Source organism: Rhodococcus sp. 5A-K4, from assembly GCF_046097995.1.
In the GTDB taxonomy this organism is placed as follows: Bacteria; Actinomycetota; Actinomycetes; order Mycobacteriales; family Mycobacteriaceae; genus Rhodococcus_F; species Rhodococcus_F erythropolis.
Window position 1 is genome coordinate 1 of record NZ_JBJURM010000042.1, and the last position, 42613, is coordinate 42613.

General features: G+C 60.1%; 28 protein-coding genes and 1 riboswitch. Of the genes, 7 read left to right on the forward strand and 21 right to left on the reverse strand.

Going from position 1 to position 42613, the window contains the following annotated elements:
• Positions 1–290: 290 nt before the first annotated feature.
• The 8 genes from ACKAMS_RS31415 to ACKAMS_RS31450 all read right to left on the reverse strand — a co-directional run bounded on the left by ACKAMS_RS31415 (position 291) and on the right by ACKAMS_RS31450 (position 14330).
• Positions 291–1178 (reverse strand): hypothetical protein, encoded by an 888-nt coding sequence (locus ACKAMS_RS31415; protein ID WP_408989995.1) that lies wholly within the window; start codon positions 1176–1178, stop codon positions 291–293.
• Positions 1179–1277: 99 nt separating this feature from the next.
• Positions 1278–2717, reverse strand: a complete 1440-nt coding sequence (locus tag ACKAMS_RS31420; protein WP_408989996.1) for a sigma-70 family RNA polymerase sigma factor — start codon at positions 2715–2717, stop codon at positions 1278–1280.
• A 2-nt stretch (positions 2718–2719) separates the two neighbouring features.
• On the reverse strand, positions 2720–3217 hold the full coding sequence (locus ACKAMS_RS31425) for a hypothetical protein (RefSeq protein WP_408989997.1): 498 nt from the start codon (positions 3215–3217) through the stop codon (positions 2720–2722).
• Positions 3205–4068 carry a ParA family protein gene (locus ACKAMS_RS31430; protein WP_408989998.1) on the reverse strand — a complete coding sequence of 288 codons (864 nt, stop codon included), beginning with the start codon at positions 4066–4068 and terminating at the stop codon, positions 3205–3207. Before ACKAMS_RS31430 ends, ACKAMS_RS31425 begins: the two co-directional genes overlap by 13 nt.
• Positions 4069–4183: 115 nt before the next feature.
• Entirely contained in the window at positions 4184–5899 is a 1716-nt protein-coding gene (locus ACKAMS_RS31435) for a DEAD/DEAH box helicase (RefSeq protein ID WP_408989999.1), read from the reverse strand.
• Positions 5896–11259, reverse strand: a complete 5364-nt coding sequence (locus ACKAMS_RS31440; protein WP_408990000.1) for an AAA domain-containing protein — start codon at positions 11257–11259, stop codon at positions 5896–5898. The genes ACKAMS_RS31435 and ACKAMS_RS31440 overlap by 4 nt, the downstream gene beginning before the upstream one ends.
• An 81-nt stretch (positions 11260–11340) precedes the next feature.
• Complete coding sequence (locus ACKAMS_RS31445) at positions 11341–13032, reverse strand: hypothetical protein (RefSeq protein WP_408990001.1); 1692 nt, start codon at positions 13030–13032, stop codon at positions 11341–11343.
• 197 nt (positions 13033–13229) lie between these two features.
• Positions 13230–14330, reverse strand: a complete 1101-nt coding sequence (locus ACKAMS_RS31450) for an LLM class flavin-dependent oxidoreductase (RefSeq protein WP_408990002.1) — start codon at positions 14328–14330, stop codon at positions 13230–13232.
• A 296-nt stretch (positions 14331–14626) separates the two neighbouring features.
• Between ACKAMS_RS31450 and ACKAMS_RS31455 the strand changes: the two genes are divergently transcribed.
• Positions 14627–15628 (forward strand): MBL fold metallo-hydrolase, encoded by a 1002-nt coding sequence (locus ACKAMS_RS31455; protein WP_021344933.1) that lies wholly within the window; start codon positions 14627–14629, stop codon positions 15626–15628.
• A gap of 42 nt (positions 15629–15670) precedes the next feature.
• On the opposite strand, the gene ACKAMS_RS31460 is transcribed toward ACKAMS_RS31455, so the two are convergent.
• Positions 15671–16591, reverse strand: coding sequence for a universal stress protein (locus ACKAMS_RS31460; RefSeq protein ID WP_021344934.1), 921 nt, complete (start codon positions 16589–16591; stop codon positions 15671–15673).
• Positions 16588–18033 carry an amino acid permease gene (locus ACKAMS_RS31465; RefSeq protein WP_003940657.1) on the reverse strand — a complete coding sequence of 482 codons (1446 nt, stop codon included), beginning with the start codon at positions 18031–18033 and terminating at the stop codon, positions 16588–16590. Before ACKAMS_RS31465 ends, ACKAMS_RS31460 begins: the two co-directional genes overlap by 4 nt.
• A 160-nt stretch (positions 18034–18193) precedes the next feature.
• Here ACKAMS_RS31465 and ACKAMS_RS31470 point away from each other — a divergent pair, with 160 nt between their 5' ends.
• On the forward strand, positions 18194–19987 hold the full coding sequence (locus tag ACKAMS_RS31470; RefSeq protein ID WP_256065429.1) for an alanine racemase: 1794 nt from the start codon (positions 18194–18196) through the stop codon (positions 19985–19987).
• Between the two features lie 873 nt (positions 19988–20860).
• On the opposite strand, the gene ACKAMS_RS31475 is transcribed toward ACKAMS_RS31470, so the two are convergent.
• From ACKAMS_RS31475 to ACKAMS_RS31495, 5 genes are all read right to left on the reverse strand, one after another.
• Positions 20861–21835: a TauD/TfdA family dioxygenase gene (locus ACKAMS_RS31475; RefSeq protein WP_060938955.1), complete on the reverse strand. Its 975-nt coding sequence runs from the start codon at positions 21833–21835 to the stop codon at positions 20861–20863.
• 64 nt (positions 21836–21899) lie between these two features.
• Positions 21900–23600 (reverse strand): dipeptide ABC transporter ATP-binding protein, encoded by a 1701-nt coding sequence (locus ACKAMS_RS31480; protein ID WP_408990003.1) that lies wholly within the window; start codon positions 23598–23600, stop codon positions 21900–21902.
• 36 nt (positions 23601–23636) lie between these two features.
• Positions 23637–24440: an ABC transporter permease gene (locus ACKAMS_RS31485; RefSeq protein ID WP_269586576.1), complete on the reverse strand. Its 804-nt coding sequence runs from the start codon at positions 24438–24440 to the stop codon at positions 23637–23639.
• 47 nt (positions 24441–24487) lie between these two features.
• Complete coding sequence (locus ACKAMS_RS31490) at positions 24488–25447, reverse strand: ABC transporter permease (RefSeq protein WP_408990004.1); 960 nt, start codon at positions 25445–25447, stop codon at positions 24488–24490.
• A gap of 8 nt (positions 25448–25455) precedes the next feature.
• The gene (locus tag ACKAMS_RS31495; protein WP_408990005.1) at positions 25456–27060 is read right to left on the reverse strand and encodes an ABC transporter substrate-binding protein; all 1605 of its coding nucleotides are present in this window, start codon (positions 27058–27060) and stop codon (positions 25456–25458) included.
• A gap of 381 nt (positions 27061–27441) precedes the next feature.
• Here ACKAMS_RS31495 and ACKAMS_RS31500 point away from each other — a divergent pair, with 381 nt between their 5' ends.
• Positions 27442–27867, forward strand: a complete 426-nt coding sequence (locus ACKAMS_RS31500) for a nuclear transport factor 2 family protein (RefSeq protein ID WP_029538424.1) — start codon at positions 27442–27444, stop codon at positions 27865–27867.
• 3 nt (positions 27868–27870) lie between these two features.
• Here the strand turns inward: ACKAMS_RS31500 and ACKAMS_RS31505 are convergent, their stop codons facing one another.
• Entirely contained in the window at positions 27871–28104 is a 234-nt protein-coding gene (locus ACKAMS_RS31505; protein WP_080910610.1) for a hypothetical protein, read from the reverse strand.
• Between the two features lie 280 nt (positions 28105–28384).
• Here ACKAMS_RS31505 and ACKAMS_RS31510 point away from each other — a divergent pair, with 280 nt between their 5' ends.
• Positions 28385–29878, forward strand: a complete 1494-nt coding sequence (locus tag ACKAMS_RS31510) for a stealth family protein (protein ID WP_020970156.1) — start codon at positions 28385–28387, stop codon at positions 29876–29878.
• Positions 29879–29929: 51 nt separating this feature from the next.
• On the opposite strand, the gene ACKAMS_RS31515 is transcribed toward ACKAMS_RS31510, so the two are convergent.
• The 3 genes from ACKAMS_RS31515 to ACKAMS_RS31525 form a co-directional block, all read right to left on the reverse strand.
• Positions 29930–31297 (reverse strand): NtaA/DmoA family FMN-dependent monooxygenase, encoded by a 1368-nt coding sequence (locus ACKAMS_RS31515; protein ID WP_408990006.1) that lies wholly within the window; start codon positions 31295–31297, stop codon positions 29930–29932.
• Between the two features lie 20 nt (positions 31298–31317).
• The gene (locus tag ACKAMS_RS31520; RefSeq protein WP_151531919.1) at positions 31318–32664 is read right to left on the reverse strand and encodes an LLM class flavin-dependent oxidoreductase; all 1347 of its coding nucleotides are present in this window, start codon (positions 32662–32664) and stop codon (positions 31318–31320) included.
• Positions 32647–32760, reverse strand: a riboswitch (SAM riboswitch). Its footprint overlaps the gene before it by 18 nt.
• 78 nt (positions 32761–32838) lie before the next feature.
• On the reverse strand, positions 32839–33744 hold the full coding sequence (locus tag ACKAMS_RS31525) for a phosphodiesterase (RefSeq protein WP_019749281.1): 906 nt from the start codon (positions 33742–33744) through the stop codon (positions 32839–32841).
• Positions 33745–34083: 339 nt separating this feature from the next.
• Here ACKAMS_RS31525 and ACKAMS_RS31530 point away from each other — a divergent pair, with 339 nt between their 5' ends.
• Positions 34084–35457, forward strand: coding sequence for a dicarboxylate/amino acid:cation symporter (locus tag ACKAMS_RS31530; RefSeq protein ID WP_408990007.1), 1374 nt, complete (start codon positions 34084–34086; stop codon positions 35455–35457).
• Between the two features lie 93 nt (positions 35458–35550).
• On the opposite strand, the gene ACKAMS_RS31535 is transcribed toward ACKAMS_RS31530, so the two are convergent.
• Positions 35551–36669, reverse strand: a complete 1119-nt coding sequence (locus ACKAMS_RS31535) for an alpha/beta hydrolase family protein (RefSeq protein WP_019749282.1) — start codon at positions 36667–36669, stop codon at positions 35551–35553.
• Between the two features lie 111 nt (positions 36670–36780).
• Between ACKAMS_RS31535 and ACKAMS_RS31540 the strand changes: the two genes are divergently transcribed.
• Together ACKAMS_RS31540 and ACKAMS_RS31545 are read left to right on the forward strand one after the other, a co-directional pair.
• Positions 36781–39963 carry an SNF2-related protein gene (locus tag ACKAMS_RS31540; protein WP_408990008.1) on the forward strand — a complete coding sequence of 1061 codons (3183 nt, stop codon included), beginning with the start codon at positions 36781–36783 and terminating at the stop codon, positions 39961–39963.
• Between the two features lie 113 nt (positions 39964–40076).
• Positions 40077–40652: a TerD family protein gene (locus tag ACKAMS_RS31545; RefSeq protein WP_003940660.1), complete on the forward strand. Its 576-nt coding sequence runs from the start codon at positions 40077–40079 to the stop codon at positions 40650–40652.
• 82 nt (positions 40653–40734) lie between these two features.
• On the opposite strand, the gene ACKAMS_RS31550 is transcribed toward ACKAMS_RS31545, so the two are convergent.
• Complete coding sequence (locus ACKAMS_RS31550) at positions 40735–42054, reverse strand: plasmid pRiA4b ORF-3 family protein (RefSeq protein WP_408990009.1); 1320 nt, start codon at positions 42052–42054, stop codon at positions 40735–40737.
• Positions 42055–42613 lie beyond the last annotated feature (559 nt).

A 42613-nucleotide genomic window follows, 5' to 3' on the forward strand; every position in this document is an offset into this window, starting at 1 on the left:
AAGCGAAACGGAGGTCGCCTGAAACACCCTCATCCACAGGTCTTGACAATATCTCTGGTATGGACGTTGATAGAGGGGCACCAGATACTGAGAGGTGCCTTCTAGGAGTTTCTGAACACTAACTTCTCGAGCTGCGACCACTTATGCACTTTACCTTTCCAAGGGGGGAGGACACATCACCGTATTCCAAAAATCGACTCCGCGCGGTCGACAGAAACTTATCGCAATTCGCCATCGGCGCACATTGAGGCGGTCAGCAGCATTCCAAAACCGCGTCGATATGGCTTAAATCAATCCCCGATCCTGAATGAAAAGTTGGGTTCATTGCGGTTGTCCGAACATTGCAGATACGAATCCGCGTGAGAGCGCCCTACGACATACGGCCAAGAACATGCCCACCCGCCGACGTCTGCGAACTGTCCCTGCCCTTGTTTTACTACTGCCGGGTCATTGAGATACGCATCCGCTATCGCAAGGGCTTCGGCACAATCGACCTGACCGACCAACACTACAACAGGCAAAGTTCCGACACTTTTGCTGGAAATCGTTCCGCATTCCTCACCAACGCCGGCCACGCGCGGCGAACTGTTAGCTCCAAATGATGAGGATGGCGCGACCGTTGTCGTGATCGGATTACTGTCTGTGACATTCACAGTCCGCTGATCACCGTCGAAGGTAAAGGATCCACCTCGGCCCTTGCAGGACATCGAAGTAGCGGAAAGCGCAGTGCATTCCAATTCACCAACGGCAAGAGTGGCCCCGGTAGGCAGAACTGGACCCGCCAACATCCCGCCGGCCACGTTGATGGCCTTACGCGCGTGCTCTGAATCGATCGTGACCGAGTTGGCTGCTGCCACGATTCCTGTCGTGGGATCAGTTATCGGTGCGTCAGTGGCTGGAAGAGGGATTGTGCATGACAGATGCTCAGTCGATTGGGTATTCGGATTAAACCAACACCCCGCCTTACCCGAGTCCAACCGAAAAGCATGCTTGCCGTAGCCGAGGTAGTACTTATCCTGATTGACGGGCGATTGGGCCGTCACTGAGGTTGAGCCCACATCCACGGCTGCAGTACTTGTCGAGCTGTCCGGATCTACCGAACTGACATCTTCGCTGGCCGAGCAGCCTGCTGCCAATACCCCCGCGCATGCAACCGCGACTACAAATCGAACACTCATGCAGTTCCTCCCCATACGTCCGAGATCTCGGTCGACCTTCGCTGGAAGTGTACGCACCATACTCCGACAAAATGCTCACCGCCGAAGTCCGTTACCCCACTAAAACACGCCGAGATACGGTTCTAAGATCTTCATGTTCTTGTCTTCCCTGAGAACCTTCATCGTTTTCAACTCGAGCTGCCGGATTCGCTCTCTGGTGACGCCGTAGATCTTTCCGATCTCGTCCAGCGTCAGTGGTTCTTGTCCGCTGAGCCCAAACCGCAACCGTACGATTTCTGCCTGCCTATCGGGGAACTCAGCCAGCAAATCCTCCACCTGTTGGTGGAACACCTTGTGGTTTATCACTTCGTCTACGGATACCGCGAATTCATCCGCGATGTCCGTCTGATCTCCGTCAAGAGAATCCGTCAGGACATCCAAACTGAGGGTCCTACGGTCGTAGTCCTGCATTGCACGAATACTGGTCGGCGACTCGTCCAGCAATGCAGCGAGTTCGTCAATCGTCGGGCCGACACCGCGCTCAATCTCCAGACGCCGAGTTTCGCTCCGGATCCGATCGATCTTCTCCACCATGTGAACTGGTACGCGGATTGTTCGGGCCTGATCTGCGAGCGCCCGGGTGATCGCTTGCCTGATCCACCACGTGGCATAGGTGGAGAACTTATTTCCCGTCGTGAAGTCAAATTTCTCAACGGCTCTGATCAATCCCAGATTTCCCTCTTGCACGAGATCGAGGAAGTCGAGTCCGCGTCCGATGTAGCGGCGCGCGATCGACACTACGAGCCTGAGGTTGGAATTGATGAATAGCATCTTCGATCGATCACCATCTCGCTTCAGCCACATCATATCTCGACGCACCAAGGCCGGTAGTTTCTCGCCCTTTGCAGACAGCTCGTCCAAGATCGAGTCGACGTAAAGTCCCGTCTCGATGCGCTTCGCCAGATCAACTTCCTCTTCCGCATCGAGCAGTGAAAACTTGGCCGCTTGCGCCAAGTACACAGCAAGTGAATCCGCGGGTTCGACATCTGCGTCGACATCCAGATCTTCGACGACCGGCAACTCTGAATCACTGGAAGTTGGGATCAGTAAGTGCTCGACAACACGAGGTTTCGATAGTCCAGACCGCGTGTCTATCGGCTCCGGGGGCTCTCGGAGTGTAATGCTTGCGGGAACAACAGGCTCAGAAACTTTGAACAGACTGTCCGCGAAAACCGAAACACCGAAACCTATCAACAGCTTCGAAAGCTCCGCGAAGTTCGCGTTCGCAGATTCGTCGAATCTCACCGCGTCGACATGTGCGTGCAGCGAGTCGATCTGCGTCAGATCGTCATCATCGACACCAACCACAACGGATCCCAGAACAGCCACGTCACCGGCAATCAGTCGTACAGACCTGATTGCCGACAACAAGATCCGACGAGGATCCATCGGAAACGGGATATTAATCTGTCGTGCCAGACATTCTCGCGTGATCCACAGGTATCCGTCATGCAACAAAATCTGGCCGTCGAAGCCCTCATAACGCTTGAGTGTCGTCATCCTCAGCGCAGCACATCACCCTTGGACACGCGAGCCTGAACGCGCTCGACGATACGATCAATCAAGCGTGTGTCGGACTTCCACCGCATCGCCGCTTTGTCGTAGTTCATTGCATGTTGAGCGACAACGTCTTTGAGCTGCTCAATGCTGAGTGTCTTCAGTCGCGCACGGAGTCCCGCCTCGCCCGAGACCTCGAAGACCTGGAACGGATCAAGCAGTGCCCGAGAGCGTTTCGGCTTCTTCGATGTGACCGGTCGCGGAGTGGGTAAGGCCGACGAAGCACCTTCATCGGCGGTCAAGGCCTCTGCCAACGCCTTGGCGAATCGCGGCGTGCGCGTCGCCTCTGCCGCCACAACCTGGACGAGGCGGGACAATGCGGCACCAACAGTCGGATCCAATGCCCCTAATGCCACCAACGCGGACTCGGCGTCCGACGTAGCGCGGCGAAGAATTAACTCTCTCTGCGATACGACCTGTGATTCAACCTCTACCGCGCCCACGCGAGCCTCACCTTCGTCGTTGCCAAGAAATCCTGCGCCAGATCCCGCAATGCGGTGAACTGACCATCTGTACCGTACTTTTGCCGCAATGTTCCGAAATCTGCATATTCGGCGGCCGCCGCTATTTGGTTGGCCTCGGGAATAAGAGACGGGAACACCATGCCGATGTCCTTGCGCCGGTTCAGGTCATCGACAGTATTTCGATGCACGGATGACGCCTTCCTGTATTTGGTGATCACGATCCCCAGCTCGACAATCGACTTGCCCCAACGTTCGCCATGGCTTTTGACTCGTTCCTGGATAGGACCGATACCGTAGGTGGACATGACGTCTGGAATTGTCGGAATGATATAGGCATCTGCAACGCGTAAACCATTGAGCGTAATCGTCTCGAGGTTCGGCGGGCAATCGATCAATACGTAGTCGTAGTTATCGAAGACCGGTGTGAGCGCACGGAGCAGGATGTCGGTAGATTCATTTCCGATTCCGAGCGCCGCGGCAGCCACCTTCTCCTGCATACCGATCAGCGCCAGCGACGAAGGTATGAGATCTACAGACATCACCTTCTTCAAGGGTGAAACACAGTGGAGGATCAACCTCGAAATGTCATAGTCAGCGCCATTTGACGCGACTGCAGCATCAAATAGTGAAGCAATGGTGAGGTTCAGCGAATCGACTTCACCCCAACGACGCTCACCTACCATCATGATCGTGAGGTTGGTCTGCGGATCGAGGTCGATCAGCAACACACGTTGGCCAAATTCGCCGGACAGCATCTCCGCGAGCGCCGCAGTTGTTGTCGTCTTTCCGACCCCACCCTTGAGATTGATAGTCGCGACGACGTGCGTCACTGATGCCTCTCCCTCTAAACCCCGTACAGACCGATAACACGTACAGCCATCGCATATGCGATTCCGCTTACCGGCAATCTAGCGCGAACATCCGACACGATCGAAATTTCTCGACTTAAAGCAACGCAGCCAACATTTCCGCTACGTCCTTTTCTCCCAGACGTACTATCGCTGCTGCTTCGACTGCGGCTGCGGCCTCCGTGGCAATCCCTAATGCGGCGGCTACCTCGACGCGGCTCATCGGTCGGTGCCCTCCCAACCCGTGCCGGAGAATCATCACGCTGACGGCATCTGGAGTCAGGACCGAAAGACTAGTCAGTACAGCATCCAACTTCTCTAGAGACGGAGTGCGGGCAACGTCGTGCAACACCGCTCGCAATTCGTACGAGTGAGATTCACCAAGATCATCGTCGAGTTCCGAACTATCCGACCTCGAACTCAGTCGTTTCGCTGTCTCGCGATACTGCGCGCTAAAGGGCGCATCGACAAGATTCTCCTCTGACCCTGATCCACCCAGCCATCCCTGCAAAATACCTGGAGCGACAGCCGAATCAACGGTAATGATGGTTGACGCGATTCCGGTCAATTGCTCGAGGAACGTCCCGTGTGCTCCGTTCTCCGGGTCCTCAGACGTACCCTTCGCAAACAGAACCAGGAAGGAGGCATGTCGGCCGTCTGTCTTGGGGCGGATGATCCGTCCCATCCGCTGGATCATCTGACGACGACTTTTACTGCCCGCCAGAATGATTCCGACGTCAGCCTCGGGAACATCAACGCCTTCGTCAAGCACCTTCGGCGCAACGAGCGCCTTCATCGCGCCGCTCTTGAAGGCAGCTAGCAGAGTTGAACGATCAGTACGGGACAAGTCACTAGTATATGGAGCCGCAAGCACTCCTTCTTCGAGAAGCACTTCTGCAGCAGCACGAGACGATTCCTTGGTCTCAGAGAAGAGAATGCTGCGTCCGGAGCGAGACAGAACCGCACCCAAATTTCGCACAGTGTCCAGCTTGCTTGCGGCTTCGGCAAGAAGCGCCCGGCGCTGCGAAAAGGCGCGGAGATAATTGCGGGCTGCCCACGTCGCACGCCCTGCCTCGCCCTCGCTCAACTGCTGCACTTCGCGCATGAACTCACCGAACGGCTCTGGCGTGCAACCATATTTTCCGATCAATGCACGTTGCTCGCGTTGAGCGGTTTCGTCGAGTTCGGAATACTTCGATTGCTCAACCTCAGAGAGCGGAACCGCCACCAACATCACTCGCACGGGCGCCAAAATGCCGTCCTGATGTCCGCGCTCGTAGTCGCAGCCTTGAATCACCGAGCCGAAGTATGGCAACAGGTGCTGTTCGACTCCATCATCAGTGCGCTCGAATGTCGCCGTCAATCCCAGACGTTCGGAGTAGACGGGCTGCAAGAGTTGCGAAAATGTCAGCGCGCCATAGCGATGCACTTCGTCAGCGACCATCAAAGCCCGACCTGGTGGAGTAGGTGCTTTCTTCTGGATTGCTGACTGAACCGTTGTGATCAGGACATCGCACGTCTCGAAGGTTTCCGAATATCCGCCACCTCTACGACCGACCCGCGTCTTCGGCAAATTCTTATGAAAAGCTCGAAACCACTGATCTAACAGGTCGATTCCCGGCACGACAACCAGAACTGACAAACCTTGCCGAACAGCCCACGCCGAAGCCGCAATCCCCAGGGTGGTCTTACCCGTTCCCGTCACTGCCTCGACAACGCCGCGACGATCAGCTGACCACCACTTGTCCAGCGCTTCTCGCTGCCAGTCCCGGAGGTTGAGTTGATCCGATTGGACCTCGGGTGCCGCTGTCATGACCGGGCCCATTCATCGCCATCGCTGCTACTTTGCTTGCGCAGCAATCCCTCGCCGACAAGTTCAGCAAGAATTGCAGTCAATTGATCCGCAGGCAGGCGTGTGATCCGACGGCCCCTAGGAATTGTTATCGGGCCCATCCAAGCAGCGGCGGCCAGGATCGCTTTCGCCGAGTTTCGATCCGCCGGAGGCAGAGTTGGTTCAGCTGATTCGCTCTCTCCTGGAAGTGCATAACGGTCGTTCACGTACTCGACCAAGCCCATCGAGACGAGGATCTCCAGTGCTTCGGATACGGCATCGGGATCTGCACGCAGCCTCGATGCCAGCGTAAATAGATCGACAGGACCCGATTTAAGCTCGGAGACAATCAACGTCTGTATCAACCGCGGAGTAATTGAAACATATTCGACGACAGATTCTTTCGCAGAGTCGTCAGCTGGATCTGAGCCGCCGGATCTCGCAGCTAGATCGTACGTCAGATTGGGTCGCGTGCCTGATCGAATCAATCTGCCGTCATGTGTGAGTTTGCGCAATGCCGACCACACTTGCGGATGATTGAGGTTCCACGATGCCGCGAGTCCACGTGAAGACACAGGTTCACTTTCGACAGCGGCCAAGATCCGGTCGAACAGATAGTCGTCCGGGCGAGGGATAGCGCTGTCCGGCATCACTTCCCACGCCGTTGATACCTCCAACCTTGTGGCTTGAGACGATGAAGGGTCGGCTAGAAGAGGCTCCTCCTGCGGAATTTCTTCAACCACCACAACGGGTTCCACAACAGGCAGCGCTTCAACAACGGGCTCCACAAGAGGCAGCGTATCCACAACATCGTCGGCAGTCGCGCCCGAGACGTCAGGGATATCAACAACCGTCACCGCGACGGGTACAGCAATTGGCGGAACCGGGACATCAGCAGGAATCACATTGGCCAGCTCGGCCTCCACAACGTCCTCGGCCAGTGATTCGTCATTAGGCATCACAGGCGGAACCCACACGGCTGTAGCGTCTTTCGCCCGCGGCAAGGATGACACTGATCCCGGAGAAATTCCGCGGCGATCAAGCTCGGCCCACAGGCCGGACAGTGAGGCAACGGGGTCCATGTAGTACTCGGATTCCCGAATGCGCCAGAACTCCCAGCCACACCGCTTGAGTTCACGCTCGCGTTCCATGTCCGAGCGAACTTGGTCAGGTGTCGAATGCCAATGGTCGCCATCACATTCGACGGCGAGCCGACCGGCAGAACCGGTGACTACCAGATCGATTCGTCTGCCGTTTACTTCTACTTGGCAGTTGACGTGGTACCCGCGCGCAACGATGTCGAGGAAGATTCGTTGCTCGAAAAGACTGTCGAATTCGCTGTGCTTACTGTCTCGAGTGACGTGCTCGGGCATAGGATCGGCCGGCGCCGACGACGTGCTCTGCATGTACGTCATCAATGAGTGACGAAGGTCGGTGGATTGCAGATTGTCCGACGTCACGGAATGGAACAGCCAGAGCTGATCTTGGGCTCGTGATGCCGCGACGTTGTACCGACGCTGGTACTCGTTCTTTGTCATGGCCATCACGCGTTGTTCAGGCCCTATCACCATAGACAGGAGGATTACGTGTCGCTCGTCGCCCTGGAAATCCGGGGGTGTTCCGATCCGAAGTCTGCGGTCCTCCCACTGGTCGACATCGAGCCGTTTGAGCAATTCGTTTTGAATGAGGTCGACCTGACGCTGCCCTTGCAGTACGACGACGCCGAAGGTCTTACCCGCGTACGCCGTATCGGACAGGCACGCCTCGATGGCATCGGCGATGGCGAGGGCCTCTGTTCGGTTGACCAACGCTGCGTTCTTGCCGGTGACAGCCCCGCCGGGAACGTAAGTCGTACGAAGCGGCGGAAGGCGGTCAGCGCCGTACTGTCGAACCGGGATCAACGGCGCGTCGCGGTAGAATTGATTGCTCGACCAGTTGATGATCTCGGGCATGCACCGGAAGTGTTCGCGCAGACGAACCACCTGGCCGAATCTGGTCCGAAGCATCGAGAACATACTCGATCTCGGGGTGAGGCTGCTCCGCAGATATACGGGCATGTCCGGTAGATATGTTTCCAACCGACCGAAAACGTCGTCGAGCGCGCCGGACGCTACTTCACTTGGCGCGCATTGTTTGTCGTCTCCGACCACAATGACCCGGGGTGCCAGCCACAGGAGGAAGAGGCTACTGAGGTCTGCCTGGCTGGCTTCGTCGACGATAACGACGTCGAAGCTATTGGGCTCTGGTGGAATCGCTGCAAGCACCTGTTGAAGTGGCATAACCCAGGCAGGTACCGCGCCCTGTGCCTTCTGCATCGCATCGCGCGCTGCGACACGGAAGGTCTCGGCGTACTTTCCGGTGCCCTTGCCGATATTGGCGACGTGATCGCGGTACGACTGCAGGGCTCCGACTTGTTCCGCGGTCATCCGTTCGAGGCAACCGATCCACGCTCGCTCTGCCGCGAGTTTAGCCGTCAGCTGGGAAATATCTGCCTCGGTGACGTCGAGTACATGCTCGAGTTCTTTGTCACGCCCAGGCTCATGCTGTTTCTGCACCCAGGCTTGGGCACGCCTCCACGCCCATGCATCGTCGAGTTCATCGAGTCTGACGTTCCAACTCGAGTCGTCGGACGTTCCCCGAATCAACTGGGCCAGATTCGGTGCTTCTGATTCCAATTGCGCACTCAGCGTGTTGAGCTGAATCTCTTCGTCGCGCTCTCGACGAGCGATCTCCAACCCGGTCAACGCATGCGAGATACCGTCGATGTCGGCCGCGTCGATCGCTTCGATCAATGCCTGACTTTCAGGTGAAACCGCGCCTGCAAATGCTCCGGCAATGTCCACGCTGAGCTGCCGCATGTAAGTCTGAGCTTGCTCAGCTCGGTCAGTGTCAGCGACCGCACCGGTCGCAGCTGCTACTGCCTGCGCCTGCGCAAGCCCTCGGATAGGCGGCGCGCCTTGGCCTACGGCAACAAGCCTCTCTACGAGCGCCCGCACTTCGGCCACGCAGGCATTGACGGTTTGCACTTCACTCACAGTGCGATGCAAGTTGTTCACTTGCAAGGCGCGAGAACCCTTGGTAGTTACACTAACTCCGAGATCGGCAAGGATCGCTGCCGCTGACCGCACACAATCCAAGGCCCGCAGGTGTTCCGCAACGTATCGGACATTCTCGGTTGACGTTGCAGGTTGGCCGTCCACGGTGGGGACAGGGCCCAGCTCTTCGACGGCCTTTTGTTGGTCACTCTTGCGGAATCGTCCACGCCATTCCTGGCCGTTTTCCATCGCAACAGCAAGTTCGTGGAATACGACCGCAGCGCGCCGTCCATCGACCTCGGTTTCCACCACACGTACGCCGACATGCTGGTCAGCCTGCGCCGCGACGTGGAGGAGTTCTGGGATTTTGGCAGTCTTCGACCACAAGTGGGCCGCGCTTCCGGACAGTATTCCGTCTGCAACACCCTGGTAGGCCGGATCCAACTCGCGTACTGCGGCTACTGCGAACTGAAGCCGTTTGCATCTATCACCGATCTCCGCCAACGTCGCCGGACTAGCACCGTCGAGGACTTGCAAAAGCTCCGCCGCAGCGGGATTCAAAGGAGCTGGAATGGTCGCGGCCGCCTCGCAGGCACGCTGCAGGTCAGGCCACTGTGGAAGCCTGCCCTCGATCACTGGAAACGTTTGATGTGCCCGCTGTGCGCGAACTGGGTTCGATTGCGACGCCAACGCCAGGAGTTGTCGAAACTGAGGAAGATCCAAGCTTGGCGCAGCCGACTGCAATGGCGCCGGAAGCCATTCATACCGCTGGCCGCAAGCGACGACATCACGCACTATCGCGGCTGCGGTCCCCGAATATCCCTGAGCAACAAAGGGATGCTTGAAAGTCTCCCGCTCGCGTAGGGCTCTGATCTCTTCCGTAATAACCGCCTTACGGCTGAGCGCCTGATTCCTCTTGTCGTTCAGACCGTCGACGACCTCTGCCGACGCCCTGTGATTGAATGATGCTTTGCGCGTTGCAATTTCAGCGACGCTTTTGTTCAGTTCGGTCGATCCGCCACGTCCGATGTCCGTGATGGAAACGCACAGCTCCTTCATTTCGTCGGGAAGCTTATCCCTCAATACTCGCAGTGCCTGCGACTTTTCACTGGTAACCAGCACGCGTTGCCCCTTGGCCAACAGTGCCGACACCAAGTTTGCGATGGTATGCGTCTTGCCAGTACCTGGTGGACCTTCGACCACCACTCCGCTGTCACCGATGAGTCTCTCGATGATGTCGCCCTGTTCCCGATTGGCAGGCAATGGGAACAGCGGATCTTCCGCGTAGGCAACGGTGGCGGCCGAACCCGTCCGTTCCAGCCATGCGATACGATCTTCCGGCTCGATCGGCGTGACTAGTTGCGCGAGACCCAATGGTATTGCAGTTCCATCATGTTCGGCTTCGGCAATCATCGCCTCGTAGTACTCGACCAGAGCGAAGGCGCCGCGCTTGCGAAGGACGAGCGCTGGTGCGGGAGTTAGCGCTCGGCCGGTTCGGGACGCCGATGCCGTATCGCCGACTTCAACAGTTGTTGTCAGCGCTCGCGCAGCCCATTCTTTCAAGAAGACAACAATATTGTCGGCTACTGGCGACGTGTAGTCGATCAAACTCTCCTGGAGAGACCGCGACCCGGTTCCGTCGAAAATATGGAGCCCGGTCAGTAGCTGCGTGTCCTCGAGCCTCGGTGCACTATCTGGCGAAAGCCGCACCAACAGGTCACCCGACGATTCATCTCGTTCGACGGTGGCCGACTGACTGATGATGTGTGTCCTGATATCTTCGCCCGCCGCATTGGCCGACAGCTCGAGCAGACCTGATGCAAGTACCAGCTCGACAGACTCCGGCCGAGAAGTGAGTTCTTGAAGAACCTTTTGCAGATCCTGATACAAGAGCCAGAATGGTCGACGCTCCTGATCTAGTTTCGCCCACATCCGCCACTCTGCAAGCCATCGCTCAAATGTCGCGTCGACACCTGACGACTCTTCCGAGAGTGTCGGCGTCGATGCCGAATCCGCAATATTTCCTAGCACCCAGCCGCGCAGGCCAACGGGCACTGCAGGTGCGTCGTCCAGCGAGATCCGGCGCGCGCGGAGCAGAACTTCCCCACCCGATGCACTGTGCTCGATGGACATCGATAGCAAATTGCCACTGAGCCAGATGATGTTGTCATGCTGGCGAAGATTGCGCACAGGCTTGGTTCGAGCCTTGACCAGTTCACGTAGGAACTTCATCAATCGTTGAACGCGGTCTTTGAGCTGCGGATCGCCCTCCGGATTCGGCAACTGCTCGCCCCTCTCATTGTTCACAAGGGCACTGCAGCGCCACATCACACACAAGAGTAAAGAAGGAGTCGGACAAATTCTCGCGACCCCGCAATTCCGGCGTGCCTATTTCCGAAAACCGAGCAGATCCCATCTGCTTTGTCCATGAGCAACCCGACTCAGCTCGATCGCGTGATGCCCCGTTCGGTCACGTCGCCGGTCATGCGCAACCCAATCGTCGGTCACCTTTCGGATGCCGGCTGCTACTTCGGTGGAATGCAGAATGAAGACGGCAGGTTCCGCGCCGGCGAGATCGACGAAGGCCCAAAACCTCGATCCGGTGTCGTCCAGCGTCAGATCCTCATCGCTCTTCTGGGCTTGCCACGTGCCGGCTGTGCGCGTCTTGACCCGAACGATGAACCGTCGTCCGCTTTTCGTGGATATCCACACAGCTGTTCGTCGCGAAGAATCCAGGCGCCCACACTCTGCACCGCGGGTACGCACCATCTGCAGGAACCACAGGACCCCACGATCTGACGTACTCAGTTGTTCTGCCGATGAAACGGTCCGGGTAGCGGGTTTCGGCGTCGAGACCGCCTCAACTCTGCCGGCCGATGATGCACCTCTCATGGAACCAATCGATCGCCCTGACCCGTCATGCAATGTCCACAGTGTCCATCCGTCGACGCCCTGTGAACTGCCCGGGTCATATCGGTCGATCACTGCGCTGGCAGCAGCGGAGGGGTCCGTGAATCGTCGGCCTTCCAGATCGCCCTTGGTGATGTGGGTTTCACCAGAAACCGGATCGCAGACTGCCAGTGTGCGAAACCCTTCGCAGTCAAGCCACACTCGCCACTTTCGGCCGACTGCGGCAGAACCTGTCGGCAACCGTGTCGATGGCGGACTAGGTCGAGGAACCTGTTCCTTCGACTTTTCAGTAGGAACCATCACTGCAGGACGAGTCAGCACTGTTCTCGCAACCGGCCGCACATCAGATGGAGCCGCGACAGGCCGCACGCTCACCGGCAGAGTCGAAGCGTCGGCAGGACAGACATCGCCAGGTACTTGTGAGTCGTCTGAGTCGTCGACCAGGTGAGCTACCAACTCCCACAGCTGTGCCAGCCTCATCGTTGACAAATGAGAGAGAGGTGTTCCCTCCACGGCATTCGAAAGCTGTTTGGTTCCCGCATGAGCGGGGAGAGATTGCGCTAGTGATGCAAACGCTCGAAGCGTCTTCGTGCGGTCGTCCTCGGAGCCAGGAGCCAATCCCCCGACCGCAAACCAGCACTCCCCGATCCAAGCCCACGTCACCCTCGGATCGTTGTCGAGAATATCGAGTTCGTCCGCCAGTTGGTTGTAAACGTCGTAGTCGCCTTCGTCCTCGTCCACGCCTGCAACAACAGACACAATTTCTTCCGCAGCAGCCAGTCCGTCAAGCGAATCCAGTGCTGCAAGGAACTTCTTGGCAGATGTGACTTCTCGTGATTCGTCACTGGTCGATTCATTACCTGCGCCCGATAGCAGGGCCGCCAGCCTTCTGAATTCCTCGCGCGAATCCGGAGCAAAAACAATAGCGTCCGGATGTTCGTCGGCGCTGTACGCGTCGATGGTCGCTGCATCTTCGACCAACACACAGACCGAGCCGACTCCAGCCGGCTCTCCAGCCTCGAATAGGCACCCCACGACCTTCTCCAGGAGTACCCGTCTGGGCTCCAACGGTAGTCTGACATCCAACGCTGCCGGCGCAGGTTCCCGTGTGAGCCACAAGTACGGACCATCGATAACGATCTGCCCGTTGAGCCCGTCGTACCGCCGCACTTATTCCTCCGCTAACAAATTCGCCAACTCACTGATGAATGTGCACACTTCGAGGCATGCAGTGCACCTGTCCAGATAATCATTAGCACGACACCACGACAGGCTCGGGCTACGAACTACGCAACCGACGCCTTTCTGTGTCGTTAATTGTGCGGGTGCGTCCACATCCAACCCAAGTACTCAACTCAACGAGGTCTTCAGTCGACGGCGGTGAAACCCTTCGCCCGATCCTCGTCGCCGACGCTCCACAGGTTGGTCGACACTTCCGCCTTCACGAGGGGAATCACTTCTTCGGCAAAGCGACGCAATGTTTCCTTCTGATGCTCGAAGTCGAGCACGTGATTGACCGACACCGACTGGAAATCGTGGCCATAACTCTCGTGATAATCGAGGATCTTCTCGGCGACTCGCTCCGAAGACCCGACCAACGCCGGCCCGCGGTCGACGGCTTCCTCGATGGTCCGGAAGCTCGTCGACTTTCCGACCGCTTTGGGGTCGTGCTTGCGTTTGTCAGCTTGTGCAACGGCGCCCTCGTAGATCGGACGGAACTCTTCGATGGCCTGCTCGGTGGTATCGGCGAGGAACAATCCGCCCGAACCCGATCCGACGTACGCCTTGGACGGGTCGTGCCCGTACGCCAGGTACTGCTCGCGGTAGTGGTCGATCAGCACTTTGTAGTTCTCACGAGGCTGGAAGGCGTTGGCGGTGACGATGGGGTCGCCCCACTTCGCCGCGAGTTCGACGGCCTCGAATGAGGTGGCCGATCCGTGCCAGATACGGAACGGTCCGTCGTAGGGACGCGGTAGAGTCGTCGCGTCCTCGAGCGATGGTCGGTGAGTTCCCACCCACTTGACGTTCTCCTCGCTGATCAGCAGTTTGAGGAGTTCGTAGTTCTCGGTGAGGTATTGGTACTGCTTGGCGATATCCAGGCCGAGGAGCGGGTATTGAAGGACCTCGTTGCCCTTGCCGATCACAATCTCGAGACGTCCCCGGCTCAGCTGATCGATGGTTCCGAAATCTTCGGCGACTCGAATCGGGTCGAGTAGCGACAGAACGGTGACACCCGTCGAGAGCAGGATTCTGTCTGTGGCCTGCGCAATTGCCCCCAAAACGACGGTTGGCGCCGACGAAAGAACCGGCCCGGCGTGGCGCTCACCCACCGAGAACGAATCGATACCCAGTTCTTCGGCGAGAACCGCCAGTTCGACGACGCGGTTGAGCCGGTCGGACGGGGCAACTTCCTCGCCGGTCACTGGATGGGGTGGGTTGAAAATGATGTCCAGAACCTGAAAACGCATGACCCGTCTTTCTCGATAACCGCACAGCGCGCCTGTCCCTCGGAGGCTAGTGCGCGGCGGCTCGACGGATCTGCCATCCAAGGACGCGCCCAACGCAACGAATTCGCGAAACACTCTATTCAGCAACATCTTTCGACTCAATAAGACCATTCAGTCGATAAAACTCTCACCGATCCGAAGTCGACCGAAAACATGCCGAACTCCCGCCAGGCAGGACCTGTGTCACCGACCAATCGAGCGCACGGTAAACATGAAGTACTAAGAGTGCGTTCCCTTATCGTTAAGAGGTACTTGTTATGAACGGTGCGGCAGCCATCGGTGATGGCATATTTCAGATTCCTGTCCCGATCACGGACAACCCGCTCGGGCACACGCTCGTCTACGCCATGGAATCCCCCGGCGGACTGATCTTGGTCGACGCTGGCTGGGGTGACGACAACGGCTGGCAGGGCCTCAACGCGGGGCTCGCCGAGATCGGGCATTCGGTGACCGACATCGAGGGCGTCGTGGTCACGCACTTCCATCCGGACCACACCGGACTGTGCGGACGGGTCCGCGAGGCATCCGGCGCTTGGATCGCCATGCATGAGGACGACCACTACCTGTTCGATCAGATGTCGACTGCGCGTAACGACGAGTGGATGGCATATCAGCTCGAGAACATGGAACGCGCTGGAGCGCCGAAAGCCGACCGTGATGCATTCAAATTGACGGCCGCGGGCGAGTCTCCCGTGGGCCCCGAGTCCGCTCCCGACCGCCTTCTCGCCGACGACGAAATCATTGCACTCACCGGCCGCGGCCTCCGCGTTGTCTACACCCCCGGCCACACGCCTGGTCACGTCTGCTTCTACCTCGACGACGCCGACATCATGTTCACCGGCGACCACGTCCTGCAGAAGACGACACCACACGTCGGCAACTTCGTGTACCCCCTCGACGAACGTGACGCCCTCGCCGATTTCCTCGACTCGCTCGCACGAGTGCAGAACATGAACATCACCCGCGGTCTCGGCGCTCACGGCATTCCGATCGACGACGTCGGAGGTCGCGCCGGCGAGCTGATCGAGCATCACCAGGAGCGACTCGATCACCTACTCCAGGAGTTCGCCGACGACAAGCTCACCGTGTGGGACGTCGCGGCAAAGATGAAGTGGTACAAGCCGTGGGCCGAGATCTCCCCGATGGGAAAGACGATGGCGCTCTCCGAGGGCGCAGCTCACCTTCGCCATCTGGTTGCCCGAGAGCAGGTCTCTCAGGTTCCCGGCTCCGAGCCCGCGCTCTTCGCTCGCTCCGTCTGAAAGATCAGGGCCGACAAGCACTCCGCTCGTCGGCCCTGATCTCTATTCCGCTTCGGCCTGATCGACTATTCGGGTCGACGCCGATCGCGGGACCACCACCACCGGAACCGGTGAGTACCGCACGATCTTCGCTGCCCGACTGCCGAGGAAGACCCGGGCCAGTGGACCTGCCTTGCTCGAGCCGACTGTCAGAACGTCACCTCGATCCCACTCGACGCCCTCGAGCGCCTCGGCCCAGTTACGACCATGGCTGATAACCGATTCCATGACGTCGGGTATTTCGGGCAGTGCACGCACGCGCTCGAAGGCAGCGTTGGTCTCGCGCTCGACCACCTCGGCCCACTCGGAGATGACCGGTGAATCCCCCTCGGTCCCGAGCGTTGTCGTGTACTGCGTGTTCGCACGAACTGCAAACGCCGCCAATCTGAGTCCGGCATCGACACGCGCAGCCACGGTCGCGGCGGCGAGCACCAGATCGTCTTGATCGGGTGTGCCCGAGTATGCGGCAGTGACGCGGCGGACCACCTCACCGGGCTTGGTTCGAAATCCCCTCGGCGCCAGCGCGACCGGAACGTCGGAGCTGTGCAGCAAGCGTGAGGTGACACTGCCGAGAGCGACGTGACCGAACACCCCGGCTGTGGACGAATCCAGGACGATCATCTTGGCTTCGTGCTCGTGAACGAGATCGAGCAGGCCACTCGACGTCGACTGAGCCTCATGTACGACATAGGTCACGTCGACGTCGGAGGGCATGTCTGCCCGCGCTTTCGCCAGCGCCGCTTCGGCTTCTGCTCGCAACTGCTGGTGGTATTCGGCGTCGACACGCGCCATTCCGGGCGGTGGCGGCGAGGGAATCACCGCGCAGATCACCAGCGGTTCACCGGACGAGCGCGCCAACAGCGTTGCAAGATGGACGGTTCCGGAACTGTCACCGTCGGGTGCGTATCCCGCGAGCAGCGTCATGACTCGGACTCCGATCCCAATTCGGCGCGGTTCTTCGCACCGAGGCGCGAGTGCTTCATACCGTAGGCGAAGTACCAGATGATCGCGACGGTCACCCAGATGAGGAACACGTAGATCGTGACGGTTCGGAGGTCCTTGATGATCCACAGGCAGCCCAGGATCGAGAGGATCGGCGTCACCGGATAGCCGGGAACTTTGAAGCTGCGCGGCAGGTCCGGGTCACTGCGCCGTAGGATGATGACCCCGATCGAGACCACGAGGAAGGCCACCAGGGTTCCGATACTGGTCATTTCGGCGAGGAAGTTGATGGGAATGAAACCGGCCAGAATGCTGATGACGACGCAGACGATGATGGTGTTGGGCACCGGCGTCAGAGTCCGCGGGTTCACCTTGTGGAAGATCGACGGAATCATGCCGTCGCGTGACATCGCGAACAGAATGCGGGTCTGACCGTAGATGACCACGAGCGTGACGCTGCAGATCGAGATCACCGCACCGGCGGCCAGAAGTGTTCCCGGCCAGGTAGATCCGGTCACCTGTTCGAGGATGGCGGACAGCCCGGCTTCCTGACCTTCGAACGATGCGGAATCCTGTGCACCGATCGCCACGGCGACAACGGCGATGTAGATCGCGGTGACGGACACGAGCGCAATGAGGATCGCGAGAGGGAGATTGCGACGAGGGTTCTTCACTTCTTCGCCGGCAGTGGACACGGCGTCGAGGCCGATGTACGAGAAGAAGATGATTCCGGCGGCGGACATGACGCCGCTGAATCCGAACGGTGCGAAGTCGGCGAAGTGATTGCTGTTCCATCCGGCGATGCCGACCACGATGAAGAGCAACAGAATTGCGAGCTTGATCGAGACCATGATGGCGTTGGCCTTGGCCGATTCACTGGCGCCGCGGATGAGCAGAACACCGCACAGGCACACCAGGATCACTGCGGGCAGATTGATGATGCCGCCCTGCTCCGGCGCTTGTGACAACGCGTCGGGAATCTGGAACCCGAAGAGGTTGCCAAGCAGCTGGTTCAAGTATTGCGACCATCCGACGGACACCGCCGCGGCCGATACTCCGTACTCGAGAAGCAGACACGCTCCGACGGCCATCGCCGGAAGCTCTCCGAGCGTCGCGTAAGCGTAGGAATACGACGAGCCCGACGCCGGGACAGCTCCGGCCAACTCCGCGTAACAGATCGCCGTGAGTCCCGCGACGACACCGGCAACAACGAAGGAGATGATGACCGCCGGACCCGCAACCGGGACTGCCTGCGAGAGGACGAAGAAGATACCGGTGCCGATCGTGGCGCCGATGCCGAACATGGACAACTGCGCCAAACCGATACTGCGGGTCAGCTCGCCGCCGTTGGTATCTGCGCCGGTCTCCTGGTCTATCTGCAAAGCCGGCTTGCGCCGAAGTACGTGTTTGACGAGAGTAGCCATCGACGCTCCTCTAGAGTGCCTGGTAGGAAACTGTTGTATCCTCATACTGCACGCAAGTGTCCTGCGACACAACTGTTGGAGCAAAGTTGTCCAGCTCACGCCAACCGTCCGGTCTGGAAAGCCCGGATCGTGAACCGCCTTCGGAGAAAACGGGGAGATCATGACCGGACCGACCATCACCGTCGACCTGCGTCGTATCGAACAGAATGCGCGCGTCCTCGTCGAGGCGTCCAGCGCTCACGGTATATCGGTGGCCGGTGTCAGCAAATCTACGTGCGGATCCCCCAAGGTGGCACGAGCAATGGTCCGCGGCGGCGTCACGCAGATCGCCGACTCCCGCCTGGACAACCTGGCCCGCATTCGCCGCGACGGCATCACCGTTCCCCTGATGCTGATCCGCGCACCGTCGCTGAACGAGATCGACGACACGATCCGCTACGCGGACATCAGCCTCAACTCCGAGTTGACGACGATTGCTGCTCTGGGCAGAGCAGCACAAACGCGAGGCGTAGTCCACGACATCGTGCTGATGATCGACCTCGGAGATCTCCGCGAAGGAATCCTGCCGGCGGAGGCGCTGGACGTAGTCGCTGAAATCCTTCCTATCGAGGGCATCAGACTGATCGGAATCGGCGCGAACCTCGCGTGCGTCGGTGGCATCCAACCGACCGTCGACAACCTGACGAATCTGGTCTACCTAGCCGACGAAATCACGAAGCGGTTCTCGATCGAACTGCCGATCGTTTCCGGCGGCAATACGTTCTCGCTGCCACTACTCGAGACGGGCACGATGCCCGAGGGGATCAACCATCTGCGTTTGGGCGCCAGCATCGTACTGGCCGAATCACCCACTCCCCCCGGACTGTACGAACTGCTGAACAACGATGCCTTCACTCTCACCGCGGACATCATCGAGGCCAAGGTCAAGCCGTCGCGGCCGTATGGAGTCTCAGGGGAAGACGCATTCGGCCGACGCCCCGTCTTCGACAACGAGGACAAGCCGAGCCGACGCCTGATCTTGTCCATCGGCCGCGAAGACATCTCGCCGGAAGGCTTGACCCCGATCGATCCGCGCCTGAAGGTGATCAGCGCCAGTAGCGATCACCTCCTCGTCGACGCCGGAGAAACAGGCGACGAATACCGACTGGGTGGCACCGTCGACTTCACGATCGATTACGGCGCGCTCTTGATGGCGATGACATCGCCCTACGTCGAAAAGCACTACGTCCTGGGCACCGAACCGATCGATGCCAATGCGAGCGTCGAATTGATCGACCTCGAAACTAGCGGGCTGGCAAGCCATCTCCTGGATCACGGTCTGCGCGAGGACATGTCCGGAATCGGTTTCAGCTGCATTCAAGGAGAGAACGCCGCCGCGGATCTCACGACGTTGCCGCTGTGGCTCACTGCCGAGGCCTGGCAGAACACCAAAATTCCGATCGCCACCGAACCCGGAACTGATTTGGGTGCAATTATTTTCGCCTCCCACGGCGATATCGAACAATTGCTGTCGTCGGCGGTGGATCTGCACGGCCCCAGCTTGGAGAACACCGTCTTGGTGGGCGTCAAGAACGCCACGGTCGATCACAAGCGCGCACTCGACGAGTACGGGGTATTGCTGGTGACGATCGACGAGATCGATCGCCGTGGCATGGCGGCCTTGATGCCTCGCGTCCTCGCCGCGGCGGGTCAGGGTGTGAACGGCGTCCACGTCCACTTCGACCTGGACATCATCGACGGGCGTGTTCTCGGCGTCGACGACACGACGCATCTGGGCGGCCTCACATTCCGAGAAGCGCACCTCGCCGCCGAATTCATCAGCGAGACCGGCCTGACGAGATCGATTTCGATCGGCAGCGTTGCGGGAGCGGATTCCGATCCTCTCGGCCGTCAGGCGACCTTCGTCGACGGACTGGTTGCATCGCTGCTCGGGCGCAAGGTGGTCAAAGCCTGACGTTGTCGGCAGCCCTTGCGAGAATCGTTCGATGATCACGCGGAGCTCCGGTCAGCACGTATTCATCGCACTCGGCACGCCGTGGCTCGATGCCGTGGTCGCGTTTCTCGAACCCCGTGCCCGTGTCGATCCCTGGATCATGCGCGGAAAGATGGCCATCGGCGACCTGCTGATCACTGTTCTCGACACCACTCCTCGCACGCTGCTCTGCATCGAGACCGTGGCTGCGCCCTTCGACGGCACGTCGCGGATGGAAGTCGATGAACGCCCGTACGAACTCCACGGTTTGCCCACCGTTCCAGAACTCGAACAACGATGGTCCATCACGTTTCCCACGGATCCTGGGCCGGTCGACGACGCACTGGCCGACCGGATTCCCACGGCCGGCCAGTCACACTATGCGCACTACTTCGGCGACATCGACACGCTGGATCCGACGTCCACAGCTGCCCACGCCCGAACGTTGATGAACGAGCGGGGCAACTGCACAGGTTGCAGCTCACCGATGCCGTTGCGAAAGTTCAACAGCAGCGATCGCCTTCACTTTCATTCCGCATCACGGATCTTCAGGCAGGCTGAACCTGGTGACGACTACCCAGCCGTCCTGTGCCGCAAATGCACCGGAAGGATGGCCACGTCCGGGCACACCAACTTCATCGACTACATGCTGGCGAAAAATCCGTCGTGCCCACTCTGCGGTGCACACAGAACCGCTCAGTGTTCCCCGGGGATGCCGGTCCATCCATTCGATCACCTACCGTGGCTCGCCGGAACAGGCTGCGTCGTGGGACCGGACACCCCGGAATGGACGTGCCGAGCATCAATCACTCATGGGGACAGATGTTCCCGCCGGATCACCCGCAGCAGGACTGATCAGTTTGCGGCAAAGCCGGGAAGCCGGTCGATGTCTGCAACGATCGAGAACTCGGATGCATCGCCCTTGATGATGCGGCTCTGCTCACCGTGGACGTCGACGGGAACGTCACCGGCCAACGTCACGCGATGCACGCTGCGCGCCTGTGTCCCGTAATCGGAAATCCCGTAATGCTGGGTTGCCTGGTTGTCCCAGATCGCCAGATCACCGGGAGCCCATGACCACCGAACGGTGTTTTCCAACTTGATGATTCGTGCCTGCAGAAGCTGGTAGAGAGCAACCGACTCCGACGGCTTCAGTCCGACGAACTCCTTGACGAAGTGACCGAGAAGCAGAGTCTTCTCCCCTGTCGCAGGATGGACCCGAACCACCGGATGCTCCGTCTCGTAGATTTCGCGAGTGAATTCGGAGTAGTTCGTCACGCGCTGAGCGTCGCCTTGCTTCACCTTGTCGATAATCTCGGCGTAGTCGTATGCATTAGTGTGGACAGCGCGCAGATTCTCGACCAATACCTTGAGCGAATGCGGCAGTTGGTTGTACGCAGCCGTGGTAGACGCCCACGTGGTGGCTCCGCCGTACTCGGGAATTGTGGTCGCGCGCAGGATCGATGCCTTCGGGATGCGATCGATGAAAGTGACGTCGGTGTGCCAGCTGCTGGCAGCGCCGTCGAGCACCAACAGCTTGTTGTCCTTGGACTTGAGAGTGGGATGCGTGGTGGTCTGGCTGCCGAGGGTTCCGGCGAATTCGTACTGCGACGTGTCGTCGAGATGCTGCTGCCCACGGAAGAACACAACCTTGTGCGCTGCCAGCGCATAGTTGATCGCGTAGGCGGTCTCTTCGGACAGATCCCCAGAGAGGTGTACGCCGTCGATGCGGGCGCCGATCAGCTCACCGACCTTGTGGACAGTGATTCCGCCGGCAGCGTAGATCTGCTCCGGGGTCTGAGTGACGCGTTCGAGTTCGGTGATGGACATGTCAAGCTCCTATGAGTCTGCAAAAGGTTGAGGTGGTGGTAATGCTGTTTGATGTCGAGACGGGTCAAACGGCAACAGTCAGGTCGAGAACCAGTGATTCCCGTTCCCGCCCGGCGCGCTGACGACGCGGATCTGGAACAGGCACCGCGGCAACCAACTGTTGTGTGTAGTCCTGCCGTGGCGAGCTGAATACCTCTGCAGCGGGGCCCTCTTCGACCAACTCCCCGCTGCGAAGTACCGCTACCCGGTCGGCTACCTGATTGACGACTGCAAGATCGTGGCTGATGAACAGACATGCGAAGTTGTATTCCTCCCTGAGATCGGCAAAGAGTGAAAGAACATCGGCTTGGACGGAAACATCCAGAGCGCTGGTCGGCTCATCGGCCACCAGCAGTCTCGGTCCGAGGGCAAGTGCTCGGGCCAGCGCAACACGCTGGCGTTGACCACCGGAAAGTTCTCCTGGTGCCCGGTGAGCAAAAGACTTCGGTAGGCGAACTGATTCGAGTAACTCCCCCACCCGGTTTCGCAGCAGGGCTCCGGTGGCAAAGCGATGGACTTCGAGTGGCTCGCCGACGCTTTGTCCGACCGTCCGACGCGGATCGAGAGATGCCGCAGGGTCCTGATGAATCAAGGCCATTCCCTTGCGGATGCCCCGAAGATTCGCGGCGGAGATCTTTCCGAGATCGGTTCCGTCGAAAGCAACGATGCCGCTACTGGCCCTGATAACACCGAGCGCAGCCCGGCCGAGAGTTGTCTTCCCTGATCCCGATTCACCGACCAGTCCGACAACCTCGCCGGCCTGAACCGTCAGGCTCACCTGATCGACCGCACGAAACTCTCTGTTGCCCAGCCTCGCCGGGTACACGATGGAGGCCGCGTCGAACCGCAGGATCGGCGGGACTTGCGCGTCGCCTTCGCTATCGACCAGAGCAACCACAGGCTTCGGCTGGTCGACCTCCGGCAGACGTGGCACGGCCGCAAGCAAAGCCTGTGTGTACGACTCACGCGGCGTCGCAAAGAGATCGAAAACGGTCTGCTGCTCGACGACCCTGCCCGATCGCATCACCAGCACGCGATCTGCGATGTCCGCAACGACACCCATGTTGTGTGTGATGAGCAGTATTGCAGTGCCCGAACGATCACGCAGATTACGCAGGAGTTGCAGAATTTCGGCCTGCACGGTGACGTCGAGCGCAGTAGTCGGTTCGTCGGCGATGAGTAAATCAGGAGAACCCGACAACGCCAGCGCGATGACAACCCGCTGCTTCTGTCCACCCGAGAGTTGATGCGGATACCAGTCGACCCGACGCTCCGGTTCCGGAATCTCCACCATCCGTAGAAGATTGATTGCGCGAACTCTGGCGTCGGCACGCGAGATCTTGCCGTGTGCCCGCAGCGCCTGCGCGATCTGCCAACCCACCTTCTGCACTGGATTCAGTGCAGTCTGAGGCTCCTGGAAAACCATCGCGGCCCGAGTCCCCCGCAATTGATTGAGCGTCGCCTCGTCGGCACCGAGCACCTGTTGGCCACCGAGTTGGATCAACCCGCGGGCCTGCGCGCCGTCCGGTAACAACCCGAGAACAGCGCGTGCGGTCAACGACTTACCGGATCCGGACTCGCCGACCAACGCCAATATCTCACCGAAACCCAATTCGAGGTTGACGTGGTCGACCACAGTTGTCGACGAGCCACGGGAACCGTCGGCATCGAACTCGATCACCAGATCCCGGATGGCGAGAACTGCCTGTGCGGGTGTTGCATTCATGACTACGTCCTTGAAGTGGTGGTGGCGGTGGCAATTTCAGATTCGGCGGGCCTTGCCCAGTCCCTGGGCGATCAGCAGGAAGCTCAGGACCAACGCCGAGACGATCACCAACGGTCCGATCGCGTAGGCCGGATTGGCATCGAGGTTCGGAATGGCGCCCGCGATGATCGAACCGAGAGACGGATCCGGCGGGCGCACGCCGATTCCGAGAAAACTCATCGCACTTTCGGCGAACACCGCAACCGACATGGAGAGCGCAATCTGCACACCCAGCGGTTCTACGGCGTTGGGCAGCACATGCTTACGCAGTACCCACCACCGCCCCGCACCGATTACCTCGGCCGACTCCACGAACGGGAGTTCGCGCACCTTCAACACCGTCGTTCGCACCAGGCGCCCGAACAAGGGTATTTCAGCAGCCACGATCACCGCGATCACCGGCGCTACTCCCGGCCCCGTGATCGCGACCAACGTGATCGCCAGAATCAACAGCGGGAAGGCAAGAATCACATCGAAGATCCGCTGTGCGATGACATCTGCCACCGAATTGATACTCGACACCAGGCCTGCGAGCGAACCGATGATCGCGCCCACTGGCACCGCGACGAGCACGATTACGAGGTTGATCCGGATTCCGTAAAGAGAACGGGCGAAGACGTCACGGTTGACCTGATCTGTTCCGAACCAGTGCTGTGCACTGGCCCCCAGCAGATTTGCACCCTCGATCTGCTCGTTGGGCCCGTAGTGGGTCAACAGTGGAGCAGCAATTCCCGCTACTGCGATGACCACCAGGATCAACACACCCGCCAGCCCCTGACCGTGCGTCAGAGCAGCGCCCACAGGACGAGATCGCCGAACCCTTTCGTCAACAGACTGATCGGCCACCGTCATTGCTGCCCTCCGATTCGGATGCGTGGGTCGAGGTAGGCATGCACGATGTCGGTCAGAAGTTGGATCAGAACGAAGATCGTGACCGACAGCAGGAGCAGCACCTGCACCACCGGGTAATCCCGCCGACCGATTCCCTGCTCGATCAATTGGCCGATGCCAGGCCAGGCAAAGATCGCCTCAACCAGTACGGCTCCGCCGAGAAGGTGCCCGGTCTGAATTCCGAGCACGGTGAGCATGGTTGGCAGTGCATTGCGTAATGCACTGCGTGTAACCAAGTTCCACCGTGGCACACCGGCTGCGCGAGCGGTGCTCACGTACTGCTGCGCCATCTCGGTGCGCAGCGCTTCGGACAGGAACCTGGTGAGAGCGGCCGCGACAGGAAGTGCGAGGCACAGTGACGGCAGCAGCAGGTACTGGAACGTGATGTCGGGACGAGCGAGATACCCACCTGGTGGAACACCACCGGATGGCAGAACCGGAATCAGCACCGCGAAGACGAGAACCAGGAGGACACCGGTCACGAAGTTGGGCAGAGCAACCGAGAGAGTGTTCAGAAGGTTCACCACCGAGGTCAGCCATTTCTTCGGCCACACCACCACCGCAACACTGAGCACCAGACTCAACACGACGGCCAGCAGCAACGCACTTCCCGCCAGAACTGCGGTGTTCCCCAACCCCGCCAGCACCAGATCGGAAATCTGGCCGCCGAGAACGAACGAACGCCCGAGATCCAATGTCAGTACGTCGCCGATCCAGGTCAGGTACTGCGCGGGAATCGACTTGTCGAGACCGAGCGAATGACGAATGGCTGCAATCGCTTCCGGAGTTGCATCGGGGCCGGCGAGAGCCAACGCGGGGTCGCCAGGCACCAGACGCATCACCGAGAAGATCAATATCGACGCGAGGAAGAGAACCACCACCGCCGACGGTAGTCGCCCCGCAATGTAACGAATCATCGAATCCCCTACGCCAGGAATGTGTTGGCGAATTGTGGCTGGCGACCCTTTGTCCAGGCCAGACCACGAACGGTCTCGGCCGCCGATACCTGCGGCACGACAACACCGATCTCGATCAAGAACAACTCGTTCAACAGTTGCGTGCCCAATTCGGCATACAGTTTCTTTGCCTCATCGCTCGAACCGTCGGGAACCTGCCACGCACCCTCCGCTGCGGCGGAATACGCCGGCGAACTGAACTTCGAGGCATTGTGAGCAGCGTTGAACGGGTAGGCGCTGACCGTCAGGGTTGACGGAACATATTGCGCAAAAGTGTGATTGGTCAGCCAAAGTCCTTTGAACTCAGCGCCGATCAACTGCTTGACGAAGATGGATGCCTCGACAGGATCCAATTCGACGCGGATCCCTGCCTCGGCGAGATTGGCCTGCACGATCTGCGCGGCGGCTTCGAAATCCGGGCTCGCTCCTGTGTAGGTCAACGGAATGGTCGGCAGTGCGCCCAGTTCGCCGACCAGGGCGCGCGCCTTGTCGACATCGCGGGTGTAGGTCGCGTTCTTGGCAGCGTCGTAGGCGGGCGACGACTTCGGCCACGGCAGATTGACCGCATACCCCGTATCGCGATACACCTCACTCATGATGCGGTCACGATCGATCGCGTAGGCCAACGCCTTTCGTGCCCGCACATCGGTCAGCCCGTCGGCGGTGACGTTTGCGCCCAGGTATATCTGTAATTCCGCACCCTCGATCGAGGTTGTCACGAACCCGCTGGTCTTGGCCAAGTTCTGTGAGTCACGGAAGGGCAACGACGCCGGAGCAACAAGAGAGACCTGTCCGGACTTCAGCGATGTCAGGCGCGCTTGGGCGTCCGGAACGATCCGCGCTTCCACGTGATCGAGGTACGGCCGCTCGGCGACCCAGTAGTTCGGGTTCCGATCGAAGGAGATGGAACTGTTCGGGGTGCGTGAGGTGAATACGAAAGGGCCCGTACCAACGAAGGATTCACCGGTCACCGCCTTGTCGAATGTTTCGGGGTCGAAGATCGGCGCTAGATCGAGAAGATCGAAGATGTTCCCGGTTCGGTGTGCGAGGGTGAGAACCAGCGTATTGGGATCCGAAGAGTCGAAGCCGGCGATGGCGGCCGCCGTACTCCTGAGCTGGGCCGAGAATTTCGGGTCCGCATAGGTGCGCAGCGAGAACTCCGCATCAGCGGAGGTGAAGCGCCGGCCGGAGTGGAAGGTGACGTCATCGCGCAGATTGAGCGTGAGCGTCAGCCCGTCGTCGGACAGCTTCCAGGCCTTGGCCAGAACTGGCTGTGGCACTACCGAATCGAGTGGATAGCGGGTCAGGGTCTCGTACACGAGCCCGGATATCGTGACACCGGCAACGGTGGTGCTGGTCAAAAGTGCCGCAGGGCTGACGTCGTCCGGTATCGCCAGTGTGAGCGTCCCACCTCGAACCGGCTCAACTGATTCACCTGCGTCCGAGCGTTGTTCGCCGACTGCAGAGGAGCACGCGGCCAGTGAGCCGCTACCGAAGATGGCGAATGCGGCGATCGCACTGCCACGGAAGAAGGCACGGCGGTCGAGACCGGCCGTCGAAAGAGACGAGTTCACGGAGGTGTTGTCCTTCGTAATAGGTGCGCAGCTGTGCACTCTCAGGGCACACGCTTGCGAGAATGGGAAAGAGTGTCGTTCCGACATGCTCACTCCCGGGAATTCAGAAAAGCGAGCTGCTACGACAGTCGTTGTGGCGCTGAAGAAGTCAGAGCCGACATCGAGGAGCGACGGACACGGTGTGAAACCTCCCGGTCGGAATTAAGGCTTTTGCCTTCAGGGGATACTCAACCATTTCCCCTGATATCGGGGAAATAGTTGAACTCACGGTGATCTGAATTTCTCTCAACTGCTGCCACTGACTGGGACGCCTCGGTGTTCGGTCGGTCCACGGGCAATATCCTGCGATCCACCACAGCACCCACACGTACGGAGAACAGCATGCAACCCGAGGGCCCTGCCGAACAGATTCGTTCAACGCTCGCTCGCATCGCACATCTTGCCGATACCGGCTCGGTCGAGGATTACGTGGAGCAGTTCACACGCGAGGCCGAATGGAACATGCCGGCCAATCCCGATCGCGGTATCCCCGCACAGGTACGACGTGGCCGTGAAGAAATTGCTGCTGGAGTAGTCGAGCGCAGGGCGGCCGGCATTCAAGGTCCTGGCACATTCACACGCCACGTCACCACGGCGATCGCCGTGGACGTGACCTCGGAAACTACAGCCCGCGCGGATGCGGTGTGGACGTTCTACGTCGACACGACCACCTCGCCCAAGCTCAGCGGCGTCGGGAGCTACGCCGATGAGTTCGAACTCGAAGACGGGCGGTGGCGACTGTCGCGACGAGTGATCTCGCGCGGCTGACGTTCAGTCTTCTTCGCCGGTGATCAACTCACACCAGTCTTCGACCTGATCGATCCCCTCTTCCGTCCATTCCGGGCTCATGTCTTCCAGTGCATCGAAGACCACCTCGCAGGTCAGCATCTCCGGTGAACCCTCCGACCCCGCCGTCTCGGCGCCTTCAGCAGAAGCTGTGGCAACTGGGCCGGCGGCCAGCGCAACAGCCATCGCGCCTGTTCCGACCATCGCTTTCACACGCATCGGTTCTCCTCCTTCACTCTCGCTTCGGTCCTCGGGGTACCCGACTCGCCCCGCCCTACCCATCGCCGTCACTCATGTCCGACTTTCGGCGCCGACGGCATAGACTGAGCTCGTCGCCACCACGCTCTCGCAGCGTCGGGGGCGACAGATACACAGCTGGATCAGAATCGGAAGGCATCCCATTACAGAATCTCCCGCTCCGCACGACATCTACTTCGTACCCCCGGAGCAGGACAGCCCCAATCCCGTGGAACCGGCGTCGGCCGCGTCACGCGCACGGATGGGCGAGCTACCCGAGACCGTCCGATTCAAGAATCGTTTTGCCCTCGCGATCACGACCACCACGCCGCTCGAAGCGATGGTCGAAGATCTCCTCTTCATCCGCGACATCCTCGACGCCGCAGGAATCGAGTATCTACTCGTCCGCGGAAACGACGAGCGCCCCGTGATCGCGGTGAGCTGGACCGAGCGCAAAAACCTGCGGCAGGCACTTGTCGAGGGATGCGCCAACGCACCCTTCTATTCCAAAACCGTCGACGCGAAGAAGAGCCCCGCGCTCCTTGTCGCGGACGGTGCCCTGTCGAAAACCAACAAGTCACGGATCTTCCGCTTGTTCCGTCCGCGGGTTCACGTCGCAAGCGGCATGAACTACGGCGCGAACATCGGCGTTCAAATCGAATTGTGGTCGATTTCCGACGAAGAAATCGTCCTACCCGTCGAGAACTCACTGACACGACGAACCGTCCTCCCCGAAGAAGCTGTCCGAGGAACCGTCGAGCGATTCGGCCGGATCTGGCCGACTATCGAGAACATGTTCGCCGATCATGCCTCCGATATCAGCTTCGATATCGATCTGGTCTTTTCCTGGGTCGACGGCTCTTCCAAGGAGTTTCAGGCTCAGCGCGCCAAGCGCATGCAGAACTACATCGTCGGAGAGGGCGACGAATCAGAAGCGCGCTTCCGTCAGATCGACGAGCTCAAATACGCGCTTCGATCCATCCACATGTACGCGCCGTGGATCCGGCGGATCTTCGTCGCAACCGATTCCGATCGTCCGGACTGGCTTGCCGACGATCCGCGAGTCACGTTCATGCCCAGCGAAAAATTCTTCGCCGATCCAAGTGTGTTGCCTACCCATAATTCTCAAGCTGTCGAGTGCCAGCTGCACCATATTCCGGGTCTGGCAGAGCATTTCCTCTACTCCAATGACGACATGTTCTTCGGTCGCCCCGTTGGCCCGGACATGTTCTTCTCCCCCGGTGGGATCAGCATGTTCATCGAGGCCGACACCAGAATCGGATTGGGACACAACGACAACGACCGCAGCGGGTTCGAGAATGCGGCTCGCGTCAACCGCCGGCTACTCCAGGACCGCTTCGGTCTGATGACCACCAGGCATCTGGAGCACGCAGCGACGCCACTACGCAAAAGCGTGATGGCCGAGATGGAACGCGAGTTCGCCGAAGACTTCGCCGCAACTGCAGCAAGCACCTTCCGCGCGAGTTCCAATATCTCGGTGACCAATTCGCTGTATCACTACTACACACTGATGAGTGGACGGTCGGTGGTACAGAAGTCCGCCGCCGTCAAGTACGTCGATACGACGGTCAAAGCCGGGTTGCGCGACATGGACTCACTGCTCGCCAAGCGCTCCATGGACTTCTTCTGCCTCAACGACGGCAGCGCTCCGGAGATCGATCTGGAACTTCGCACACGCAAGATCACGGAGTTTCTGGAGAGCTATTACCCCATCCCGGCGCCCTGGGAAGCCTAGACGAAACAAGGGCCCAGCCGATTTCGGCTGGGCCCTTGCTACTTCGGTCGATCAGCGTGCTGTCGCGCGCTCCCGCTGCACCGGGATGGGCAGTCCGAGATTTTCACGCAACGTCGTTCCTTCGTAGTCACTGCGGAGAACACCTCGATCCTGCAGCAGCGGCACCACGTCGTCGACGAACTCGTCGAGGCCGGTTGGCACGAGGTGCGACCCGAGGATGAATCCGTCCGAACCGTCGTTGCTGACAAACGAATCTATTTTCTCGGCAACCTGCTGCGGTGTACCGACGATCGGTCCACGCTCGAACTGATCGATCACCACTTCGCGCAGATTCAACTTCTTGCTCTCGGCCACCGCGCGAAGTTTTGCGACGGTCGCGAAACGATCTTGGTGAATGAAGGCGCGGCCCTGGATGATCGGCGGAGCCTCGGGATCCGGAGCGATGTCGGGTAGTGGTCCTTCGGGGTCGTACTTCGACAGATCGAGATTCCAGATCTGTTCGAGCAGAACCAAAGCGGTCTGGCCGGTGACCTGCTGGTCGCGAATCTCTCGGTATTTCTCGATCGCATCTGCCTCCGAGGTGCCGAGAACAAAACTCGCCGACGGCAGGATCTTGATGTCACCCGGGTCACGTCCGGCCGCGACGGCACGTGCTTTGATATCGCGATAGAAATCGGCCGCCTCGGGCAACTGACCGTACGGTGAGAAGATCGCGTCGGCATTGCCGGCAGCAAAATCGCGCCCCTGCGGCGACACCCCTGCCTGCAGAATAACCGGGCGCCCTTGCGGGCTACGCGGCACTGTGAATCGGCCGTTCACGTCGAAATGCGATCCATGAAAAGCGAATTCACCGGCATCCGGTCTCGCGAGAAAGCGCCCTGATGCCTTGTTGGCCACGATGTCGTCGCTTCGCCACGAATCCCACAGTTCACGCACCAGCGCTACGGTCTCCTCCGCACGCTCGTATCGTTGCGCGCGGTCGAGGTATCCGCCGCGGCGAAAGTTCTGGCCGGTGAATGCGTCGAACGAGGTGACGACGTTCCAGGCGGCACGCCCTCCGGACAACTGATCGAGCGTCGCGAATTGGCGTGCCAGTTCGTAAGGCTCGTTGAACGTGGCGTTGATGGTGCCGGCCAATCCGAGGTGTTCGGTTACTGCCGCCAACGACGCAAGGACCGTGAAGGTGTCCGGCCTACCGATGATGTCTTGGTCGAAAATCTGTCCCGCACGCTCACGAAGGGCGAGTCCTTCGGCGAGGAAGAAGAAGTCGAACTTCCCACGCTCGGCGGTTCGAGCGGTGTGCTCGAAAGAATCGAACTCTATCTGGCTGCCCGCCTGCGGATCCCACCACGCAGTGTGATGGTTGACGCCGCCGAGGTAGGCACCCAGGATGACCTGCTTACGCTTCTGAGAACTCATGAGAATCTATTCCTCGTCTGTCAGGCGGCCGGAGTGCCGGCGGCGTAGCGGTTGGGAACGTCGATGGGTAGACCAAGGAGTCCGCGAAGATTCGTCTGCGGATATTCGGTGCGGAATACGCTGCGTCGCTGCAGTTCAGGCACCAGCTCACCTGCGATGGCGTCGAGGTCGTCCACGAGGACGCCCGGCCGCAACCGGAAGCCTTCGATTCCCAACTGCTGCCACCGGAGCAGGAGATCCGCCAACTCCGCAGCAGAGCCGGTGAAGGTCAGCGCGTCCGAACGGTATTCGGCGCCGGCCTGCGCGTCGAGGCGAGCGAGCCGTTCCTTTCCGGTTTCTTCCGGCGCATCGAAGAAGACGACGATGTCGGTGAAGACCCGAAGAGGTTCGCCGGTGCGCTGCACGTGTTCTTCGGCGGCTCGCACTTCACCCAGGATTGCCGTGACCTGCTCGTCGTCGAACGGCGTCACGAACACCAGATCGGCCGTCCGCGCCGCCAGCTCGTACGCGACCCGCTGATGTGCCAACGCGGTAACGACGGGATGCCCCTGCGGCGGGCGCGGAGTCACCGACGGTCCACGGACCGAGAGGTACTTTCCCTCGAAGTCGATGTAGTGCAACTTGTCTCGGTCGATGAACCGGCGCTGCTCCACATCGCGGATCTCGGCGCCGTCCTCCCAGCTGTCCCAGAGTCGCCGGATTACGTCAGCCGCCTCCGCAGCTTCGTCGAACAGGTCGCGCACGAAGTCCGGGAGGACGCCTGAAACGATCGACTGACGGTCGGCATCGGTGAGCGCTGGGATGTCGCGACGCCCGAACTGTGCTGCCTCGGATTCCGACGCCGAAACCTTCACCTGCCATCCGGCGCGACCGCGCGAGGTGTAATCCAACGTGGCAACGGCTTTGGACACGTGAAACGGCTCGGTGTGAATGGTGGTGATGGTCGGGATCAAGCCGATGTTGCTCGTGATCGGTGCCAGTCGGGCGGCCACGAGATGTGCGTCGAGCCGAGCGCGCACCCGATCAACCGCGTCGTCAACGGGCTCGAGTGGGTTGGCCGGCACCGAGAGACTGTCCTCGATGGTGACGAAATCGAGCAGACCACGCTCGGCGGTCGTCACCACGTCAGTCCAATACGACGCGCTGAACAGCTCACTCGGGCGCGAGTGTGGCTCTCGCCAGGCTGCAGGGTGCCAACCGGCACCGTCCAGCGCTACGGCGAGATGCAACGGAGCAAGATGAGAGGAGGGGGTGGAGGTCATCGGCGCATACTCCTGTTCGAGAACTACTCGGGAGCGCACAGTGCCGACCGCAGAAACCGTCAGCACCCGACTGACGGTTCTCGTGGCGACTGCCGCTTGCGACACGCACCACGCGTATCGCCAGGTGTGATTCCGGGGCACCCCATCGGCATGAAGGGTTGCCGTCCAGCTAGCCGGTCCTTGTTGCTGGAGCTCTGCACCTACCTCGACGGTAGTGAGTACGCGACGGCCAGGCAATCGCCCAGAACTGCGCCGGAGTGCCGGAAACCGCCTGCCACCTCAGATGATCGAGCGTGCCGCCTTTTCGCTCTCGAGGATTCGAATACCGGCAGCGCTGAGCCTCCGGGCTCCCTCGTCCGCGTCGACAGGCTCACCGACCGTCACGTGCGCGCCGAGTGGAACGACCGAATGAACAATTGTCTCGTCGTAGACGTGCACCAGGTTGCACCCCTGAGCCCCGTCACGACCACGCTGACCACCGACTTCCACGTTCAAGTCCTGGGTGTAACACGTCGACGACGCCACGGACACCGGAATGCCGGCGAACGTCGCCGTCGTCGAATAGTGCAGATGCCCAGCAAGAATCGCCCGGACGTCGCTGCCACGCAAGACGTCTGCCAACCGGGACTGATCGCGCAACTCCACCAGAACCGCGAGATCCTGAATGCACGGAACCGGCGGATGATGCAGCGCCAGAATTGTTCCGTCGGGCGCGGGCACCGCCAATTCTGAGCGTAGCCAATCCAATTGACGATCCGAGATCTCACCGTAGTGGTGACCGGGAACCGACGAATCCAGGGTGATCACCCGCAGTCCGTCAAGGTCGTAGACGTTGTCGACGGGATGATCGGTGGCGTCCTCGCCCAACAGCAGAGACCTGAACGTAGAGCGGTCGTCGTGGTTGCCCATCGCCCAGATGACCTGCGCATCGATCTCGGCCGCCACGGGTTCCACGATGGCTTTCAATTCCGCGTATGCGTCGGGGTGTCCCTGGTCGGTCAGGTCGCCGGTGAATATCAGTGCATCCGGGCGTGCGCCCGAGGCCACGATCCCGCTGAGCACTTCCCGCAATCTCGTCGACGCATCCACGGCGTCGTACAACTCCCCCTGAGCCACCAGATGCGTGTCACTGAGGTGCACCAGGAAATGCTTCGGACGCGGGTACTCGGCATTCCGAACGCTCATCGGTCTCTCGCTTCCGCTTGCCGACGCTTAGGCGCCGGTGCGGCACCTACTGATCGTCGAGACTAGTCAACCGACCAACAGTGACTGATCGGGGCACGCCCGACGAACACGAAGCGAACTCCCGCGGCGACCCTCGGGATCGAGTAGTTGAAGCTGCGAGTAGTGTGTGGACAGTGTTGTTCCTGACCAGTCGGCGTTACGTCGACCTTCGCCTGCAGGCGAGCGCAATGTGTACGCGCTCGCTCTGACCTGACGCGTACCAGGAAACATTTCTTCGAATCTGCCCGGCCTCTGGTGCCGCGCTGCGTTTCGCTCCCTTGATTTTCGAAAGGCATAGTCATGCCCAGCTCCACCTCCACCGGCGTGCCGGAAAAGTCCACGTCCCGTTTTCCGTCCTGGGCGACGGCATTCGGACCGCAGATCGTCGCCGGTCTCGTACTCGGCGTCATCATCGGTCTCGTCGCCCGGGCAATGCCTGATGCAGCCGACGGCAACGTCAACTGGTTGGTCGGCACCGTACAGACCATCGGTTCGAGTTACGTCAAGCTGCTCACCGTTGCGGTGATCCCGCTGGTGTTCACCGCCATTGTCAGCTCCATCGCCAACCTGCGCCAGGTCGCCAATGCAGCTCGCCTGGCCGTGCAGACCTTGCTCTGGTTCGCGATCACCGCTTTCATCGCTGTGATCATCGGCATCGTCGTCGGCCTGATCACCGATCCCGGTTCACGGACCGACGTCGCCGCCGAAGCAGCGAAGGAACCCAAGAGCTCCGGCTCGTGGTGGGCGTTCATCACCGGACTGGTTCCGAACAACTTCCTGGGGTTGGGTGCAAAGACTTCCGTCGCCGAAGGCGTGGCGACTACATCGCTGAGCTTCAACGTCCTGCACCTGCTCGTCATCGCCGGCGCAATCGGCATTGCTGCACTCAAGATCGGTCCCAAGGCTGCGCCGTTCCTCGAGTTCAACGCTTCGCTGCTCGCGATCGTCCAGAAGGTCCTGTGGTGGATCATCCGCCTCGCCCCGATCGGCACCGCCGCGCTGATCGCCAACGCTGTCGCCACCTACGGCTGGGATGCGATCGGCTCGCTGGGCGTCTTCACCGCCGCCATCTACATCGGTCTGGCCATTGTCTTCTTCGTGGTCTACCCCATCCTGATTGCCGCACACGGTCTCTCGGTTCGAAGCTTCTTCTCCGGTGTCTGGCCCGCAACTCAGCTCGGGTTCGTCTCGCGCTCGTCGATCGGCACCCTGCCGCTGACCGAGCGCGTCACCGAACGCAACCTCGGTGTTCCGCGTGAGTACGCCTCGTTCGCCGTTCCGCTCGGTGCCACCACGAAGATGGACGGTTGCGCCGCAATCTATCCCGCGATCGCGGCAATCTTCGTCGCCGGCTTCTACGACGTTCCGCTGACCTTCACCGATTACCTGCTGATCGTCGTCGTTTCGGTCATCGGCTCGGCAGCAACGGCCGGAACTACGGGTGCGACAGTCATGCTCACACTCACACTCTCCACCCTGGGTCTTCCCTTGGCCGGCGTCGGACTGCTCCTCGCAGTCGAACCGATCGTCGACATGGGCCGTACCGCAGTCAACGTCACCGGCCAGGCTCTGGTTCCGGTCATCGTCGCAAAGCGTGAGGGCATTCTCGACAAGGAACGCTTCGACGCTCCCCGCAACGGTGATCCCTTCGCCGAGGAACTTGTCGACGCGTAACCCTCGCTGACAGCAGCAGCGTCCCCGCACCCGAGCAATACGGTGCGGGGACGCTGCTTTTCGACCGGAACTGCACAAACTGTTGTCGAACCGTCAGACGCCCAATGCCCGGGACAGAGTCGGCCACGCCTTCGGCAATCGTTCACGCCAATACGCCCACGCGTGTGTGCCGTTCGGCTCGTAATCCACCTGCGCCGGAATCTTCAGCTCCTGCAACCGCGCGTCGAACATCTTGGTGCAGGCGTGCGCAGCAACCTCGATGCCGCCGCCGATCACCAGGCGCTCGAGCAGTTCAGGAGTCTGCAGCGTCTCGTCAGATCCGGGACGACCATTTGCCGTCGACACGTAGATTTCCTTGCCACGCAACTTCTCTGCGTTGATCAACGAATCGTGTGCCTCCCACTCCGGGCCCCCTGGCACACCCCAGATGTTGGCCGGATCTCCGCTTCGAGAAGAAATCGTGGCCTGGACGGCAGTTCGGCCGAGCGGATCCATCGTGGAATAACAGCCGCTGAACACGGCAACGCCGCGATACATGTCCGGAAAGCGTTGGGCGAGCATCATTGCACCCATTGCGCCCATGGAATTGCCGGCAATCGCGTTGATTCCGTTGGTCTTTAGTCGCGCGTCGATCAGCGGTGGCAACTCCTCGGTGATGAAGGTTTCCCACTTGTGCAGTCCCAGCCGCGGATCCGGATTCTCCCAGTCCGAGTACAGGCTCGCGATTCCGCCATTAAGCATCACGACGTTGACGTTCTTGTCGGCGAAGAACGCCGGGGCGCCGCCGATCGTCATCCATCCGCTGCTCTTCTCTCCGGCGTCGACGCCCTCGAGCATGTACAGCGCTGGGCGCGGAACCGAATTGTCCGCGGGTAGCAAGATCTCGACGCCGACCTCGCGTCGAAGTGCAGGCGACGCCACCGTCAGCCTGACTGCCTGCGGTGCGGTCACCTTCTCGCCGACGATGGCCGGGACGACGATGTCGTCGCGCAGCTCCGGCTTGGGGCCCGGATCCTCCTGAAGCGGTCCTGGGATCGTCGACCCCGAACTCACGCTGCCCTCGACGCTGCCCAGACTTCCCGAGCTTCCCGAGCTCCCGGAACTCGGCGCTGCCGTCGACAGTCCGCCCAACTGCAAAGAAAGTGCACAAACGGCCAAACACACCGCACCTGTGCGCGCAGATCGGATCCACGCTCGCCGCTCAGTCCTCATGAAACTCCCAAACCAGTCAAAGATGTTTCCGTGAACATACCGTGCAGTTCGGACTTTCTTGGACAAACGACCACGACAAGATCTGTCGGTCACCGCTACTAGGCTGGCCCCGTGCAACCGGATTCAGTCAGGGCCCTCGACCTCGACCGAATTCGCGCTGTCGTGGGCACAACCACCTACGAACGCGGACTTACCTACCTGCGGCAGAATGCAGTCGAATCCATCGCATGGAACGACACCGCTGACACCTTGACCGGCGCTGTATCGGGAACTGCGCGAGAGCCGTACACCTGCACGATTTCGGTAAGTCGCAGCGCGGCCGGTACAGCAACGTTCACGCGTGGCCTCTGCACGTGTCCCGTGCGGATGAACTGCAAGCACGTAGTCGCGTTGGTGCTCGCAGCGGTGGCCGAGGCGAACAAGACTCCACAACACCTCGGATGGGACAGCGCGCTCGAGGAGTTGCTCCGACCAGACCCGGCCGGCCGCACTACACGTGGACTTGGCATTCAATTCACCACCCGAACCAAGGGCGCATCGACAAGGCTCATCATCAAACCCGTGCAACCAGGAGCGAGAGGGTGGATCTCCGGCGGGCTCGCCTGGAACAAACTCGGAAGCACTTTTCAGTTCCCCGCAGATCACCTCCGGGTTCTACGCGACATACATCTCCTCCACAGCGCCGGCAACTACTACCGAAATCAAAATGCCGCGGAAATCGATCTTGCCGGGTTCGCGAGCCCGCAACTCTGGTCGCTTCTTCGTGAGGCCATCAGCGTCGGCGTTTCACTCGTTCACTCGAAGGCCGGCCTCGGCAACATCTCCCTACTCGACGATGCCAGCATCTGCCTCGACGTCCACGGAGCGGAAGACAACAACCTCCGCCTGACGCCCCGAATTCAGGCCGGTGGGCACATCGTGACTCATTCCGACTGGGGACTGGTCGGCACGCCGGCACATGGCGTCTTCGCGCTCGACGACGCCAACGCGATCACTCTGACACCACTGCACACGCCGATAACTCACCAATTGAGGCAGTTGATCGACTCCGGAAAATCGGTCGACATCCCCGCCGAGCATCGGGATGCATTCACTTCGCGGTTCGTGTTCAAACTCGGAAACCTCGCTCCCGTCATATCTTCCGACGGCGCCTACAACCCACCGACTGTGTCCGGTCCACGGCTACAACTGGTCGCCACGTACGCGGACAACCACCGCATCGACATCGAATCGGCATGGAAGTACACAGTCGATGCCGACGAACTGATCATTTCTACCGCAGACACAACCACCGACGAGTCCGAGATCCGCAACCACGTTGCCGAAGATGCCATTGCCAAGAGCCTCGGTGCGGCCGCGGCGAAGGCCACTCTCGCGGGAACGTTGGCCGGCCTCGATTCCATGCAGTTCACACTCGACCTCCTCCCCCAACTCGACGCGAACGACGACGTCGACCTCACCGTCGTGGGCACTCCCGCCGACTATCGGCCCGCAGACGACGCTGTCGTGATCGGCCTCAGCACGTCAGCCCCCGACGGGAACAGCGGATCCGACTGGTTCGACCTCGACGTCACCGTCGACGTTGCGGGACAAAGCGTTCCGTTCACCACGCTGTTCTCCGCCCTGAGCAAGGGTGAGACTCACATACTGCTGCCGGACGGCGCCTTCTTCCGACTCGACGCACCTGACCTTCTCGGTCTACACCGACTCATCACCGAAGCGCGGTCGCTGCTCGATCGACCAACCGGCAAACTCGCGATCAGCAAGTTTCAAGCCGGGCTGTGGGAAGAATTGACGACACTGGGAAGAGTCGAACATCAGGCAGCAGCTTGGAAGAAGCAGATCGCAGGATTGCTCGGCGGTTCCGGGATCGATCCCGTCGACGTCCCCGCCACGTTGACGGCAACACTGCGCCCCTATCAGGTCGACGGATTCCGCTGGCTCAACTTCCTCCGGCAGCACAGCCTGGGCGGCATACTCGCCGACGACATGGGCCTGGGCAAGACCCTGCAAACTCTCGCAATGATCTGCACTGCACGGCAATCGAATCCAGCGGCGCCGCCCTTTCTGATCGTTGCTCCCACCAGCGTGGTCTCCAATTGGAAATCCGAGGTGGCCAAGTTTGCACCAACCCTCCACACCGCTGTCATCACGGATACTCTGCGGCGCAGAAGAACCGACCTGGCAACACTCGTCGACGGGGCGGACATCGTCGTGACGTCGTACGCTCTCTTTCGCCTCGACACCGATGCGTATTCGGCGGGCGTCTGGTCCGGACTGGTACTCGACGAAGCCCAATTCGCCAAGAACCACAAGTCCAAGGTCCACAAGTGTGCGACGGCAGTGAACGCACCCTTCAAACTCGCGATCACCGGCACTCCCATGGAAAACAATCTCATGGAGTTGTGGTCGCTCCTCGCGATCACTGCACCAGGACTGTTCCCCAGTCCCACTACCTTCACCGACGTCTACCGCAACCCCATCGAAAAGGAAGGCGACACAGAGCGATTGGCGCAACTTCGGCGGCGCGTCAAACCGCTGATGGTTCGGCGCACCAAGGAACAGGTGGCTGCAGACTTGCCGCCGAAGCAGGAGCAGATACTCCAGATCGAGTTGCATCCGAGCCATCGCGCGATCTACGACACCCACCTGCAACGCGAACGGCAGAAGATTCTCGGACTGCTCGACGACGTCGACAAGAACCGATTCACGATCCTGCAATCGCTGACGGTGCTACGCCAACTCAGTCTCGACGTCTCGCTGGTCGACGAGGAAAGCGGACCTGTCCCCTCAGCCAAGGTCGACGCTCTCGTCGAGCAATTGGACGACGTCATTGCCGGCGGACACCGTGCGTTGATCTTCAGCCAATTCACCGGGTTCCTCGGTTCTGTCCGCAAACGACTCGAAGCGGAAAAAATTCCGTACAGCTATCTCGACGGTTCGACGCGCAATCGCGGTGAAGTGTTGGAGGAGTTCAAGTCTGGCGTAGCCCCCGTATTCCTGATCAGCCTCAAGGCTGGTGGCTTCGGCCTCAATCTCACCGAGGCCGACTACTGCTTCATTCTCGACCCTTGGTGGAACCCGGCCGCCGAGGCACAAGCGGTCGATCGTACTCACCGCATCGGGCAGACACGAAACGTCATGGTCTACCGTCTCATTGCCAAAGACACGATCGAAGAGAAGGTCATGGCGCTCAAAGCCAAGAAGTCGGCATTGTTCTCGAATGTCATGGACGCCGAAGGGACACTCGGCACCGGACTCGACGCCGAGGATCTTCGCGCGCTGTTCGAGTGAGGTAGCTATTCGGTCGAACCGCACCTACCCGCTCACGGTAATGTGAGTCGAGAACGGACAACACAGAACTCCCGAACGAAGAAATCCACTTCGTTCGAACGAGAGGAACCTGAATGGGCGTCACACTTGCCAAGGGCGGCAACGTATCTCTGTCGAAGGCCGCACCCAACCTCACCAAGGTCGCAGTCGGTCTCGGCTGGGATGCACGCAGTACCAGTGGTGCCGACTTCGACCTCGACGCCAGTGCGTTGGTCACAGGCCCGGAACGCAAGGTCCTTTCCGACCTGCACTTCGTCTTCTACAACAACCTTCGCTCGCCCGACGGATCCATCGAGCACACCGGCGACAACCTCACCGGTGAAGGTGACGGCGACGACGAAGTCATCAACGTCGACCTCCCGGCTGTACCGCCCAACGTCACCAACATCTTCTTCCCCGTCTCGATCCACGACGCCGATGCCCGACTCCAGTCCTTCGGGCAGGTCACCAACGCCTACATCCGCGTCGTAGATCTGTCGAATGGATCCGAGCTCGCACGCTACGACCTCTCGGAAGATGCTTCCACCGAGACCGCCATGCTTTTTGGTGAGCTCTACCGCCACAACGGCGAGTGGAAGTTCCGCGCAGTCGGACAGGGCTACGCATCCGGACTCGCCGGCATCGCCCGCGACTACGGCGTCAATATCTGATCTCTACCAGGACACGAAACGGGGTTCGATTCGGCATTGCCGGATCGAACCCCATTTCGGTTGTCTGCATCGAACGCGCGAGTTAACGCTGCAGGATCGCCCTAGCGAGGCGAGCTGCCCAGGGAGAGTCCTCTTTGGTGCCGAACTTCCCCAGCTCGTACCCCGTAGCGCCGATCAAACCGAGCACCTCTACGGTGCTCCCGGACGTGTCACGTTTGGAAGTCTGAGCGCCGGACATGAGGATGCTTGACGACCGAATCGACTCCAGTGCTCCCGCGACGAAGCGATGACGATCTGCCGGCGACAAACCAGCGGCTACGGCGAGGAGGACAAGAAGTTCCACTGCTCTCTGCGAGCCGCCCGGCGCAACCGGAACGCTGTCGACGATCACCGACCACATGATTGATGCGTCCCGCTGCGCTGACTGTCCCCGCTTCGTCAGCACAATCTGCCCTTTGTGCTTTCGCACCAGGCCAAACCTCTTGAGTACTGCGAAGAGTGATCGCCCCTTGGGAAGGTTGACAGGTCCTAGTTCGGGTTCGTCGAGCATCGCGTCGACCGTCGTGAAGAAGTCATCAGCGTCGACCCCTTCGACACCGATCAGCGTCAAGACCGCTTGAAGGCGTTGGCCCGCCTCGACGTGGACCAACTCTCCGATTGCCGACTCATCGTCAATGCCGGCTCGGGCGAGGACCGCGCGCAGTTCCGGGACTCGCGAGGGTTCCAGGCATTCGACGAGCATTGCGGTGTCGTACGGCGCAACGATCTCGTCCGGTCGAGGTATATGAAGCCGATTGTTGACCTCAGCGATCTCGAATCGTGTCGGCTCGAATTCGGTTTGCGGCCATTCGAGGGTCCATTCGTGGGAGCGCAACTTCTCCGAAGCGAGGACACCGAGGAGCTGCTCGTACTCGTCAGGCCCGACGCATTCCTCCGGCGGACACGCACCGCGACCCGCGGCACACACAATTTGGAATCCGTCGGGCAGTACTTCCGAAGATTCAAGTGTCAGCGTGTGACTCCAGTTTCCGAAGCGTCCGTAGCGATATCTAAGTTCATCGCCCGGCGAGACCATGACCTCGTCCAGACGTACCGCAGACTCTACGATCGCCACTCGTCCGGCGAGGCGCTGCTCGGCGTTGCTTCCGGAAGCAACATACTCTTCGACCTCGCCGGGAAATCGGGTTCCTGACTTGGACCACGCGTGCGAATGACGGTCACTCCACCCCATTGCCCCTTGAACCACCGAATGCAGGTCACCCAGATTCAAATCCGACGCGACGAGAATTCGTCGCCAGATCTGAGTGGATACATTGTCGACGCTGATACGTATCGCGTATTGCGCCGGAACCGCGCGCCTCTTCGAACGTAACGATCGCGCAATCTGAATGCCCCCACGCACTCCGCCAGCTTCTTGTACAAACCTTTGCAGTTCTTCAGGTTCCGTCGGAACGAGTCGCAAATGCGACACCCGCGAGCTGCTCAACCCCACCATGACACTCAGCCTAGGCCAAAGTACTAGGGACAAAGGCACAAAATCGGAGAGTACTTCGCACCTATGAGAGGGTTCACAATCTGTACCTTGGCTAACCAGTCGCTACGTGCGTCGGCGCTGGCATCTTCCTCACCCAATTCCTGCCCTGATCGTGCCCTGATCGTGCCCTGATCGTGCGAACGGTACGTTCGGTCGATCTGAGGCGACGAAAGTGTCGTTCGCTCGATCCCGGACGCGGTGGTCAGTCGGCGGCGTGCCCGCCCCTTGATCGTGCGAACGGGGCGTTCGGTCGATCTGAGGCGACGAAAGTACCGTTCGCTCGGAGTGAGGGTGCCGGCGACGGGATGTTTCAGGGTGTTTTGGGTACGAGAAAGCCCCCCAACCATCACTGGTTGGGGGGCTTCTCAAGTTGTGTTCGGCGGTGTCCTACTCTCCCACACCCTGTCGAGTGCAGTACCATCGGCGC

Coding starts and splice junctions, on each gene's coding strand:
- ACKAMS_RS31530 (WP_408990007.1), top strand. CDS start 34,084: ATGCCCAGCTCCACCTCCACCGGCGTGCCGGAAAAGTCCACGTCCCGT.
- ACKAMS_RS31545 (WP_003940660.1), top strand. CDS start 40,077: ATGGGCGTCACACTTGCCAAGGGCGGCAACGTATCTCTGTCGAAGGCC.
- ACKAMS_RS31505 (WP_080910610.1), bottom strand. CDS start 28,104: ATGCGTGTGAAAGCGATGGTCGGAACAGGCGCGATGGCTGTTGCGCTG.
- ACKAMS_RS31510 (WP_020970156.1), top strand. CDS start 28,385: ATGGGCGAGCTACCCGAGACCGTCCGATTCAAGAATCGTTTTGCCCTC.
- ACKAMS_RS31415 (WP_408989995.1), bottom strand. CDS start 1,178: ATGAGTGTTCGATTTGTAGTCGCGGTTGCATGCGCGGGGGTATTGGCA.
- ACKAMS_RS31500 (WP_029538424.1), top strand. CDS start 27,442: ATGCAACCCGAGGGCCCTGCCGAACAGATTCGTTCAACGCTCGCTCGC.
- ACKAMS_RS31515 (WP_408990006.1), bottom strand. CDS start 31,297: ATGAGTTCTCAGAAGCGTAAGCAGGTCATCCTGGGTGCCTACCTCGGC.
- ACKAMS_RS31455 (WP_021344933.1), top strand. CDS start 14,627: ATGAACGGTGCGGCAGCCATCGGTGATGGCATATTTCAGATTCCTGTC.
- ACKAMS_RS31435 (WP_408989999.1), bottom strand. CDS start 5,899: ATGACAGCGGCACCCGAGGTCCAATCGGATCAACTCAACCTCCGGGAC.
- ACKAMS_RS31465 (WP_003940657.1), bottom strand. CDS start 18,033: ATGGCTACTCTCGTCAAACACGTACTTCGGCGCAAGCCGGCTTTGCAG.
- ACKAMS_RS31470 (WP_256065429.1), top strand. CDS start 18,194: ATGACCGGACCGACCATCACCGTCGACCTGCGTCGTATCGAACAGAAT.
- ACKAMS_RS31490 (WP_408990004.1), bottom strand. CDS start 25,447: ATGATTCGTTACATTGCGGGGCGACTACCGTCGGCGGTGGTGGTTCTC.
- ACKAMS_RS31460 (WP_021344934.1), bottom strand. CDS start 16,591: ATGACGCTGCTCGCGGGATACGCACCCGACGGTGACAGTTCCGGAACC.
- ACKAMS_RS31525 (WP_019749281.1), bottom strand. CDS start 33,744: ATGAGCGTTCGGAATGCCGAGTACCCGCGTCCGAAGCATTTCCTGGTG.
- ACKAMS_RS31420 (WP_408989996.1), bottom strand. CDS start 2,717: ATGACGACACTCAAGCGTTATGAGGGCTTCGACGGCCAGATTTTGTTG.
- ACKAMS_RS31450 (WP_408990002.1), bottom strand. CDS start 14,330: ATGCGTTTTCAGGTTCTGGACATCATTTTCAACCCACCCCATCCAGTG.
- ACKAMS_RS31535 (WP_019749282.1), bottom strand. CDS start 36,669: ATGAGGACTGAGCGGCGAGCGTGGATCCGATCTGCGCGCACAGGTGCG.
- ACKAMS_RS31475 (WP_060938955.1), bottom strand. CDS start 21,835: ATGTCCATCACCGAACTCGAACGCGTCACTCAGACCCCGGAGCAGATC.
- ACKAMS_RS31480 (WP_408990003.1), bottom strand. CDS start 23,600: ATGAATGCAACACCCGCACAGGCAGTTCTCGCCATCCGGGATCTGGTG.